Genomic DNA, 57,671 nt, shown 5'->3' on the forward strand with positions numbered 1-57,671 from the left:
AACCTGCACACGCCCGCACCCCCCCGGCCAGGCCCTGAGAGGAACGCCGTCATGCCCACACCCAACATCGCCCCCCAGACCCCCGCCCAGGGCGGGGACGGGCAGCACCTTCCCAACCCGTGGACCACCACCAACCCCGACCCCGACCCAGCGCTCTCCCTCGCCGAGGTTCCGTCCAGGCGAGTGACCCGCCGCGACACGCAACCCGTTGAACACCGAGGTGGGGACGCACCCTCCCTCGCTGCCGCAGTTCCGTCCAGGCCAATGACCAGCCGCGACACGCAACCCGGTGAACACCGACGCGGGGACGCACCCCCCTTCGCTGCCGCAGTTCCGTCCGGGCCAATGACCCGCCGCGACACGCAGCCCGGTGAACACCGGCGCGGGGACGCACCCGCCCTCGCTGCCGCAGTTCCGTCCGGGCGAGTGACCCGCCGCGACACCCAACACGATGCACACCGACGCGAGGAACCACCCTCCCTCGCTGACGCTCTTCCATCCAGGCGAACGACCAACCACGACACGCAACACGTCGCACACCGGGCGCTCCCCGAACTCGCACTGCTCCGCCTGATGGTTGGCAGGCAATTGTTCAGCGCGGGAAATGGGGCGCCACGAACCACCTGGAGCAGGTGAGTCCACGAGGTGTTGTGCCCTGAGGATTTGTCGAGCAGACCAAGATCAATAACTGCCCGTGGGATCGCGGGCATGGCCTGCGTGAATCCGCTGGGCTCACTCTGGAGGTCGCATTCAAGAGTGGCGGGATTCCCCGCTCTACGAGGGTTCGGGGATGTTGGTGATCAAGGCTGCCAATCCCTCCGCGTCCAGCAGGTCGGCGGGCCGGACGGTCTCCCCCGCTCGCACGTAGTGGAACGCGGCCCGGACCTCCTCCAGCTCCACTCCGGCCAGGTCGGCCCAGGCCAGACGGTAGGCGGCCAACTGCACCCCGACCGCCCTGCGCTCCACGTTGTTCCCTGGCGGACGACCGGTCTTCCAGTCCACGACGTCGTACCGCCCGGTCTCGGCGTCATAGAACACCGCGTCCATGCGACCCCGGATCAGCCGGTCGCCGATGACCGTCTCGAACGGCACCTCGACCTCGACCGGAACGCGCGGACCCCACTCGCTCTCCTCGAACCTGCGCTGGAGGTCGGCAAGGTCTTCGTCCTCACCGGCGGTCTCGTCTGCGGCCCCGGGCAATTCGTCGAGCAGGGTCGCGTTGTGTCCGAACCGCTGCTCCAACCACGCGTGGAAGGCCGTGCCCCGCCTCGTGTGCGGCGCGGGCGGCCTGGGCAGGGGACGGCGGATCTGTCGGGCCAGCGCCGAAGGGTCGCGCGCCAACCAGACCATGGAGGAGACCGACAGGTGGTCGGGCAGCTCCACCTGCACGGGGCCGTCCCCCGGCCCCGCGGCGGCCCTGTCCCGGTGGGCGAGCAGCAGTTCGGCGTCGCGCTCCCAGCCCTGGAGCCTGCGCCGCAGCCCTTCGGGAGGCTTCCTCGGCCCGACCGGCTTCCCCTCACGCATACGCGCACGCGCCTGCTCGACCAGCTCCGCACCAGCCACGATCTGCGCGCGGCGGGAGTCAGCGGGTGGCTGGCCCTCCGGGTTCGGCTCGGGCTCCGGCCCCAGGTCAGGTGCCAGGTCCGGGTCGGGACCGGGCTCGGGCGGGGACTCGATGACCGCGTCGAAGTCGGGCACCGGTACGTCGTCGAACTCGGGGTCGTACTCCGGCTCGAACTCGAAGTCCGGTTCCGGTCCGAACTCGAAGTCCGGCACGGTTTCCGGCACTGCCGGAACCGGCAACAGCACCGGTGCGGGCTCGACCGAACCCGAGGCGGAGGGCACATCCTCGGGGGGCCACACCGCCGACGACTCCTCCTCATCGTGCGGGTTGGTGTCCTCGGGGTCCGGCGGCGGGTCCCAGCGCACCACTCCCCCGGCACCCTGCTCGCAGGCCTCGCGGATCTCCTCCAGGAACTCCGAGGGCCCGCGCGGGGTGCTGCCGGTCCGCCCCCACCAGTGGCCGGTACACACCAGCTCGTAGGAGGCACGGGTGACCGCCACGTACGCCAGCCGCCGCTCCTCCATCAGGTGGCGGGCCTCCTCAGCCTCCTTGAAGGCGGCGATGTCCTCCTTCTCGACCCCGCGCAGCGTGGGCAGGCTGGAGCGGTCGCCGCGCAGAGGGTACGGGAGCTGGTGGTCGGCCTTCACCCACGCATGGGAGTCGCGGGCCTTGGCGGGGAAGAGCGGGGCGCGCGCTCCGGCGCTCACCCCGGGCACGATCACCACGGGCCACTCCAGGCCCTTGGCTCCGTGCATGGTCATGAGCTTCACGCTGTCCGAGCCACCCACCCGCTCTCCCGGGCTGAGGGCGCTCTCGTTCTCCTCGGCGGCGTTGAGGTAGCCGAGGAAGCTGCCCAGAGTGGGGTCCTCGGAGTTACCGACGAAGCGGACCGCGTGGTCCACGAAGGCGTCCAGGTCGGCGCGGGCCGAGAGGGGGTCGCGGTTGGTGCGAGCGCCCACCTCGATGTCCAGGCCGAGCATCCGCTCGATCTCGGTGATCAGGTCCGGGAGCGGCTGGCCCACGAGTTTGCGCAGGGTGCGCATTTCCTCGGCGAGGCGCCCCAGACGCTCGTAGGCGGTAACCGAGTAGTTCTGGGCGGGCCCGGGGTCGTCGACGGCGTCCACGAGGCTGCCGTTCTCGGCGGTCAGGTCCAGGACGGTGCGGCGCAGCAGGTCCTCCGACTCCTCGTTCGCCCCCTCCTCCGCCGCGGGGCCAGTGAGGTCGCGGCGGGTGTGCCGGGCCAGCTCGGTGGCGCGGGAGCCGAGGGCGGCAAGGTCGCGGGGCCCCATCCGCCAGCGCGGACCGGTGAGCAGGCGGGCCAGCTCGTTACCGGCCGAGGCGTCGTGAACCACGCGCAGAGTGGCGATGATGTCGCGGACCTCGGGCACGAGCATGAGCCCGCCCAGGCCGACGACCTCCACGGGAATGCCGTGCGCCTCCAGGGCGTCGCGCAGCGGCGGGAACTGGGAGCGCTTGCGGCACAGGACGGCGACGTCACCGGGGCTGATTCCGCCGTCGGGGCCACCGCCGGTCTCGCTCTCGGGCCACACCAGCCCGTCCGGGGCGAACACCTGGCCACCCGGGCGCTCGGCGTCTGCCCGGAGCAGGTCGCGCACGTGGTCCGCGATCCAGGCCGCCTCCTCGGTCTCCGTGGAGAACAGTCCCGCCCGTGCGAGACCGCGCCCCTGCCGGGCCTGACTGGGGTGCAGCACCGGGACGTCGGCCGCCTCCGCGCGCAACGGCTCGGAGATGCGCTTGGCCACCCGCAGGACCCGTTCGCCGTTGCGGAAGCTGAAGGTGAGGCGCCGGACCGGAGCGGGGCGTCCGGGCGCGACCGGGAAGTCCGTGGGGAAACTGGTGAGATTGGCGGCGATCGCCCCCCGCCACCCGTAGATGGACTGGCAGGGGTCACCCACGGCGGTCACCGCGTGCCCCTCGCCGAACAGCGCGCGCAGCAGCACCAGCTGGGCGTGACTGGTGTCCTGGTACTCGTCGAGGAGCACCACGCGGAACCGGCCGCGCTCGATCAGCCCGACCTCGGCGTGGTTCTGGGCGATGCGGGCGGCCAGGGCCATCTGGTCGCCGAAGTCCATGGCCTCCCGCGCGTGCTTGGCGTGGTTGTAGCGGTCCACCAGCGGGAGCAGCTGCTCGCGGCGGCGCTGGGTGTCCACCAGGTCCCGGGTGGGCTGGGTGGTCTTGCGGGACATGGCGTCCACCCCGGCCTGGATCCAGCGGCCGACGCCGCGCACCTGGTCGGTGGTGGTGAGGTGGTCGGAGATCTGCCCGGACAGGTCCAGGACGCGGCGGGTGACGGTGTCCGCTCCGACGTTCACGTGCTCCATGGGGCCGTCGTACTCGCCGACGATCCGGGCGGCCAGCTGCCAGGCCTGACCCTCGCTGAGCAGACGGGACGTGGGTTCGACCGCCTCACGCAGGGCGTGGTCGGCGACGATGCGCCCCGCGTAGGAGTTGTAGGTGGAGACGGTGGGCTCGCCGTCCAGCAGCTCCTCGGGGAACTGCTCGGTGGCGCGCAGCTGCTCCAGGCGCTTGCGCACGCGCTCGGCCAGCTCGGCGGTGGCTTTGCGGGTGAAGGTCAGCCCGAGGACCTGCTCGGGGCGGACGTGGCCGTTGGCGACCAGCCACACGACGCGGGCCGCCATGGTCTCGCTCTTGCCCGATCCGGCACCGGCGATCACCACCCCGGGCTCCAACGGCGCCGAGATGACCTGGGCCTGCTCGACGGTGGGTTCGGGGCGCTTGAGGAGCCGGGCCAGCTCGGCCGGGCTGAAGCGGGGTCTGTGGGGATCAGGGGAACCGGAGGCGGAGGGTGCCCCGGGGATGGGTTCAGACATGTCGGCCCTCGTCCTGGACCGGGCAGCAGGCGCGCACGGCGCACGCGTTGCATCCGGTGTTGCGGGTGGCGGCGAAGCGGGACCCTCCCATGCCTGTGGCGACCTCGCGGACGAGGGTCCCCGCCCATTCGGGGTCGGGGTCCTCACCGAGCGGGGGCTGGGTCTGTTCGCGCGCCTTCTTGCTGAGCGCCGCCTTGCCGACCTGGACGAGGGCGGCGCCGCCGGGTTCGGCCAGGCCGAGCTTGGCGAAGGCGCCGCGGAGGACGGCCATCTGGTAGACGCCGAGCTGGGGGTGGCGGGCCAGGTCGTCGGCCTTGGTGCCGCCGGTCTTGATGTCCACGACCACGGCGCGGCCCTCGGAGTCGCGTTCGAGGCGGTCCACGCGGCCGGTGATCTCGATCCCGCCCACGTCCACCTTGAAGCCCTCCTCGGTGACGACCAGCTCGCGGTCGTTGGTGGCGTCCCAGGTGATGAACTTGCGGACCATCTCGTCCGCGCGGTCGCGCTGTTTGTCGGACTGCCAGGGTCCGCCGAAGTCGAGGTCGGCCCAGATCTCGTCCATGCGGGCGCCGACCTCCTCGGCGGTGCCACCCTCGGCGACCAGCACGGCGACGGCGTGCACGACAGTGCCCAGAGCGGAGGCGGAGTCGCCCGAGGAGGCCCCCGCCGCGCGCTCCAGCAACCAGCGCAGCTGGCAGTTGGTGAAGCTCTCCACCTGGGAGGGCGACACCCGGATGGTGTCCTCGGGGTCGGAGAGCGGGCGGGCGTCGGAGAAGGGGGTGAGCGCGTACCACTCGGCCGGATCCGCGCCCCGCACACCCTCCTCCGCCAGGCGGGCCAGATGGGCGGCGGCCGCCGTGCGCAGGGGGTCCGGGGCCTCGGGGTCGGTGACCACCGAGCGCAGGTCGGCGACGAGCGCGGGCAGGGACAGCCAGCGGCGGCCGGTGCTGACCTGCTCCGGGTCGCCCGTGCCCATCTCGTTGAGGAAGCGGGAGGGGCGTTCGTCGGTGTCCTCGCCGCCCACGCAGGTGACGTAGAGGGAGCGGCGGGCACGGGTGAGCGCCACGTAGAACAGGCGGCGTTCCTCGTGCAGGAGCTTGGAGGCCAGGGCGGCGCCGAAGGAGTCGGCGGAGTGGCTGCCGGAATCCAGCAGCTCCTCCACGCCGAGCAGGGAGCCGCGTAGCCGCAGGTCCGGCCACTCGCCCTCCTGGACCCCGGCCACGATCACCAGGCCCCACTCCAGTCCCTTGGAGCGGTGGGCGGTGAGGATGCGCACCGCCTCGCCCTCGGGCGCGCGCTCGGCGAGGCTGTCGCCGGGGATCTCCTGGGCGGCCAGGTCCTCAAGGAACCCGTCGGGGGTGCCGGGGGGCAGGCGGTCGCAGTAGCGGGCCGCGCTCTCGAACAGCGCGACCACGGCGTCCAGGTCGCGGTCGGCGGCGGCGCCTCGGCGCCCCCCTGCCAGGCTGGCGCGCATGAGGCGGTCGGCCAGGCCGCTGTCCCGCCACAGCTCCCAGAGGACCTGCTCGGCATCGGCCCCCTTGGCCGCCAGGTCCCGGACGGTGCGCAACGCGTTGGCCACGCGCAGGGCCGGGGCAGCCACGGCGGGGTCCACCAGCGTGAGTTCACCGGGGTCGCGCAGGGCGTCCACCAGCAGCTGGGAGGAGGGCCGGTATCGCCCGGAGTCGCTCGCGACAGCCTCGGACACCCCACCCCCGACATCAGCCCCGGAGGCCTCACCAGCACCGGTATCCCCGGTGGTCCCAGCGGACTCAGGGGCCCCGACGACCCCACTGGCCTCGGCACCCTCAACAGCCCCTACTACCTCTGTGGGGTCAGTGATCCCGGCGCCAATGAGCTCGGCGGGCTCGGTGGCCTCAGCAGCACCGACGCCCTCAGCAGCCCAGGAGTCCCTGGCGGCCCCGGCGGAGGCGGCTCCGTTCGCGGCGCGGTCGAGGTCCAGGCGGCGCAGGGCGCGGACCAGACGGCGCAGCCGGACCGAGTCCGCCTCGCCGAAGGGGCTCATGAGCAGCTCGCGGGCGGCATCGTCGTCCAGTTCCTGTGGGCGCAGGCCGTAGCGGATCAGGCCCAGCAGCGGACGGACGATGGGTTCGGCGGCCACCGGGAGATCGTCGGACCCCACGACCACCGGCACCGAAGCGGCCGTGAGCGCCCGGCGCAGCACCGGGAGCTGGCGGCTGGAGGAGCGCACCAGGACGGCCATGTCCGACCACGGGACGCCGTCCACCAGGTGGGCGCGGCGCAGGGTGTCGGCGATGACGGCGGCTTCCTGGGTGGAGCTGTCCGCCATGAGGACGTGCACCTCGCCGTCCAGGACCCCCTCGGCGGGGATGAGGTCGCGGTGGGCGTTCACGCGGCCTCGCGCGGAGGCCACGGCGGGCAGGCGGCGGGTGAGGCCGCGCGAGGCCGCCAGCAGGGCCGCGCCGCTGCGACGACAGGTGCGCAGCGCCACGACCGGGGCGTCGGTGCGCCGCAGGGTGGGGAAACGGCGCGGGAAGTCGAGGATGTTGTCCACCTCTGCGCCGCGGAAGGCGTAGATGGACTGGTCCGGGTCGCCCACAGCGATGAGGTCTCGGCCGTCCCCGGCCAGGGCGCGCAGCAGCTCCTCCTGGGCCGGGTCGGTGTCCTGGTACTCGTCGACGAACACCACCTCGTGGGCGGCGCGCTCGCGCTCCTGCACCTCGGGGTCGGAGAGCATGTTCGCGGCGACCCGCACGAGCTCGGCGTAGTTGAGGGTGGGCACCGGCGCGATGTCGAACCGGCCGTTCATCCGGGAGAGGAACCCGGCGGCGGCGGTCCAGTCGTCGCGGTCGCGCTCGGCCGCCGCCCGGGCCAGGTCGACCGGGCCCAGACCGCGCTCCTGGGCGCGCATGAGGAAGTCGCGCAGTTCCTCGGCGAACCCACGGGTCTCCAGGGCCGGGCGCAGCCGCTCGGGCCACTGCTCGGCGCCGTCCTGGAACTCCCAGTTCAGCAGCTCGCGCACCTCCATGAGCTGCTCGGGCCCGGACAGCAGTCGGGGCGGGGAGTCGCCCATCCGCTGGAACTCGCGGCGGATGAGGGCGTAGGCGTAGCTGTGGAAGGTGAGCGCGAGGGGTTCGCGGGTGGTGCGCCGAAGACGACCGGTGATGCGCTCACGCAGCTCCTGGGCGGCCTTGCGGCTGAAGGTGAGCACCAGGATGCGGGAGGGGTCGACACCACGGTTGTCGATGCGGTCCACCACGGCCTCGACGATCGTGGTGGTCTTGCCGGTCCCGGGACCGGCCAGGACCAGGAGCGGGCCGCCCGGGTGGTCGACGACGCGCTGCTGGTTCTCGTCCAGCACCGGAGGCGGCAGCACCTGGTGGGCGCGCCGCACAAGACGGTACGGGGATGTGTTCACTCCTCCAGTTCACCAGAGGTCGACGACCATCGCGGACGCCGCGTGGGCGCTCCGGAGCCCCGTCAGGCGCCGCTTCCCCCGTCCCATCGGGCTTCCCGCATGTCCACCCGGTCGCCGCTCGGGCGCATCGGGGTGGCCTCCGCCGCGTAGTGGGATCGGGCACGTACGAGGTGGCCCTCGGCGGGGCGCCCGTCCGAGCGCACCACCCGCCACCACGGAACTCCCCCGCCCCAGCGGGACATCACCGAACCCACCTGACGGGGGCCGCCCCTGCCGACGTACTCGGCGATGTCCCCGTAGCTCATGACCCGGCCCGACGGGATCCGCTCGACCACCGAGAGGACCTCCTCGGTGTACTCGTCGAGGGGCTCGGACTCCTCGTCCTCGGCGGGTTCTCGGGGGTGGGGCTCGACCATGCGCCGAGCCTATCCGCCCCCTCCGACACTCGTCGGCGTCGGTTACTCGGACACCACGTTCATGTGGGTGCCCCAGGCCAGCTCGGGGTCGCGCCTGCGCGCCGCACGGGCCTGCACCAGCCCGTTCACGCCCAGAGCGGCGATGATCACGCCGCCGACCCACGCCGTGATCGCGGCCGGCAGGACGTGGGTGTAGTCCAGCGCCCACGGCAGGACGAAGAGCAGCACTCCGGCCGCCGTCACTCCGAGCTCGGTCACCAGCGCGCCGGGGCGGGTCAGGGACATCGTGGCCATGACGATGACCGCCAGGCCCACCAGGAGGAACATCGCCCCGGAGAAGCCGTACATCCCGTGCCCGACCCAGCTCAGACCCACGACGAGTCCGAGAACGATCGTGGCCACGTCCGCCCAGCGTCCCTTCTCACGCATCACGCCACCTCCTCGCGGCAGGGGTCCGCACCGGAGGTCGGTACCGCACCCCGTGGATGCTTCGTACCCATTTATCCCTCTCGGTAGGGGTTCGGACCAGGGAAAAGTCCGACTGCCTCCGGACACACGACGGACGGCGCCGGGAAAACCCGGCGCCGTCCGAAGGAGGCGCTTGGGCCCGCCGCGCGGGCCCGCTCTCTAGTACTCGGGCAGGCTCGGGTCCACCTGGTTGATCCAGGCCAGCACGCCGCCGCCCACGTGCACGGCGTCGGAGAACCCGGCGGCCTTCACGGCGGCCAGTGCCTCGGCCGAACGCACACCGGACTTGCAGTGCAGGACCACGCGCTTGTCCTGCGGCAGCTGCTCGAACGCCTTGCCGTTGAGGAACTCACCCTTAGGGATGAGCGTGGCGCCCGGGATGCTGACGATCTCGTACTCGTTCTGCTCGCGCACGTCCACGAGGAAGATCTCGTCGGGCTTGTTGTCCAGCAGCTCCTTGAGCTCCGGAGCGGTGATGGTCGAGTCCACGGCGGCCTCGGTGGCCTCCTCGGACACGGCCCCGCAGAAGGCCTCGTAGTCGATGAGCTCGGTGACCGGCTCGGTGTCCGGGTCCTTGCGGACCTTGACCTCACGCCAGGTCATCTCCAGGGCGTCGAAGATGAGCAGACGGCCGACCAGCGGGTCACCGATGCCGGTGATCAGCTTGATCGCCTCGTTGACCATCACCGAGCCGATGGAGGCGCACAGCACGCCCAGGACGCCGCCCTCGGCGCAGGAGGGGACCATGCCGGGCGGCGGCGGCTCCGGGTAGAGGTCGCGGTACTGCGGCCCGTACTCGTTCCAGAAGACGCTGACCTGACCGTCGAACCGGTAGATCGAACCCCACACGTAGGGCTTGTTCAGGATGACGGCGGCGTCGTTGACCAGGTACCGGGTGGCGAAGTTGTCCGTGCCGTCCAGGATCAGGTCGTAGCCCGCGAGGATGTCCAACGCGTTGTCCGACTCCAGGCGGTCCTGGTGCAGGATGACCTCGACGTTGGGGTTCACCTCCTTGATGCTGTCCCGGGCGGACTCGGCCTTGGGGCGGCCGACGTCGCTCTGCCCGTGGATGACCTGACGCTGGAGGTTGGACTCGTCGACGACGTCGAAGTCGATGATGCCGAGCGTGCCCACACCGGCGGCGGCCAGGTAGAGCAGGGCCGGGGAGCCGAGACCGCCCGCACCGACGACCAGCACCTTGGCGTTCTTCAGGCGCTTCTGGCCGGCCATCCCCACGTCGGGGATGATCAGGTGGCGCGAGTAACGGCGCACCTCGTCCACGGTCAGCTCGGCGGCTGGTTCGACCAGCGGCGGCAGCGACACGGTGACTCCTCATGACTGTTCGGGTCGCTTCGCGTCCACCCGTGCCGAGGGGCCCACGGGAACGTGGGGGTGCGCGAAGCTGCTTGCACTCATACCCAACCTAACGGGTGGGGTATTCCATTCCCACCCCGGGGAGGCGTGGTCCTCGTCGCCCCCCGGGCGCTTCCTGACCTCCCTCAACCACCGCGGCCCGGGAGTTCATTCCACACGGTGAGGGAGCACCGGCCGCGCGGCTCCCCTTGCCCCGAGAGTCGTCGCGGGTAGTGTCGCTCGTACGCTCCGCGACGATCCTGGGAGGACCCTGTGGCAACTTCCGACGACAGTGGGAACCGGCGGCGCAGCGCCCCTGAGGACGAGGACCCGACCGCGGCGGTGCCCGAGGCGGACGCGGCCGAACAGCGCGTCCGGGCCGACGCCGACGCTGACGAGGGCCGCGAGGACTGGACCGAGCGGGCCGCTGGGGAGAGCTTCGACCAGGCCGACGAGGCGGACGTGATCGAACAGGTCCGGGAGGCCGGGCAGGACGAGGAAGAACGCCGCTGACCGCACATGGTCCCGCCCCACCCCGCCTGACCACGGGCGGCCGTGTGTGAGCACTGCCCACGCCGAAGCTACGCCGGAGTAGGATGGGGGAAAAGCTGCGGGCCGCGTCACAGAGCCGAGACCGCGTCCGACAGCGTAAGCCACGCAGATGTCCGGTGAATGGTGTGCATCTGCCATGCCGAGTTCGGAGGGTGTGGGTGTGACAGCTCCATCAGACGCCCGCGCCCGGGGCACGCGGCTGCCCCGGGTCCGCCGCCGCCGCCAACTCCTGGCAGCGGCTCAGGAGGTCTTCGTCGCCCGTGGCTACCACGCCGCGGCGATGGACGAGATCGCGGACCGCGCGGGAGTCAGCAAGCCGGTCCTGTACCAGCACTTCCCCGGAAAGCTGGAGCTCTACCTGGCCCTTCTGGAGGAACACTCCGAGGCCCTGGTCGAGAAACAGCGGGAGGCGCTGGAGAGCACCGACGACAACCGTCAGCGCGTCACCGCCAGTTTCCAGGCCTACTTCGACTTCGTGGCGGGCGACGGAGAGGCGTTCCGGCTGGTCTTCGAATCCGACCTGCGCAACCTCCCGGCCGTCCGGGAGAAGAGCGAGCACACGTTCCAGCGCTGCGCGGAACTGATCGGCAAGGTCATCCGCCAGGACACCAGCATCTCCGACGACGAGGCGCACCTGCTGAGCATCGCACTGGTCGGCATGGCCGAGACCAGTGCCAGGTACTGGCTGAACAACCACGGCGCGGTCCCCAAGGACGCCGCCGAACAGCTGGTGGCCAGGCTGGCCTGGCGCGGGATCAGCGGCTGGGACCTGACCCGGCCCGCCGACGAGGACGAAGCGGAGACCGGGTCCGGGGACTGACCCCGCCCGCGACGCTCCCGCGAACCCACGCGGAACGGACCCCGGAACACCACGGTGTTCCGGGGTCCGTCGCGTTCCCGCGAGTTCTCCATGCTTTTCCCGAGCAATTACCGACCGGGCATTATCCCGAATCCCCGGGCGAAAAAGAACCACAGAATGGCCATTCCTCGACCAAGACCGGGCAATCAACGCGACACCGGCATTCAGAACGGTTCGATTAACGTGCGTCGGGTATCGCGAAACTGAGAAGTAACGCGCTTCTCTTCGCCGTATCCGTTCGGCACCGGCCACCGGCGCGCGAGCGGAACCAGCGATTCGGGGGTGAGGACGTATGGACATCGGTCAGGGCCTGATGGACGCCTGGCAGACCGTGGCGGGCTTCGTACCGCTGCTGTTGGGCTTCCTGGTGATCCTGGTACTGGGCTGGATCATCGCCTGGTTCGTGGGGAAGGGCGTCGCCAAGGGCCTGCACAGTGTCGGACTGGACCGCGCACTGCACCGCGGGGGCGTGGGCGAGTACTTCGAGCGCAGCCGCTGGACCGCCAGTGAGCTGGGCGGAAAGATCGTCTACTACGTCGGTCTGTTGTTCGTGCTGACGCTCGCGTTCAACGTCTTCGGGCCGAACCCGATCAGCACGCTGCTCAATGACGTCATCGCCTGGATTCCGCACGGCATCGTGGCGCTGATCATCGTCGTGGTGGCGGGCATGATCGCCAAGGCCGTCCGGGACCTGATCACCGGTGCCCTGGGCGCGCTGTCCTACGGCCGGTTCCTGGCCAACATCGCGGCCGTGGCCGTCCTGGCGCTCGGTGTCATCGCGGCGCTGAACCAGATGGGCGTCGCCACCACCGTCACACTTCCGGTGCTGGTCGCGGTGCTCGCCACGGTCGGCGGCATCCTGGTGGTCGGCGTCGGCGGCGGACTCATCCGCCCGATGCAGTCCCGCTGGACGAACTGGCTGGAGGCGGCCGAGCGCGAGACCGCGCGCGTGAGCGGCGGTGAGAGCAGCTACGACGCCGGACGCGAGGCGGCCATGGGCCGACCGGGCTTCAGGCCCACCGAGGGCCAGGGGGCGCGGGAGGAAGCCTCCAGCCTGCCGGGACAGCGCCCGAGGGGCGGTGAGCCCACCTCGTAGCCACGAGGAAGCCGACCCGGGGTGACCCCGGGTTCGGGTGACCCGAAGACGCAGTTGAGGGCGGGGCCAATGGCCTCGCCCTCGTCGTGTGCGCCGTCCGTGCGGCGCCCCGTCACAGGAACTCGGAGTCCCGCAGTTCCTGACGGGAGAGGTTCTCGATGCGTCGCCACGCCAGGACGCCCGTGGCGATCAACGGCAGGAACGCCAGCCAGAAGACGACGCTTCCGGGTCCGGTGAACACCATCGACGCGAGCGCGACAACGAAGATCAGTGCGAAAAGCGCGAAGTCGACGCGATCCTGCTGGATCAGGACGCCGACCGGTGGGCGCGCCGCCCCATGCCGACCGCTCCTCATTCGCTTTCCTTTCTCGCGGCTCTTCGGGCCGCTCCGCCGTTACGGTGCCCGGGTACCGCCTCGCCCCTGGAACACCGTGAATACCACGTTGCATTCCGCAGGCCACCGGTTCCGGCGGTACGCCGATCCGGATCGGGCCGCCAAGGTTCACCGGTGCCTTTTCAGCGTACGCCCAAGTGGCGGATCGCGCCGGAGAACCAGAAGGGCGATGGCCGCGAGCGGAATCGCGGCGCAGATCACACTCGCCTGCGGACGTCACCAACCTAGCGGACGAAACCACGGTCCTTCGCCAGTCGGCAGATCGCGAGAATGCGGAGCGTCTCCCAGTCATAGCTGGAGTCCTCGGAGTCCCAGCCGCGTTCGAGGCAGCCGTCAAGAAAACCGTGCAGGTACGTTCCGAGCGTGTTGGCGGTGAGTTCGGCGCCGCCGGAGACGATGCCTTCGCACACCTGTGCGGCGTGCTGGTCCAGCTCAGCGCTCATCCAGGGCGGCACCGGCGCGTCGAGGGGGCCGATCTTGTGGAAGTCACGGGTGAGTCCGGCCAGCGGGTGGCGCACGGAGGTCCCACGGGGCATGGAAGTACCTACTCGCGTGGTCAGGAGACGGGAAACTCCATCGACTCTATGTGCGCCGAACCAATGGATCGTAACGAATGTGTTGGAAATTACCCGCACTTGACCAAGTGGAACCAAGTTCCGGTCAAACGCCCAAGAAGGCAGAAACCAGTACTGGTCGGGCGTTGAGCGCGCCTATTCGGCCAGACCCATCGCGGAGAGTCGCGCCGCGTGCCCCTCCGTGAGCGAGGCGAACATCCGGCTGACGGCTGCGAGGTCGCCCAGACCGGAGTCGCCCGTCCTCTCACTCCGCTCGGCCACCTTGGGATCACGCGCCAGCATCGTGGCCAGCTGCGGCCGGTCCACCGCCACGGCCTGCGCCTGGCTCAGCGCCTCCCCCACCAGACGACGCGCCCACAGGGACAGGCGCCCGGCCAGCTTGGGGTCCTCGGCGAGCGCGGCGCGCACCTGCCCGGCGACGAACTCGGCTCGCTCGGTCTCGGCGAGCACGTCCTCGACGAGTGCGCGGGTGTCGGCGTCGGCGAGCTCGGCGACCCTGCGGTAGAAGTCACCCGCGATGCCGTCGCCGACGTAGGTCTTGACCAGGCTCTCGAGCCAGCTCTGCGGTTCGGTGCGCTCGTGCCAGGCGTCCAGGGGACTCACGAACGGGGCCATGGCCTCCTCGGGGTCCACCCCGAGCTCACCCAGGCGTTGGTGAAGCGCCTGGTAGTGGTTCTGTTCGGTGGCGGCCAGACCCGCCAGCTGCCCCTTGGTCCGCAGCGAGGGCGCCAGACCGGCGTCGTCGGCCAGACGGAAGAAGGAACCGAGCTCGGCGTAGGCGAGCAGTCCGAGCAGATCGATCACGCCGGGGGCGGCAGAGGAGCCTTGGGTCATGCCCGTCAGCGTATCGTTCGGCCTGCCCAGCACCCAATCGGGGACTTTTCGGGGACTAAACGCCTCCGGAGAACGGTTGCACCCGCTGAGAGCGGGTACGGTCCCGGCCGTCGGAGTCCGGTGAACAGCGGGGTCCACAGCACAGTGAGCAACTATGTGCACCGGGCGAACCAGCAGCTAGACTCAGCGTGATGACCGGCGCGCACGATCGCGGCGCCGCGTCCCGCACCCCAGCGACGCGGGCCCTCCCGCGAGCATCTTCCGGCGCCGCGGACGCGGGCGCCCAGCGACGTGCGACCGGACACCACAACGTGTCCTCACGAGCAGTGCGGCGTGAGGGAGCAACGGCCCACGCGCCCAGCTACGCACCGCACACGACAATCCAGCGGATGGAACCGACACATCGTGACCAGGGAACCCCCCGGGCCGCGCGGGTCCAGACGGCAGCGCCACCGAGGCTCCCTCGCCGAAGCGGGAACCGGTGAGCCGCGCCCTCCGCGGCGGTCACAAGCCGCCCGCGACCGCACCCCGCCGCGGCCACGAACAACGCTGCGGCCCGCCTAGATGGAGGCTTGAGCCCTGAGCAGCACAGCAGAAACCACGACATCCGCGACCACCTTCCGCGACCTGGGCGTGAGCCCGGAACTCGCCGACGCCCTGGAGGCGGAGGGGATCATCTCCCCGTTCCCCATCCAGGAACTGGCCCTCCCGATCGCGCTGAACAGCAGCGACATCATCGGCCAGGCGCGCACCGGAACCGGCAAGACCCTCGCCTTCGGTCTTCCCCTCCTCCAGCGCGCGCAGGAAAAGCCGGGCACGTCCAAGCGGCCACGCGCCCTGGTCGTCGTCCCCACCCGTGAGCTGGCCATCCAGGTGGCCGCCGACCTCACGACCGCCAGCAAGCGCAGCGGTGGCCGCATCCTGACCGTCTACGGCGGCCGTTCCTACGAGCCGCAGATCAACGGGCTCAAGGAGGGCGTCGACGTGGTCGTCGGCACCCCGGGGCGGCTCCTCGACCTGGAGAACCAGAAGCACCTGCGGCTGGACGAGGTCGCGGCGGTGGTCCTGGACGAGGCCGACAAGATGCTCGACCTCGGTTTCCTCCCGGACATCGAGCGCATCCTCAAGAAGATCCCGACCGAGCGCCAGGTGATGCTCTTCTCGGCCACCATGCCGAGCGAGATCGTCACGCTCTCCCGGAACTACCTGCGCCAGCCCACCCACGTGCGGGCCGGTGACGACAACGAGATCGACGGCTCGGCCATCACCAAGCGGATCGCCCAGCACGCGTTCCGCACCCACCAGATGGACAAGCCCGAGATGCTGGCCCGGCTCCTGCAGTCCGAGCAGCACGGCCAGAGCATGGTGTTCTGCCAGACCAAGCGGGCCTGCGACAGGGTCGCCGGAGAGCTCAAGGACCGTGGCTTCGCTGCCGCGGCCGTGCACGGCGACCTCGGCCAGAGCCAGCGCGAGCGGGCCCTGCGAGCCTTCCGCAACGGCAAGATCAACATCCTGGTCGCCACTGACGTGGCCGCCCGGGGCCTGGACGTCGACGACGTGACCCACGTGGTCAACTACGAGACGCCCGAGGACGAGAAGACCTACACGCACCGCATCGGCCGCACCGGTCGCGCGGGGCGCACAGGCACCGCCGTCACGTTCGTGGACTGGCAGGAGATGCCGCGCTGGAAGCTGATCAACGGCGCGCTCGACCTGGACTTCCACGAGCCCGAGGAGACCTACTCCACCTCTCCGCACTTCTTCGAGGCGCTGCGCATCCCCAAGGGGACCAAGGGCAAGCTCGCCATGGAGAAGCGCGGCGAGCACGCCGGGCTGGAGGCCGAGGAGGTCGAGGACATCGGCGACACCGGGCAGCCGCGCGGCGGCGACCGGGGTGGCCGCAAGAGCCGGGGCGGCGACCGCAAGGAAAGCGCTGAGCAGGGGGGACGCAAGAGCTCCCGTGACCGCGACCGGAACCGTTCCCGCCGACGCACCCGCAGCGGTGAGAACGTCGGCCGCTCCGAGGGTTCGGCGGAGAAGGCGTCGGTGAAGGCCGACGCCCCGACCAACGGTCCCGAGCAGTCCGCCGAGGGTGACGGTGCCCGCAGGGTCCGCCGCCGCCGTCGGACCCGTGGCGCCGTGCGCCGCGACCCCGAGAACACCTGAATCACCTAAATCACCTGATCCGAGAACGGTCGAATCCGCGTCGGGTACCCCCGGACCGGTAGTCCCATCGTCTAGGGTGGCCCGACGTGAGTACACCTGAGTTCCTCGATCCGCCGCCGGGTGTGCGGCGCACGGACCTTCGTCTTTCGTACGGTCCGGTGGCCGCACTCCGGGCCCAGCCCACCTCCGGCGGCACCGTTCTGACCCCCGCTGTCCTGGTGCACGGCTTCACCGGCAGCAAGGAGGACTTCATCGCCCTCCTCCAGAGCCTGGCGCAGGCCGGGCGGGAGGTGGTCGCGATCGACCTGCCCGGCACGTACCAGTCGCCGGGCCCCGAGACCCTCGTCCCGCCGCCCGGGGTCGAGCTGCCCGACTACCGCCTGTCCTCCCTGGGCGCGGTGGTCGGAGAGGTGCTCGACGTGGTCGGCGACGGCGGCCCCGTGCACCTGGTGGGGCACTCCTTCGGCGGGCTGGTCTCCCAGGAGGCGGCGCTGACCGAACTCACTCCGCTGGCCTCCCTCACCCTGATGTGCTCCGGCCCCGGCGCCCTGAGCGGCCCCGGCGCGGACCGAGCACGCAACCTCATCGCCGCGCTGTCGATGGACCCCACCCCGGAACGACTGCGGACGCTGTGGGACGAACGCTTCGCCGCCGAGGCCCGCGCCCGCACCCCCAAGCCCGAGGTCGTCCACTTCCTGCGCGAGCGGTTCCTGAACACGAGTGCCCTGGCCCTCATCCGGATGGCCGAGGACCTGCTGGGCGCCCGGGACCGGATCGACGAGCTGGCGGAGGTGGACCTGCCCGCCCTGGTCCTCTACGGCGAGAACGACGACGCCTGGCCGCTGGCCGAGCAGGACGGGATGGCCGAGCGCCTGGGCGCGCGGCGGCTGGTGGTCCCCGGTGCGGGCCACTCCCCCAACGTGGAGGCCCCCGAGACCACGTCGAGCGCGCTCACGAGCTTCTGGAACGAGACGGAGTCCGTGGGCCGTCGCTGACCCGCAGCCGGTCCGAGACCGGTGGTGCACGAAGACGAACGGCCGGGCCGCCGCTCCTCACTGGGGCGGCGGCCCGGCCGTTCGGGGTTGACGGGGTCCGGGGGTCAGACCCAGGAGTCGAAGTTGCGGCCCTCGGCCTCGACCGTGGTGGACGGGCCGCGGTCCGGGAGGATGCGGGTGTCCGGCGGCAGGGAGAGCAGGTTCTCGCCGATGGAGGCGAGCTGGGTGGTGTAGTCGATGTAGGTGTTGCCGACCATGCCGGGCTCGCCCTTGCGGAGGGTGTCACCGCTGAACACGGCCCCGAGCTCGCTCACGTAGAAGCCGACGGTGCCGTTGGTGGTGCCGGGCAGGGCCAGGACGTCGATGTGCAGGTCGCCGATGTCCAGGGCGCCCTCGCCCTCGACGTCGATCTCCGGGCGGTGCTCCGCTCCGTGGATGCGGCGCCAGGCACGCATCTCGCGGGGGTGCAGCGCGATGTCGGCCTCGGTCTCCTCCGCGATGGCCAGGGCCGACTCGATGTGGGGGCTGTAGCCGTTGGTGCAGGCCACCAGGTAGACCTCGCGGTCGCCGACGGCCTTCATGATCGCCTCGGCGTCGTGGGCGGGGTCGATGATCACGACGCCGTCCTTGTCGGCCTCGATGATCCAGGTGTTGCTGATGATCTCGTACTTCTCGCCGTCGAACTCGAAGGTCCCGGCGGTGCGGACGCGGATGACTCCGTCCGAGTCGGGGCCGGTGACACCGACCTCCTCCACCTCGTCGTCCTCGTCGACGGACGCGGTGGCGACCTTGGTGTCGTCCTCGGCCTTGGTGTCGGACTCGGTGTCGTCCTCGGCCTTGGTGTCGGCCTCATCGTCGGACTCGGCCCTGGGCTCGTCCTTGGCGTCCTCGTCGGACTCGTCGGCCTCGGTGGAGTCGGCGTCGGACCCGTCAGCCTTGGCCTCGGTGTCCTCGGTGTCCTCGGTGTCCTTGGCGTCAGCCTCGTTCCCGGACCCGGTGTCCTCGGTCTTGTCCTTGGTCTCCTTGGTGTCGACCGCGTCGTCCTCGGTCTCCTCGGTGACGTCCTCCGCGACCTCCGCAGCGGAATCGGTGGCCTCCTGGCCGTCCTGCTTCTTCGGCTTCCGCTTCCAGAACACGGCTCCAGACCTCTCATCCAGGGGTAAGTGCTAAATCGCTGCGACCATTCTCGCGTCCCCGCGCAGTGGTCCGTACCGTACCGAACGTCCGGCTCCGGCGGCAGGTCACCCCACGATCAGCGGTACACCGGTCGCGGGGGCTGTGAGCTCCTCGAAGGCCTCCGGTGCCGTGGTGCGACAACCCAGCCGGTGCCCGGTGAGGGCGCCGTGGTCGTCGCTGGAACCGGTCACCACCACGCCCAGGTCTGCGGCCACGCCCCGCCAGAACTTGCGCTGCGGCCGGTTGTGCGAGGGGTGGTCGGCCTCGATCCCGCCCAGGCCGGCAGCGGCCATGCGCTCGGCCAGCTCCACGGGGACGGCGCCGTTGGTGGCGCCCTCGGCCCGCCCCGGGTGCGCCAGCGAGCAGACCCCGCCCGCCTCCCGAACCAGTTCGACAGCGCGAACCGGGTCGATCGCGTACCGGGAGGCGTAGGCCGGGCCACCCGATCCGATCCACTTGTCGAAGGCGTCCTGCACGTCCCGGGCAGCGCCCGCCTCCACCACCGCCCTGGCCAGGTGCGGGCGGCCGATGGTGTTGGCGTCGGCGTACTGCGCCTCGCCCGCCCCGGCGATCTCCAGGACCCGCTCCCAGGTCACGTCAACACCGTGTTCCTGGAGCTTGCGCACCATCTCCTCGGCGCGCGAGGCCCGGTCCGAGCGCACACGGCGCAGCTCGGCGGCCAGCCCCGAGGAGCCGGGGTCGAACAGGTAGGAGACCAGGTGGACGCTGGAGCCCTCATAGGCGCAGGACAGCTCCATGCCCGGGACCAGGGTGAACCCGGAGGGCAGATGCGCCGCCGCCTCCTCGATCCCGCCGACCGTGTCGTGGTCGGTCAGGGCCAGTACGTCGAGTCCGGCGGCGACCGCGTACGCGATGACCTCGGCTGGGGCGTCGGTCCCGTCGGAGACCGAGCTGTGGGAGTGCAGGTCGATACGTGTCACCGGGCGATTGTACGTAAGCGGGGGCGTTCCCGCTCGGTGCGGGACGGAGGGCGGGCTCAGTCCTGCTCGCCCTCGACCACCAGGATGCGGCTGAGGAAGGGGCTGGGCGCCCCGAACGGCGGTTCCTGGGCGACACCGCCGTCTCGAAGGTCGCGCAGGTCCCGAAGGGAGCTGACCTCGCACATCAGCAGGCCGGTGTCGGCGGACGCGAAGACCAGCCACAGCCAGTGGGAGAGAGCCTCACCGGCGTAGGCGGCGCGCTCGCGCCCCACATCGAGGTTCCACAACGCCACCTCGTGCCCGTCGAAACGCACCTTGGCGTCGGGCGGACCGGAGTCGAACCCGTGGCCGGGGTCCGGGCCCTCCAGGCCCGCGATGCGGGCGCCTAGGCCGATCCCCGGGTCCTCCGCGACGATGACGGCCTCACCGACGCCGCCGAGGGGGTTGGGACCGGACAGGGCCACGGCCACCGCCAGGGCACCGCTGCGCTCGTCACCCACCTCCGCGAACCCGGTGACCACCCAGCCGGTCGGCAGCGGCCACGGAATCCACACGGGGACCCCTGCCTGTGAGAGGAGGGAGTCGAGTGCGGCGGGCCCCGGTGCCCGCACTCCCTGGAGGGGTGCCACCGCCCCATGGGCGTCACACCTCCACGCGCTGGTCCACAACCCCGGGGGTTGCACGGCGCGTCCGCAACGTGGACACGAGGGCTGGGCTTTCATGTTCTACGTGTTTACCCGAGTGGTGTCCTGTGAAAACGCAGAGCGGGCGGGGTGCGATCGCACCCCGCCCGCTCCGGGCGACGGCGGACCCGAAGGGCCGCCGTTCACCGCCTACTGCTGCTGACGCTTCCGGTTCGCCGTGATCCGGCCGCGCTCCTTCTGGTCGAGGATGACCTTGCGGATGCGGACGTTCTCCGGCGTCACCTCGACGCACTCGTCCTCGCGGCAGAACTCCAGGGCCTGCTCCAGGGAGAGCCTGCGCGGCGGCACCAGGCGGACGAGCTCGTCGCCGGTCGCCGAACGCATGTTGGTGAGCTTCTTCTCCTTGGTGATGTTGACGTCCATGTCGTCGGAGCGCGAGTTCTCGCCGACGATCATGCCCTCGTACACCTCGGTGGTGGGCTCGACGAACAGCGTGCCGCGCTCCTGGAGGTTGAACATCGCGAACGCGACGGCCACACCGGCGCGGTCGGCGACCAGGGAGCCGTTCGGACGGGAGCGGATGTCACCGAACCAGGGCTCGAACTTCTCGAAGACGTGGTTGGCGATACCGGTGCCGCGCGTCTCGGTGAGGAACTCGGTGCGGAAGCCGATGAGGCCGCGGGACGGGACCAGCCAGTCCATGCGGACCCAGCCGGTGCCGTGGTTGACCATGTTCTCCATGCGGCCCTTGCGGACGCTCAGGAGCTGGGTGATGGCGCCCATGTACTCCTCGGGCGCGTCCACGGTGAGGCGCTCGACCGGCTCGTGCACCTTGCCGTCGATGTTCTTGGTGACCACCTGCGGCTTGCCGACGGTCAGCTCGTAGCCCTCACGGCGCATCTGCTCGACCAGGATGGCCAGCGCCAGCTCGCCGCGGCCCTGCACCTCCCAGGTGTCGGGACGCTCGGTCGGGAGCACGCGCAGGGAGACGTTGCCGACGAGCTCCTTCTCCAGGCGGTCCTTGACCAGACGGGCCGTGACCTTGGCACCCTTGACCTTGCCGACCAGCGGCGAGTTGTTGGTACCGATGGTCATGGAGATGGCGGGCTCGTCCACCTTGATGAGCGGCAGCGCCACGGGGTTCTCGGGGTCGGCGAGGGTCTCGCCGATCATGATCTCCTCGATACCGGCGATGGCCGCGATGTCACCGGGGCCGGCCTTCTCGGCGGGCTTGCGCTCCAGACCCTCGGTCATGAGCAGCTCGGTGATCTTGACCTGCTGGGTGGTGCCGTCCGTGCGGATCCACGCGACCTGCTGACCCTTGCGGAGCTCTCCCTGCTGGACCCGGACCAGGGCCAGACGGCCGAGGAAGGGGGAGGCGTCCAGGTTGGTGACGTGGGCCTGGAGGGGCGCGTCCGGGACGTACTCGGGGGCCGGGATGGTGCCCAGGATGGTGGAGAACAGCGGGACGAGGTTGTCGTTGTCGGGCACGGTGCCGTTGGCGGGGCGCTCCAGGGAGGCCTTGCCGTCACGGGCGCACGTGTAGACGATCGGGAACTCGATCTGCGACTCGTCGGCGTCCAGGTCCATGAACAGCTCGTAGGTGTCGTCCACGACCTCGGCGATCCGGCTGTCGGGCCGGTCGACCTTGTTGATCACGAGGATGACGGGGAGCTTGGCCTGGAGGGCCTTGCGGAGCACGAAGCGGGTCTGCGGGAGCGGGCCCTCGCTGGCGTCGACGAGCAGAACGACGCCGTCCACCATGGACAGGCCGCGCTCGACCTCGCCACCGAAGTCGGCGTGGCCGGGGGTGTCGATGATGTTGATGACCACGTCCTCGCCCTCGGGCGTGGTGTAGTGCACCGCCGTGTTCTTCGCGAGAATGGTGATGCCCTTCTCGCGCTCCAGGTCGTTGGAGTCCATCACACGGTCGTCGACATCCTGGTTCTCCCGGAAGACTCCGGACTGCCAGAGCATGGCGTCAACGAGGGTCGTCTTGCCGTGGTCGACGTGAGCCACGATGGCGACGTTGCGCAGGTCACTGCGGCGGGCGGAGCCCTCGACGGGCGTAGCGCTGGACATGCTTAAGTCTCGATCTCCTGTACTGGGTAGAGACCGCAGAGTGCCACGGCCCGTAGCCAGTTTATGCGGTCATAGCGGGCTGGTTGGGAAACGTACAGGTCACCCCGGTTAGTTTCGTCACCCCGAAGGGGGTTATGCCGGGGGGTGTCCGACCGTGCGTCATCCCTGTCATGAAGGGCTTTCGTGCGTCTGGAGGAGCGGGGTGAGCTCCGCCAGGAAGGGGATGTCGGCGGGCATCCAGTCGAGGTCACGGAGCCCCTCGGCGGGCACCCAGCGCACCTCCCGGTGCTCCAGCGCCCGGGGCTCTCCGGTGAGGAGTTCGGCCCCCAGCAGGCGCAGGACGGCGGAGCGGGTGTGCCCGTCGGAGGGGGCTGGAAAGGGCACGTCGGCGCCGATCTGTTCCCTGGCCCGGACGGTGACGCCCAGTTCCTCCCGGCACTCACGGACGAGCGCCTGGGCGGGGGTCTCCCCCGGTTCGGTCTTGCCTCCGGGGAACTCCCACAGCCCGCGCAGGCGCTCGGGTTCGGCGCGCTGCGCGGCCAGGACGTGTCCGTCCCGGATGATGGCCGCGCCCACCACGATCAGTGTCTGTCGCACGAACAACCACCCTAGGCCCTCCCGGTGGAGGCGGCCGACACCCGGGTTGGCCGGGACCGGCCGTTCCCGGGCCGGCCGCAGCGAGGCCCCGGTGGTTCCCGGCCCGAACCGGGAACCGGCGCTAGGACTCCGCCGAAGGGTCGTCGAGCAGGCCGGGGATCCGCGACAGCCTGCCGTCGCGGGTGCTGACGTAGACCGAGCCGTCGCCGTGGTCCAGCCCCACACCGCAGACCGCACCGAGTCCGTCGGCCACGGCTCGTTGGAAGCCCTTGCTCACACCGTCGGTCAGGACGACCTCGTGCAACCTGCCGCCCGCCGGATCGCAGACGTGGGCGTTGGCCGCGCCGTCCGACGCCACGCGGACGCTGTGCCCCAGACCGCTCGCCACCTTGAGCGGGGAGGCGTCCTCCACTGACAGGTCGACCTCGTACAGTTCGCCGCTGTCGAACTGCCCGACGTAGGCCCGGTCCCCGTGCAGCGCCACCCCCGCGGCCCTGGGCACGGTCCAGGAGCGCCGCTCCCGCGCGGAATCGCCGTCCAGCTCGTACTCGATCAGCTTCCCCGCTGCGAAGTCGCTCACGTAGGCCCTGTCGTCGCCCGGTGCCAGCGCGACGCCGTAGGCGTGGACACCCTGGACGACCGCGGTGGGTGTGGCGGAGGGGTCGGAGAGGCTCACCGCGAGCAGGCGCCGGTTGCCGTAGTCGGCCACGTAGGCCCGGTCTCCGGCCGGGTCCAGCGCCACGTCGTTGGTGTCTCCCAGGTTCTCCGCGACGCGTTCCGTCACACCGGTGTCGAGGTCGACCCTGTGGAGCCTGCCGCCGCTGCCGCGTTCGACGACGTACGCCCTGCGGTTGGCGGTGTCCAGGGCGAGGCCCTCGGCCCTGCCCAACCCGGTGGCGATCTCGTCGGGGGCCCTCTTCGGGATCTCGACGCCGTCGTCCTTGTGGAGGGGGTGGCGCCTCTCCTCGAAGACGAGGTTCTCCAGTTCGAAGACCTCGTGCTCTCCGGCCAGGGTGGAGACGAGCTCGGCCTCTCCCCTCTGCATGAAGGGCCTGCCGTCGTCGGTGAGGTCGAAGGCGTCCTGGTCCGTCCCGGTCTCGCCGAGCTTCCAGGCGAGCACCCTGGAGTGCTTCGGGTTCCTGGCCTGGGGACCGTCCGGCCGCACCTCCCTGACCTCGACCGGCTCGGGGTAGTACAGGGCGACCCAGCCACCGAAGGTGATGGGGAACTCGTAGTCGAACCTGCGCACCTGTCGCCGCTGCGTGGCAAGGACGTCCACCCTGCTGCCGACCTCACCGCTGAGGGTGGAGGAGGTCTTGAAGCCGGTGGTCAGCGAACCGCTCACCGAAGCGGTGATCCCGAGCATCAGCTGGGCCGACAGCTCCCCGGTGCCCGTCGCGGTGCCCGTGGCCGTGGTCGTGCTCGTCGTCTGCGACTGGGACTCCGTGTCGACGCCCTGGTTGTCCTTGCTGTTCTTCAGGGTGGTCTTCTGGGAGTTGTTCAGCGCCATGCTCTTCTGTAGCTGCTGTTGCAGGGAGGCGGTGGCCTTGGCGCCGAAGGTGAGTTGTACCTGACCCTGGAGCGACCAGCTGATCGTGTTGGAGATCGAGAACTCGACCGTGTGCGACCAGGTCGTCGGGGTGGGGTCGGTCCGGTTGACGTACGTCTGCTTGGAGACCACGTCGGGCGGCGGCTGGGTGATGTCGCCCCGTTCCTCGACCAGTGGAACACCGACCGTCATGTAGGCGCGCCACCCGCGTTGGTGCGCCGACTCCTCCCTTTCGGGAAAATCGCCGAAGCGACCCTTGTTCAGGGAGAAGCCGGTGGGGTACACGTACCGGTCCCTGCCGTCGGGGGTCTTCTTCTCCGCCTTCCTCCTGAGTTTCTCCCTGTCCCGTTCCAGGATGACGGGCGCCTTGGCGGCGATGTCGAGTTCCCTGAGGTTCCTCCCCGTCATCGGGTGGCGGATGAACCGTTCTCCGAGACGAGTTGTACTCACGTTGTTCCTGGTGGGGCCGCCCATGTCCTTCGTCCTCCTCGAATGGTCGAATGCGTCTTCCCGGTGTCCTTGGAAGTCGCCCGCCGACCGGCGTGAAAGGGACACCCGATCGGAGCGAACGTCCGGCCCGGATTCAGTCCGTGGTCGGTTTTCGGTCGAAACCCCTGACGTTCTCTGTCGACCGCTCGTTGTCCTTCCTCAGTTCCTCCCGGTCCTGGTCACTGATGCTCGGCTGGTCCTCCTCCTCGACTTCCACCGTCACCTTCCCGAACGCCTCGTCCCTGGTGGAGGAGGCCATGTCGGTCGTCGAACCGGGGTCCTCGCTGGCGGCTCGCTGCTCGGTGGCGGCGGCCCGGGTGTTCCCGAACAGGGGGGCGACGAAGCCGCCAAGGATGTTCAGCGCCTCAGGAGAGGTCTCGCGCACGAGTTTCGGATCGCGTTCGACCTCGGGGATTCCGTCGAAGAGTTCCGGATCGACGCCCTCCCATTCGGGGCGCGCGCCGGGGATCCTGCCGTGGACGTCCCTGGCCGACTCCTCGGCGGCACCGGCCTCCTTTCCCCCGTTGCCGAATATGTTCTTGAAGGTCATGGCCTCTCCCATCGCTTTTGTCGGTTGTCATGGGTTCGCGGGCACGACGCACAACCGCCCGGAATTCGGTGGTCGAAACGTGATCCACATCGGAGGAAGGGGCGCCCGGGAGCCGTCCTCGGAAAGGGCACTGAGGGGCCGGATTCCGAGGGCCCGTCGCGTCAGGGGGTTGGGCGGCTCCGCGTCCTTCCATACCCCCATGATGAACCATTTACCCGGATCGGTCATGCGGTTTCCGGACAGATTCCCGTTCGTCTTGAAAGTCGTCTGGAAAGTCGCGAATAGGAAACTCGCGAAAAAAAGATCCCCATGTCGGAAATTGGGGGACGAAAAGTGCGCGAGTCAGTCGGAGGACACGGCGAGCGGTCTGCGCAGGCGGTGCGCGAGGGAGGTGTACCGGCGTCCCGAGGAGGCGTTGGCCACCGCGCGGGCCAGGGCGCGGCGGGAGCCCACCAGCACGACCAGCTTCCTGGCCCTGGTGATACCGGTGTAGAGCAGGTTGCGTTGCAGCATCATCCACGCCGAGGTGGTGACGGGGATGACCACCGCCGGGTACTCGCTGCCCTGGGACCGGTGCACCGTGACGGCGTAGGCGTGGGCGAGTTCGTCCAGCTCGGCGAAGTCGTAGGCGATCTCCTCGTCCTCGTCCGTGCGCACGGTCAGCTCCTGGCCCACCTGGTCGATGCCGGTGACCACCCCCAGGGTCCCGTTGAACACCCCGTTCGCGCCCTTGTCGTAGTTGTTGCGCACCTGGGTGACCTTGTCCCCCACGCGGTAGACCCGGCCGCCCAGCCTGCGCTCGGGGACGTGGTCTCCGGGCGGTGTCAGCGCGGTCTGGAGCGCCGCGTTGAGGTTGACCGACCCGGCCGGGCCGCCCTTCATGGGGGTGAGGACCTGTACGTCCCGGCGGGGGTCGAGGGCGAAGCGTCGGGGGATGCGCCGCGCCACGACGTCCACGACCGTCTCGGCGGTCTCCTCGGCCTCGTCGCAGGCGAAGAGAAAGAAGTCGGACATGCCCTGGAACTCGGGGGGTTCCCCCTGGTTGATCCGGTGCGCGTTGGTGACCACACCGGACTGCTGGGCCTGGCGGAACACGTGGGTCAGGCGCACGTGCGGTACGGGGGAGCCCTCCTCCAACAGGTCCCGCAGAACCTGCCCTGCGCCCACGGACGGCAGCTGGTCCACGTCGCCGACGAACACCAGGTGTGCCCCGGGCGGGACCGCCTTGACCAGTTTGTTGGCCAGAACGAGGTCGAGCATGGAGGCCTCGTCCACCACGAGGAGGTCGCAGTCCAGGGGGTTGTCGCGGTCGTGCGCCGCCTCCCCGCCGGGGCGCAGTTCGAGGAGCCGGTGGACGGTGGAGGCCTCGAGGCCGGTGAGTTCGGTGAGGCGTTTGGCGGCCCGCCCGGTGGGCGCGGCCAGGATGATCCTCGCGTCCTTCACCGACGCCATGGTGACGATGGAGGCCACCGTGTAGGACTTGCCGCAGCCCGGCCCGCCGGTGAGGACGCAGACCCTGCTGGTCAACGCCTCACGGACCGCGTCCCGCTGGGCCTCGGCGAGGGTGGACTCCGAACGCCTGTCGAGCCAGTCGAAGGCCTTGGGCCAGTCGACGTCGGTGAAGGCGGGCAGACGCTCCAGTGGAGTCTCCAGCAGGGAGCGCAGACCGGCGGCCAGGCCGATCTCGGCCCGGTGGAAGGGCAGGAGGTAGACCGCGCGGACCGGTTCGTCGTCGGGGCCGGGCACGGTCTCGCGGGCCACACCCTCGGCGGCGACCAGCTCGGCCAGGCACTCGATGACCAGCCCCGTCTCCACCTGGAGGATTTTCACCGCGGCGGAGATGAGCCGTTCCTCCGGCAGGAAGCAGTGCCCGTCGCCGCCGGACTCCGAGAGGGTGAACTGGATGCCCGCCATCACCCGCTGGGGGCTGTCGTGCGGGACGCCGACCGCCTGGGCGATGGTGTCGGCGGTCCTGAACCCGACCCCCCACACCTCCGAGGCCAGCCGGTAGGGCTCCTCCTGGACCACCCGGATGGAGTCGTCGCCGTACCTCTTGTAGACGCGCACGGCCAACGAGGTGCTGACCTGCACCCCCTGGAGGAAGACCATCACCTCCTTGATGGCCTTCTGTTCCTCCCAGGCGTCGGTGATGAGTCCGGTGCGCTTGGGCCCCAGTCCGGGGACCTCGATCAGGCGGGCGGGCTCCTCCTCGATGACGTCGAGGGCCTCGGTGCCGAAGTGGTCGACGATCCGCTCGGCCATACGCGGCCCGATCCCCTTGATCAACCCGGAGCCGAGGTAGCGACGGATGCCCTGCACCGTGGCGGGCAGCACCGTGGTGAAGTCGTCCACGTGGAACTGGCGGCCGTACTGGGGGTGCGACCCCCAGCGGCCGTACATGCGTAGGGACTCGCCGGGCTGGGCGCCCGGCAGCGAGCCGACCACGGTGAGCAGGTCGTGGCCGCCACGGCCGGTGTCGACCTTGGCGACGGTGTAGCCGTTCTCCTCGTTGGCGAAGGTGACGCGCTCCAGGACGCCCTGGACCACCGCCCGCGAGTGCGTGGACATGGAACCACCCTCCTCTCAGCGGTCGTCCGTGCCGGGCAGCGGCGGGGCGTCGTCCCCCAGGACCGCCAGCACGCGGTCCCGGTCCGCACGGCGCAGCCCCGCGGCCACCTGGGTGTACGAGTGCACCAGCATCTCCACCAGTTCGTCGTCGGGGACGGTGCCGTCCAACCGCACGGAGTTCCAGTGCCGCTTGTTCATGTGCCAGCCTGGGGTGACGGCCGGGAACCGCCCGCGCAGGTCCAGGGCGAGTTCGGGGTCGCACTTGAGGTTGACCGTGACGGCCTCCTCGGCGGAACCCCCGGTGAGGAGGGCGAACATCCTCTGGTCGGCCACCTTGTAGACGAGCGGCCCCGGACCGAAGGGCTCACTCTCCCGGGCCTCGGGAAACCACAGCGCCGCGTCGATGAACTGTTCTGGTGTCATGCCCTCTCCCCCACGCCCGGTGTTCGACCGGTGTCCGGTTCGAGCCTGCCAGAACGCACCGACCTTCGGGGCCCCTCCCTCAGCCTGTGGACAACTCTCCCGGCGCCGCGGAGACGGGCCCGAGGAGGGGACTCACGGATATGATCCGCTCGAACCTCCCCCACTGCCGGTTGGAGTGCCCATGAAGGCGCGCGGTGTACGCAGGCTGGCCCCGCTCGAACCGGGGGACCCCGTGGAGGTCGCGGGGCACCGGGTACGCGGCCGGGTCGGCTCGGGGGGCATGGGCACCGTGTACGCCGCCGAGTCCCCGGGCGCCCACGGCTACCTGGCCGTCAAGGTGGCCCACCCGGGACTCGCGCGCGACCAGCGGATCCGGGAGCGCTTCACCCACGAGGCCCGTCTGCTCGCCAAGGTGGACAGCCCGTGCGTGGCGCGGTTCGTGCGCGCGGACGTGGAGGCCCTGCCGCCGTGGATGATCACCGAGTACGTCCCGGGGCCGACCCTGCGCCACCACGTGGAGCGGTTCGGACGGCTGCGCGGCGGCATGCTTCTCGGGCTGGCGGCGGGCGTGGCCGAGGCGCTGCGCGCCGTGCACGCGGCGGGGGTGGTGCACCGCGACCTCAAGCCCGGCAACGTGGTGCTGTCCGGCCGGGGGCCCAAGCTCCTGGACTTCGGTATCGCGCACGCCGCGGAGGACCCCGACCCCACCAAGTGGCGGCGGCTGCGCCGGATGCGCCGGGCCTACCGGACGCTCGGGCTGCCCTCCCCGGAGACCCTGGCGGACCAGCGCACCGCCCGGATGCTCGACCGTCGGGGCACCCCGGGGTGGATCAGCCCGGAGCAGTACCGGCGTCAGCCCACCACGCACGCGTCGGACGTGTTCCTGTGGGGCGCGACGGTGGCCTTCGCGTCCGTGGGGCACGACCCGTTCGGCACCGCGCCGCCCAGGGAGATGGCCCGGAGGGTGACCATGGAGGAGCCCGACCTGCGGTACCTGCCCGTGGGGCTGGAGAAGCTGGTGGTGGCGGCGCTCAGCAAGGACCCCGACGAGCGCCCGCGCTCCGGGGAGCTGCTGCGCGCGGTCCTGGACCTGGAGGGAACGGAGGGCGGGGTCCGGGCCCGGGCCGGCGTGGGAGACGGGGGTGTGCGCGGACTTCTGGAGCGCCACTGGACCCGGGTCGCGGTGCGATCGCCCCTGCCGCCCCGCGAGGGCCGGTTCTTCGGCCGCCCGCCCGGCTAGGGCACGCCCGGCAAGAGTGCGGGAGGCACGACGCCCCCTGCGGGGGTCGGCAGGGGGCGCGGAGCGAGCGGAGTGGGATCAGAGCAGGCCGAAGTAGGCCCGGCTCTCCTTGGACCACATGAAGGCCAGCATCGCGGCCGCGAAGCCCAGCGGGACGATCGCGAGGAGTTCGCCCCCGAGCAGGGACCACAGCAGGATGCCCGCGGCGGCCCCCTGGAACAGCAGGGTGCTCCAGAAGACGCCGACCGTGCGACGGCGGAGTCTGCTGGCGATGAGCAGGGACAGCGACCCGTAGATCCCCGTCACCACGGCCATGAGACTCATCTGCGCGCGCATCATCTCGGCGTCGAAGGCCAGTGCCACACCCTGCTCGGCGGCGAGCGCCGCCTGCTCTTCCAGCGCCTCGTCCATCATCTCGGCGGGCGCGGACAGCCCCATGAGGAAGAGCAGCAGGAGCAGGAGTCCGCTGACACCGCCGACGAACATCAGCGTGCGGACGGTCACGACCCTGCGGGGCATGGGGGCGTCGGGACGCAGGGCCTCCAGGTGGGGCGCGTCGAAGTCGGGCATCCCCCGTTGCGAGGGCACCCCGCTCCGTCCCGAGTCGGGGTCGTACGGGTCCTGGCCAGAGGGAAACACGGACGTCCTCCGAGGGAATCGAGCCGACTGTCCCCTCCATGGTAGGGGCGCGGCGTCGTGGGAGCGCGAGTCCCGGGGCCGCTCCGACGCGGGTTGGTCCGAAACCAACTACGGAACGCGACCGCAATACCCCCGACGTGACCCTGGGCTATCGTCTCAGTGCGAGAACCTGCACGCACACGGGAGGTTCTGCAAATCGTAACCCCCGGGCCCGTGCCCGAACACCCGTCCCCATCTAGGGTGAAAAAACTCCGACCCCTCCGGCCCCCGGGGCGGAATCCCCGCACAGTCCCCCAAAGGAGTCACAGCAGACATGTCCAGACTCGTGCGCGCGACCGGCGCACTGATCCTGACGGGCGCGCTGATGGTGCCCCTGGCCCCGGCGGCCAGCGCGTACGCACCCACGGACACCCCTGACGGAGACGCGGCCTTCACCCTCACGCTCCTGCACGGCAACGACCCCGAGTCCGCCCTCCTGCACTCCTCCGCCGACCCCGACTTCGGCGGCGCCGCGCGCTACGCCAGCCTGCTCCACCAGCTGCGCGACAGCGAGAACGCGGGCACCGGCGCCGGCTCGGGCGAGTCCGCTAACCGCGGCGTGGTCGCCGTCAACTCCGGCGACCTGTACCTGCCCGGCCCGGAGTTCGCCGCCTCCCAGGAGGAGGGCGCACCCTTCTACGACGCGATCGCCACCTCCCACATGGGCTATGACGCGATCTCCATGGGCAACCACGAGTTCGACTTCGGTCCGGACGTGTACGCCGACTTCATCGGTGTCCTGCCCGAGAGCACCCCCGTGGTCGCCGCCAACGTGGATGTGTCCGGTGAGGCCTCGCTGGCCGCTCTGGAGGCCGAGGGACGGATCGCCCCCAGCACCGTCGCCGAGGTCGAGGGCGAGAAGGTCGGTATCGTCGGCGCGCTCTACCCGCCGTTGGCCACCATCACCAGCCCGCGCGACGTCGTGGTCGACGAGGTCGTCGGCCCGGTCCAGGCCGAGGTCGACCGCCTCTCCGCGGAGGGCGTCGACAAGATCATCCTCATCTCGCACCTCCAGAACATCACCTACGAGGAGCGGGTCGCCAAGGAACTGACGGGTGTGGACGCCATGGTGGCCGGTGGCGGCCACGAGGTGATGGCCAACCCCGACGACGCCCTGGTCCCCGGTGACGAGGTCACCGTCCACCCCGGCACCGGCGAGCCCCTGTCCTACCCGCTGCTGGCGGACAACGCGGACGGCGAGGAGGTGCCCATCGTCACGGCGGGCTCCGACTACAAGTACGTGGGCCGCCTGGTCCTCAACTTCGACGCCGCCGGGGACCTCCTCTCCGTGGGCGACCGCTCCGGCCCGGTCCGGGTCTCCGGAACCGGCGAGGACGCCGTGGAACCGCACCCCGAGGTGGAGGCGGAGGTGACCAAGCCGGTCACCGACTACGTCGCCGAACTCGCGGAGACCGAGGTGGCCCGTAGCGAGGTCGCTCTGGACGGCACGCAGAACCCGGGTGTACGCACGCAGGAGACCAACCTCGGCAGCCTCATGGCCGACGCCCTGCTGGACACCGGTGAGCGCAACGCCGAGGAGTACGGCGTCCCCAAGCCGCAGATCGGCATCCAGAACGGCGGCGGCATCCGCAACGCCTCGGTGATCCCGGCCGGTCCGCTGACGGTGCTGGACACCTACTCGATCGCGCCGTTCGCCAACCAGGTGGCCGTGGTCCCCGAGATCCCGCGCGGTCAGATCAAGGAGCTGCTGGAGCGCGGCGTGGCCTCCGCGCCCTCCGCCGACGGCGGGTTCATGCAGGTCGCAGGAGTCAACTTCGCCTACGACCCCGAGCGCACCGCGCAGGTCGTGGACGAGGACGGCGAGGTGCTCACCCAGGGCGAGCGGGTGCGCAACGCGATCCTGCACGACGGCACGGTCATCGTCGAGGACGGCGAGGTCGTGGACGGCGCGGCCATCACGGTGGTCACCAACGACTTCTCGGCGGGCGGCGGCGACATGTACCCGTTCCGCGGGGCCGACTACACCGTGGTGGGCTCCACCTACCAGGGCGCGCTGGAGCGCTTCCTCAGCGGGACCCTCGACGGCGGGATCAGCGCCGAGGACTACCCCGAGGGCGGCGCAGGCCGCATCGTGGTCGGCGAGAAGGCCACCGTGCCCCCCGGCGGTGACGACGGCGGTGACGACACCGATCCGCCCGCGTCGCCGAGTCCCAGCCCGAGCCCCAGCCCCAGTCCGAGCGAGAGCCCGACGAGCGGGCCCACCGACGGTCCGGGCGACCAGAAGCCCGGCGCCCCCGACGACAAGAAGGGTGGCACCCTTCCGGTGACCGGTGGGGCCCTGACCGGCCTGGTCATCGCCGCCCTGGTCGCCATCGGCGCCGGTGGCGCGGCCCTCTACCTGAGTCGTGGGCGCAGGTCGGCCCCGGGCACCGGGGAGATCGAGGGCTGATCCCGACCGGACCCCGTCGTCGACGCGGGTCGGACAGCGAACGCGGGCCCGTCCGAGTGGAGACTCGGACGGGCCCGCGCGTCATGTGGGGCCGGTCCCAGGGGTGCGGGAGCAGTCAGCAGCGGGGCAGCCCCTCGATCGGCTTCCATGGCTCACTGTCGCGGAAGGCGGTGGCGCTGACGAAGACGTCGCGGTTGCCGGTGTCGTCGTCGGTCAGGGCCCACCAGGTGGAGTAGCCGTCCTCGCCGTCGGAGTGCGGTTCGCCCTCCACCTGGCAGAAGAAGTAGTGGCGCCCGGCCCAGAGCCAGCCGCCCGTGGGGTAGCGGCTCTCCTGGGACCAGTAGGTCCGGGCGTCGCGCCAGGTGGAGTAGTAGTGCCGGTGGGAGAACGCGGTGGCCTCGGGTTGATGGGCCGCCTCGTCCGAGGAGGGGGCCACCGGGGTCTCCACGCGTACGGCCTCCGCGACGGTGTGCCCGGCGGCCGGAGCCGCGAGCGCGGTCGGTAGGACGACGGCGAGGGCGAGGGTCAGCGCGGCCGGCGCCCCGAGGGGTGTCCCCGTCCCCCGCCACTCCCCCCATCCCCTTGGTCTGGTCGGGCCCTTCGGGCCACCCGGTCGGCTTCCGGCCTTGTCGTTGCGCCGCACCATCCACACTCCTCACGTGCCCCGGACCGGGATCGGGGTCCGAGATGGGTGACGGGCCCGGTGGGGTGCGGCCCCGGAGGACCGCCAACCACCACCAACACCACCATTGCCACCCCTATCATCACTCAGAGTGTTCAATTGGGCGCGTTACGACGCGGACTGGTGGCCAGCGGGTCAGCAACCGGTGAAGTTCCTGGCGTCGCTGGTCATGTCGTCACGCTCGGACTGGTCCATGCCGCTGCCCTCGAACCAGATGAACACGATGTGGCAGGCGTTCTGTGCGTCGACCACGTCGTTGTCGTCCTCCTCGATCTGGGCGCGCAGCCCCGCGATGACAATCGAGGCGGAGAAGATGTCCTCGAAGGCGATGATGCGGGCCAGGTTGGTGTCCATCGCGCCCGTGCAGGCGAAGGCCTCCTCGTCGTCACAGATCTCGTCGGTCTTGTCCACGCCCGCCTCGAGACCGTGGTCTCCGCTGAGCTCGGAGATGATGTCCTCGACGGTCGCCAAATCCTCGGGCTCCTGCGTGGGGACGGTGCTGGGCTCCTCGGTGGGCTCGGGGCTGGGGAAGGGGTCCTCGGTGGGGCTCGGGGACTCCTCGGGTGTGGGCGAGGGGGACGGTGAGGGAGCGGGTTCGGGCTCCCGCTCCGCCGCGATCCGACCGGTCACGACGCCGCCCAGGGCGAGTCCGCTGCCGAGGAAGGAGGCCCCGGCCAGGATCGCGATGACGGCGAGCACCGCGACGAGGCCGGTTCCGTACCGACCCCTGGGAGGCGGCGGCGTCGGGTGGGGCGGGCCCTGCGGAGAAAAGCCGAATTCGTTACCGCCCGGGGGCGGCGGATGGGGATTCACGTCCTGGCTCCTCTGCTGTCAGGTGGGTTCTGGCGGAGGGCACTCCTACACCCCGCGTTCCAGCTTCCCAGTTTCACCAAGAACGTGCAAAGAAAGGGCTGCTGATAGCCATTTGCACTATTTGACCGGTATGTGATTCGCGTATTTTCGGCCAACCTTGGGCCATCCGGCGCGCATAATAGGGAAATGCGCCACCCTGGACCTACGATCGGCTCCATGACCTGCGTTTTGCTGGCCGAAGACGATGTCTCGATCTCCGAGCCTCTCGCGCGCGCACTCCGACGCGAGGGCTACACGGTAGACGTGACCGTCAACGGCATTGAGACACTCGACCGCGCCCGTGCGGGAGACATCGACCTCATGGTCCTGGATCTCGGGCTCCCCGAAATGGATGGCCTCGAGGTGGCACGTCGGCTCCGCGCCGAGGGTCACGGAACGCCGATCCTGATCCTGACCGCCCGAGCGGACGAGGTCGACACAGTCGTCGGCCTCGACGCCGGTGCCGACGACTACGTGACCAAACCGTTCAGGCTCGCCGAACTCCTGGCCCGCGTCCGCGCCCTGCTGCGGCGTGGCGGGGCCGAGGTACCGGTGGTCCACGGTGTCCGAATCGACAACGACTCTCGGCGTGCCTGGCTGGGCGACCGCGAGCTCCAACTGACCACCAAGGAGTTCGACCTGCTGCGCGTCCTCGTACGCGACGCGGGCAAGGTGGTCACCCGAGAACAGATCATGCGGGAGGTGTGGGACACCAACTGGTGGGGGTCGACCAAGACCCTGGACATGCACATCTCCTGGTTGCGCCGCAAGCTCGGCGACGACGCCAACCAGCCTTCCTACATCACGACCGTCCGGGGCGTGGGTTTCCGGTTCGAACGAGACTGACACGACCTTGGGTTCGACGCGCTTGCCAGTCGACCGCCCAGGGGGTCGGACGGACGTGAGGTGACATGCGCAGGCGGATGGTTTTCTCCACCCTGGTGGTGACCGTCATCGCCGTCATGCTGCTCGGGCTGCCCCTGGGTGCGCTCACCTACAAACTGGTGCACGACGAGGCCAGTCGGCAGCTTGAGGGCGAGGCCGAACTGATCGGCGCCGAGAGCGACAACATGTTGCAGCTCCACGGCGAGCTGGACCTGGCGGAGTTCGACCGGGAACACCCGAACAGGTTCGTCCGCATCACGCCCGCGGGCGAACCGACCGCCGTGACGGCCGGCGATCCCGCGTTGAACCCCGAGGCCGTGGACTCACCGCGCCTGCTCAGGGCCACCGTCACCACCGGCCGCGACACCAGGGTCGAAGTGTGGAGCGACGGCGAGGACGTGCAGGAGAGCGTGGTCCGCGCCTGGCTGGGGATCGCCTCACTGTCCATGCTGGCCATCGGGGTCGCCGTGGGCCTGTCCATGTTCCAGGCCCGCCGCCTCACCCTGCCCCTGGTCGATCTCGCCGCCACCGCCGAACGCCTCGGCTCCGGGGTCACCACACCGTGGGGGCACCGCTACGGCATCCCGGAGGCCGACCGCGTCGCCGAGGTGCTGGACCGCAGCGCCGAGCGCATCGCCGGGCTCATCGCCACCGAGCGCCACTTCGCCACCGACGCCTCACACCAGCTCCGCACACCGCTGACCGCGCTCACCATGCGGTTGGAGGAGATCATCGCCGAGTCCGGCAACGCGCAGGTGGTCAGGGAGGAGGGCGAGGCCGCCCTCGCCCAGACCGAACGCCTCGTGGAGACCGTGGAGAGCCTGCTCGGCCGCGCCCGCAAGAGCCAGAACCCCGAGGTGGAACCGGTGGAGCTCGACCCGGTGCTCAACCACCTCCAAGCCGAGTGGTCTCCCGTCTTCCAACAGGAGAAACGCCGACTGCTCGTCACCGGAGACCCCGGGCTGACCGCCATGACCGTCCCCACCGACCTCGCCCAGATCCTGGCGACCCTGGTGGAGAACGCCTACAAGCACGGTGCGGGGACGGTGACCATCCGCCGCCTCGACACCGGTCAGTCCGTGCGCATAGAGGTCAGCGACGAGGGCGAGGGCGTTCCCGAGCACCTGTCCGGGCGGATCTTCGAACGCGAGGTCAGCGGGGGCGGCGGCACCGGTCTCGGGCTCGCCCTGGCCCGCCACATCGCCGAGTCCGAGGGCGCGAGGGTGGAACTGGTGCAGACCAGACCGACCACCTTCGCGCTGTTCCTGCCCGCCGGGGCGGGGGGGCTGTCCAAGATGACGGGCCCCGTCTGACCTGTGTCTCCTTGGGCCTCCGCTTCGCTTCGGCCCGTGTTCGGGCGCCAGGAAGGGCAGGAACCTTCGGCACCTACGGTGTGCTGGCTCGTTCCTCGCAATCCCACCTCCGGCACCTCCAGAACACTGTCGGCGCCCGAACGGGCACCCCCCGGTTGCCAAGGCCACAGAGGGGTTGCCCGTTCGAGCGCCGGAGAGTCCGGGTTTCAGCAGGCACTGTGCAAGACGAGTCAGGCCGCCAGCGAGGAACGAGCCAGGCGTGGACGAGGATGAAGAACAGCTCCGCAAAGGCGCCGAACACGCATCGAAGCGAAGCGGAGATGCAAAACAAACACGGCTAGTTGGCGCTGGCGTGGGCGGTGGACCCCTGAGCGGCGGGGGTCTGGCCCCGGACCACCAGGTCGCTCCACATCCCCCGGACCCGCCCAAGGCCGTAGACGGAGGTCACCTCCGCGCGGGCCCGCTCGCTTTCGTCGACGAACCGGCCCTCGGAGACCGTCGTGTGGATGGCCTCGGCCATGGCCACCGCGTCGTCGTGGATCCAGTGCGGGTCGTAGATGGTGTCCGAACCCGGCCACGCGAGCAGGGCGGGGACCCCACCGGAGGCCGCGCACTCGGCGGGGGCCAGGTGGAACGACTCGTCGTCGCTGGTGGAGATGACGAACCCCACCCGGCGCAGCCAGGTGGCCACGTCCGGCCCGAAGCCGTCGAAGACCACCCCGGAGGCCAGGTTCTCGTCACGCTGGATGCGCCGGTACACCCGCTCGAAGTAGGAGCGCTCCTCCGGCCGGTTCCAGATCCACCAGTACTCCCACGGCTGCTTGGTCTTGACCGACAGCGTGTAGCGCGGGTCCATCCGGCGCAGCTCGGAGAGCACGTCCAGCCCCCGGTCCAGGCGCTTGCGGGACGGCGCGATCCCGATCATGCCGAGCGAGAACTCGGCCCCGGCGAGCTTCGGGCGGTCCAGCTGACGGTCGTCCACCCAGTTGGGCAGCACCACGACCTTCTCGGCGGGCCAGCCGGTGAGCTCGCGGGTGAGGTCGGCGTAGTGCGGGCTCACGCAGACGACCGCGTCGACCTTGGCGATGTCCAGGCGGCGCGGCCACTCCGCGTACAGCTCGAAGCGGTGCAGACGCACGATCAGCCGCTGGTCCGGGCGCTTCCACTTGGCGTAGAAGAGCGCGTTGGGCCCGCACCACTCGCAGATGACCACGTCCGCCCAGGAGGCGAGCTCCCGGGACCGGTACTGGTCGTGGGTGCTCAGCCCCTCCCACTCGTCGATGCGCACGTCCAGGCCGGGCAGGGAGTCCAGGTACTCGGCCAGGCGGGTGAAGAACTTGAGGTCGTGCCCGGCGATGACCACCTTGAGCGGGCGCTCGGGGTCGGTGCCCTCGGGGGCCGCGGGAATGGCCTCGGCCAGGTATCCGCGCAGGCGCTCGGCGGCGCGTTCCAGGGTGTGGTTCGCGGCGGCCCTGCGGCAGCGTTCGGCGGCCTCGGTGTACACGGAGCGGTCGTGGTAGGCGCGGGCGACCACCGCGGCCACCGAGGCGGTGTCCTCACCGGCGAACAGCGGGTAGTCGGCGCCGAGCAGGGCCTCGTGCATGGGCGTGCGGTTGAGGACCACCGGCAGGCCGAGCGCGCCGAGTTCCAGCACCTTGGTGGACAGCTCCAGGCTGGCGTCCATCTCGGGGTCGCGCCAGGACAGTCCGAAGTCGCACTCGGCGGACTGGCGGAGCGCGTCGGCCCTGGCCATGCCGCCGCGCCAGTCCACATGCGGGGTGCTCTCCAGAGCCCTGCGCATCCGCTTGGCCCAGTCGGCGGGCTCGGCGTGGATCTTGTCGCCGATCATCACCAGTTCGGAGTCCACCCCGAGCCGGGCCAGCTCCTCGGGCAGGCCGGTCATCTCCAGGGTGTTCCAGCGGGGCGCGAACTTGCCGGTGTAGGCCAGGCGGGTGCGCGCGTGCGTTTGGCCCTCGGCCGCGATCCCCTCGGGCACCACCGCGACCGGCGGGAACAGAACGGACCGGCCGCAGGCGGCGGGGACCGTGGACTCCAGGAAGGCCCGCAGCTCCTCCGTCTGGCAGAGCACGAACCGGGAGGCCAGCGCGATGTCGGTGAGCTCGGCGGTGGCGGTCGCGGTCAGTTCGCCGACGCTGTGCGGGAAGTCCGTGAGGTAGGTCCACAGCCTCCCGGCCAGGCTCTCCTCCTGGGCCGCCAGCCCGGCGAGTCGGCGGCCCCGGACGACGACCAGGTCGAAGGGCCTGCGCGAGTGCAGACCGCCCATGATCTCCACGGCCTGCTCGGGCGTGAGACCGCGCGGGCCGAGGTCGGACAGCAGTCTGTCCTCGTAGGGACGGACCAGGTGGACCCCGGGGTTCGCGGTGAGCGGCGCGGTGAGCCGGTCGGTGCGGACCTGGGCCTTGAGCAGCAGGGTGACCTCGCAACCCGCCGCCGCCAGGGCCTGCGCCATCGACTGCGCCCAGATCGCCGAGCCGTCGATGATGTTCAGGTCCACGTCCCCGTACAAGAGTGCGCGCGGAGGAGCTGTGCTCACGTTCTTCCCTTCGGATGCTGATGGGTGGCCCGAGTTTTGCGTACTACCGCGCCGCGCGCGCCCGTCGGGGGCGACTCGGGCGTGGCGGTGGTCAACCGACCGCACCCGTCGAGGCGTCGGCGTGGGTCGGTCCCTCGTTGTCGCCGTCGGTGCCGGACCCGTGGTCCGGCCCGAGGGCCAGGAGCCGGGTGCCGCGCCGGTTCCACTCCGCCGGGAGCCAGCCCCGGCGCAGCAGGTCGGTCCGGGCCAGTTCCGGGGTGACCGAGGTGACGAACACGTACTGTCTGCCCCCGGTGTCACGGTCGAAGAAGCCCCGTTCCCCCAGGCCCGGGGTCTTCTGGTCGCCGGTGTCGGGGGTGCCGACGGCGTCGGCGCCCGAGCACTCGGCGGCGCAGGCGAGGTCGGCCAGGCGGTGACGGCCGACCGGGGCGGTCCACAGGTGCGCCCACGGGGAGGCGGCGCGTTCGGCCAGGGCCGCCCAGTGCTCCGGTTCGAACCCGCCGACCTGGGACCGGGTGCCCTCCCGGGTGAGTTCCTCGGGAGTGTCGGGGGCGGTGGTGCGGACCGCGCGCACCGTCAGGCCCTCGGCACGCAGGCGCTGGACGCCCGGCATCCGCGCGGCGGTGTCGGGGACGACCACCTCGGCTGGGCGCAGGCGGGAGCCGAGGAGGTCGTCGGCGAGGCGGTCGGCCTCGGGTTCGGAGGCCGGGTCGGCCAGGACCGCGACCCCTCGGCCGCTCAGCGGGAGTTCGGTGCCGGGGGTGCCCGACGGGAAGTCGAGGCCCTCCAGGAGGGTGACCAGCCGGACGGGCGCCGCCTCGTCGAGGAACACCTGGCGCAGCATGGCCCGCACCTCACGGGGTGTGGGCGGCTCCGCGCGCAGTCGGGGCACGGTGACCGCGAGGTCCTCGGCATCGGGAACGGGCACGGCCGGGTGGGAGACCACCCGGGTGCCACAGGCCCACGCGCGGCGGCGCAGACGCAGGTCGCCGTGGCCGGACTCGGGAATCACCGCGACGTTGGCCGCGCGCAGGGCGTCGGGCAGTTCGGGCGAGTCGGCGTCCACCACGCCCACGCCGAGGTCCACCAGGACGTCGGGGACCGGCTGCTCCGGGGAGGTGCGGACGAAGACCGCCTCCGGGCCGGAGACGAGTTCGGCGGCCACGGGGTTGAACAGGTGCAGCGGCACACCGGCGTCGCCCTTGTGCACGCGGTCGAAGCCGAGCTGGCGCAGGGCGGGCGGGGACGGGGCGTCGTCGAGCAGGACCGTGGGGATGCCGCGGGCCGCCGCCGACTCCAGCACCCAGTGCAGGGCGCGGGTGCGGTCGACGGCCGCTGGGTCGCCCACGTGGGCCCAGGGAGAGCCGGGAGCGGCCGCCGAGGAGGACACCAGGAGCAGGTCGACGTCGACGGCGTCCATGACGATCTGGGCGTCGTGCGGGCGCAGCGGCACCGAGCGCAGGTAGGGGTCGACCGCCTTCTGGACGGCCGGGCCGAGGACGGTGGCGACCACCAGCAGGTCCTCGCGGCCTCCGCTCAGCCCGGTGAGGAGGCGGGCCTCCTGCCGGTCGGCGTCGAAGGAGCGGACGGGCTCGACACCTCGGCGCTCGGCGTGGTTGGTGCTGCCGCTGCGCCGCCACAGCCGGTAGAGGTCGCGCGGGAGCCTGACCAGGGAGCGGCCGGGGCGTTTGGCGGCGGCGGTGAGCGCGCGGCCCACCTGGAGGGAGGTCGATCCCTCGAGCGAGGCCAGGCGGGCCTGCGCCTCCTGGAGCTGGGCCTCGCGCTCGACCAGGGCTTGCCGAAGCTGTTCGGTCTGGCTCTGTTCACGCCGTTTCACGGTCTGCCACCTTGTGCTCGGTTCGGGAAACCTCGGGTCGGGACACCGGGGTGTCCGTGGTGCGGTCCGGGTGCCAGGGGGCGCCCGCGCGGATGGGGAACACGGCCGGTCACCGTGACCACTGGGTGAGGACGGAGGCGATGCGCTCGCCCGCGTGACCGTCCCACAGCGGCGGCACGTCACCGATCCGCTCCACGGCCCGGCCGTCCAGGACCTTGCCCAGTGCCTGGAGGAGATCGGCCTCGGTGACCAGCTGGTTGGTGCCGTGGGTGATGGTGATCGGGCGTTCGGTGTTGGGACGCAGGGTCAGGCAGGGCACGCCGAGGATCGTCGTCTCCTCCTGGACCCCGCCGGAGTCGGTGACCACGGCGGCGGCGCCCCGGGTGAGCGCGACGAAGTCGAGGTAGCCGAGCGGTTCGAGCAGGCGCACGCGCGGGTGGTCGCCCAGCCCGGCGCGGTCGAAGGCGGCCTTGCCGCGCGGGTGCACCGGCATGACCACGTCGGTGAGGTCGGCGATCTCGTGGAGGCGCTCGGTGAGGAGGGCGACGTTGGCGGGGTCGTCGACGTTGGCGGGCCGGTGCAGGGTGGCGGCCACGTACCGCTCGGGCAGGTCGAGGCGGGCGCGTAGGGCGTCGGCGTCGAATCGGTCGATGTTGCCCAGGAGCGTGTCGATCATCGGGTTGCCGACGAGGTGGACGCGGTCCGGGGAGATCCCCTCGGTGGCCAGGTGGCCGATCGCCTCGGGGCTGGTCGCGAAGAGGAGGTCGCTGAGCTGGTCGGTGACCCGCCGGTTGATCTCTTCGGGCATGGTGTTGTCGAAGGAGCGCAGGCCCGCCTCGACGTGCGCGACGGGGACGCCGAGCTTGGCGGCGACCAGGGCGGCGGCCACGGTGGAGTTCACGTCGCCGTAGACCACGACCATCCCGGGGGTGTTCGCGGTGAACTCGCGTTCCAGTCCGACCATGAGCGCGGCGGTCTGAGCGGCGTGCGAACCGGAGCCGACACCGAGGTCGACGTCCGGGGTGGGCAGGCCGAGGTCCCGGAAGAAGACGGCGGACATGCGGTCGTCGTAGTGCTGACCGGTGTGCAGGACCGTCTGGTGCGCGCCCCGCCCGCGCAGGGCGGAGACGACCGGAGCGGCCTTCACGAAGTTGGGGCGGGCCCCGACCACGTGCACGATCCCGGTGTCCTGGCTGCCAAGAGGCGCACTCGTTGCCACGGCTGTTTCCTTCTGCTTCTGGTGGGGGTGACTGCTGTGCTGGTGTGGGCCGGGGTCCCGGCCGGGCGGTTCGCGGCGCGCGCGGTTCGGGTGACGGAGTTCTTTGCCCCAGCCGTCCCGTCCGTGTCGCCGTGTTGTCACCATCCGGCCACGTCCACGTGGTTGTGTGACTGACCGTGCATGACTCCCAGAATCCCGAACCCCGTGTTCCGCGTTCGCGCGTCCTCTGGCCGAGGGCGGTGACCTTCACCGCGACCCTGGCCTGGCACCACCTGCGTTCCGACCCGGCCCGCCTGCCGCTGCTGGCGCTGCGGCTGATGCCCGGCCCCGTGCGGACCTCGGCGCGTGCCGTGTCCGCCCGTTCGGGCGCGCTGCCGCGCGCCTACTCCCTGTGGGACCAGGGGCGGCGCGAGGAAGCACGCGAGGTGCTGCTGTCCGCCGCGACGAACTCCCCGCCCCGCAGGGTGGGGCGCCTGGTCTCGGCGGCTCTTGCCGCCGGAGACGCCGACACCGCCCGTGAGCTGGTCGAACGTATTCCCCCGGGGCCGCACAGGACCTCGGCGGAGTACCGGACGGCACTGGCCACGGGACGTGCCGTCCCCGCGTCCCCGTCCGTTTCGCCTGACCGTCACGGGTTCACGTTAACCCGCGGTGCGCCAACGCGGCCTGACGACACGGTGAACGCTCAGCGACCGGCCACGGGCTCGGATGACGACGAGGGTTGGCGGGTGGCCGCGGACCCGGGGCGGCCCGGGGCGGGGGTGCGGGTGCTGCACCTGGTGACCAACGCCCTCCCGCACACCAACGCGGGCTACACGCAGCGCACGCACCGGATCGCGGTCGCGCAGCGGGAGGCCGGGATGGACGTCCACGTGGCGACCCGTGCCGGGTATCCGCTGACCAAGGGGGTGCCGGACCCGCGCACGCTGGTGCGGGTGGACGGGATCCCCTACCACCGGTTGCTGCCGTGGACGGCGCCCGGTGGCCACGCCGACGAGCTGGCGGCGGGCCTGCGGATGGCGTCGGAGCTGGTGGAGGTGGTGCGTCCGGACGTGCTGCACGCGGCCAGCAACCACCACAACGCGCGGCTGGCCCTGGAACTGGGTCGCCGGTTCGGGCTGCCGGTGGTCTACGAGGTGCGGGGGTTCCTGGAGGAGTCCTGGCTGTCCCGGGATCCCTCCCGCAGCGTGGACGATGCCTTTTACCAGGCCGAACGCGCCAGCGAGACCGAGTGCATGCTCGCCGCCGACCTGGTGGTGACGCTCGGGGAGACCATGCGCGCCGACATCGAGGCGCGCGGCGTGCCCCGGGAACGGCTGTTGGTGGTTCCCAACGCGGTGGACGAGTCCTTCCTCGATCCGCTGCCCTCGGGGGACGAGGTCCGCAAGGGGCTGGGTATCGGACCGGAGGAGTTCGTGGTGGGCACCACCACGAGCTGCTTCGGCTACGAGGGCCTGGACGTGCTCCTTGACGCTGTGGCGGCCATGCGGGAGCGGGGGGAGCGCGCCCACGCCCTGGTGGTCGGTGACGGCCCGGAACTGGCCACGCTGCGTGACCGCGCCCGGCGGCTGGGACTGACCGGTGCGGCGCACTTCCCCGGGCGGGTCCCGGCCGACCGGGTCCGCCACCACCACGCCGCGCTGGACGTCTTCGCCGTGCCACGACTTGATGAACGCGTGTGCCGCATGGTGACGCCGTTGAAGCCGGTGGAAGCCATGGCTGGTGGGCTTCCTGTTGTCGCGAGTGACCTTCCGGCGCTGCGAGAGATCGTGGAACCGGGGGTGTCCGGCGAGTTAATTCCGGCGGGCGAATCGGCACGTCTAGCTGATGTCCTCACAAATCTCGCCTACAGTCATCAAAAGCGGACGTCCTACGGTCAAGCTGGTCAGGAGCGTGTCGGAGCCAACCGAACGTGGACCGAGGCCGCATACCGCTACAGCCAGGCGTATCGGGTTCTTATTCGAAAAATGTCCGAACCAGGCCAGAACCCGTAACCGAGGACAACGTCTACCTACACTCGGACGTCCTGCACTCCGAATGGTGGACCCATGGCAGTCCTCGACTATTTGCGCCCGTTCACGAAATGAATGCGAGTGTGACCGCGAAGTGGATGCCGCAGCCTCCAATCCAGCCACTGTCCCCGAGCAGAGCTCCGGTTCGGCCAGCGACCTCGTCGTCCTCGGCCTCGGTTACGTCGGTCTACCGCTGGCGGCGGAAGCCGTCTCAGCGGGACTGAGGGTGACCGGATTCGACGTCAGCACGCGAGTGGTCGAAGGTCTCAACAAGTCCGAGTCGCACATCGACGACCTGTCGACGGACGACGTCGCCTCGATGCTGTCCCACGGGTTCAGCGCGACCACCGACCCGGCGTGCCTCGCGACGGCGCGCACCATCGTCATCTGCGTGCCCACGCCGCTCTCCCCGGAGGGCGGCCCGGACCTGGGCGCGGTCACCTCGGCCGCCAGGGCCATCGCCGGGCACCTGTCACCGGGCACCCTGGTGATCCTGGAGTCGACCACCTACCCGGGCACCACCGAGGAGGTCGTCCGGCCGCTGCTGGAGGAGTCCGGCCTGGTCGCCGGTGCCGACTTCCACCTGGCCTTCTCGCCCGAGCGCATCGACCCGGGCAACCCGACCTTCGGCGTGGCCAACACCCCGAAGGTGGTCGGCGGTCTCACGGAGGAGTGCGGCGAGGCGGCCGCCACGTTCTACGAGAACTTCGTGAACACCGTGGTGCGGGCGCGCGGCACCCGGGAGGCCGAGATGGCCAAGCTGCTGGAGAACACCTACCGGCACGTGAACATCGCGCTGGTGAACGAGATGGCCGTCTTCTGCCAGGAGCTCGGCATCGACCTGTGGGACTCGATCGCGGCGGCCGCCACCAAGCCGTTCGGCTTCCAGGCGTTCTACCCGGGCCCGGGCGTGGGCGGTCACTGCATCCCCATCGACCCGAACTACCTCTCCTACAAGGTCAAGACGCTCGGCTACCCGTTCCGGTTCGTCGAGCTGGCCCAGGAGATCAACGGCCGGATGCCCGGCTACGTGGCGCAGCGCGCACAGGAGCTGCTCAACGAGTCCGGGCTGGCGCTCTCCAGATCCAAGGTCCTGCTGCTGGGCGTCACCTACAAGGCCGACATCGCCGACCAGCGTGAGTCGCCCGCGCGCCCGGTGGCCCGCAAGCTGGCCGCGAAGGGCGCCACGCTGACTTACCACGACCCGCACGTGGACTCCTGGGACGTGGACGGGACGGACGTGCCGCGCTCCACCGACCTGGAGCGGGCGATGGCCGAGGCCGACCTGACCATCCTGCTCACCGACCACGCCGACTACCGGCCCAAGCTGCTCACCGAGTTCGCCCGGCTGCTGCTGGACACCCGCGGTGCCCTGCGCCGCTCGGACCCGGAGGCCGACGCCGTGGCCGACGTTCCCTCGCAGGCGCGCCGCCACGTGCAGCGCGAGGGTGTCCAGATCCTCTGACCAGCCGCTGGATCCGTTACCACCGAGGCACGCCGCTTCGAACGCCACCGCGCGTTCGACGGCGTGCCTTCGTGCGTTCACGGTGACCCAACGAAGGGTTCACCGGAATCACCCCACGCGTCCACTCAGCTTTCCTCGGCGTGTTTCCGCTGGTGAATACCGTGTCGTTCAGCTGATTCCGCACCCTCGGGGCGGATCATCGAATACGGACGAGTCGTACAAACGGTGACATAAGTAGGTGAACCCGATGCACGCGCTTGTGGCCACGATTGTGCACCACCCCGAGGACGCCCGGATCCTGCACCGACAGATCCGCGCCCTCGTCGACGCAGGACACACCGTGACGTACGTGGCGCCGTTCCGGGAGTGCGGGGTGACGCCCTGGGACCAGGTGCGTTCCGTGGACGTCCCCCGCGCCTCGGGCCGGGACCGGCTGTCCTCGCTGAGGGCCGCCCGGACCGTGCTGGCACGGCTGGCCTCTGAGGCCGACCTCCTCCTCTTCCACGACCCCGAACTGCTGCTGGCTCTTCCGACCAGACGCCCCGTGACGGTGTGGGACGTCCACGAGGACACGCCCGCCGCGCTGCTCACCAAGGCCTGGATCCCCGAACGGCTCCGCAAGCCGCTCGGCTCCGTGGTGCGCAGGTTCGAGCGGCGCGCGGAGCGGAGAATGCGCCTGCTGCTGGCCGAGGAGGGGTACCGACCCCGCTTCCAGGGCGCGCACCCCGTGGTCCCCAACACCACCGAGGTTCCCGACACCCCGCTCCGCCCGCCCGGCGACGACCGTGTCGTGTACCTGGGCCAGCTCTCCAGGGCCCGGGGCGCCCACGACCTGATCGAGATGGGCCGCCAGCTGCGCGACCACGGGGTGCGCCTGGAGGTCATCGGCGGCGCCGACCACGAGATCCGGCCGCTGCTGCGCGACGCCCACCAGGAGAACGCCCTGCACTGGTACGGCTTCGTGCCCAACGACCGGGCCCTGCGCATGGCGGCGGGAGCCCTGGCCGGGATCAGCCTGCTGCACGACACCGACAACTACCGGCACTCCCTGCCCACCAAGGTCGTGGAGTACATGGCCCACGGACTCCCGGTGGTCACCTCGCCGAACCCGATGGCCCAGGCCCTGGTGACCGAACGGCCGGAGGGCGCGGCGGGCGTCATCGTGCCGTTCCAGGACCCGGCCGCCGCCGTCCGCGCCGTGCTCGAACTCAGGGACGACCAGGCGCAGCGCGAGGAGTACGCCCGCACGGGGCACCGGATCGCGCGGACCTCGTTCCACTGGCCGGTGCAGGCGCGCCTGTTCGTGAAACAGCTGGAGGAGTGGGTCGCCGAGGCGAACGGCCCGAGGCCGTCCATACCGCGTCCGCGCACGCCCCGGCCCGGCAGTCGCCGCCCCGTCGGTCGCCGCCCGGCACGAGTGAGAGAGTGATCTCACCGACAGTTCTCTGTTGAAATAACTTCCCGGGAAACCATGTTGTGCTCGGTTGTCGGCCCCCAGCGGCACGCCATGAACCGCAAAAGCACAGCTGAGGTTTCCCTATGAGTGACGCCCTCGTCCTGTCCAAGGACGCGCAGGACCTGTTGTTCCGCAGCGCCCGCACCGCCAACTCCTTCACCGACGAACCGGTGACCGACGAGCAACTGCGCGCCATCTACGACCTGGTCAAGTTCGGCCCCACGGCGATGAACAACCAGCCGCTCCGTGTGACGGCTGTCCGCTCCCCCGAGGCCCGCGAGCGCCTCGTCAGGCACATGGGCGGGAACAACGCGCCCAAGACCGCCAAGGCCCCGCTGGCCCTGGTGCTTTCGGCGGACAGCTCCTTCCACGAGCACTTCCCCACGACCTTCCCCGTCCTGCCGGACGCCCGCGAGAACTTCTCCGGCATGCCGGTCGAGGCCCGCGAGGACATGGCCCTGCGGAACGCCTTCCTCCAGGTCGCCTACCTGATCGTCGGTGTGCGCGCCGCCGGTCTGGCCGCCGGACCCATGACCGGTTTCGACGCCGAGGGCCTGCGCGAGGAGCTCTTCGGCACGGACTCCACCCAGACCCCGGTGGTCGTGATGAACATCGGCCGTCCCGGCCCCGACGCCTGGTTCGACCGTCTCCCCCGCCTGGACTACGAAGCGGCCGTCACCGAGATCTGATCCCACCGCGAGCGAGGGGCGGGGTGCCCACACGGCGCCCCGCCCCTTCGTCATGCCGGGTGCGGCACCGGCCCGAGCACCAGCATGCAGACGTCGTCGTCGTAGGCGTGCCCGCGAAGCGCCGAGGCCAGCAGCAGGTCCGCGGACTCCTCGGACCCTTGGGACCGCCGGGCGGCGTCGCTGAAACTCGCGGTCAGCCGCTCGATCCCGGCGTCGATGGGCTCGCCCCGGCGCTCGACCAGACCGTCGGTGTACAGCAGCAGGGCACCGCCCGGCGGGATCTCCACGCGGTTGTCCGTGTAGGTGAGGTCGATCGGAAGGCCCAGCATCCCGCCGGAGACAGGCTCGAGCGGGGCCGCCTCCCCCGGTCCCGTGCGCAGCAGCGGAGGCGGGTGCCCCGCCGACGCCAGGGTCACCTCGGGGTCGCCCGGGCGGAAGCGGACGATGACGGCCGTGGCGAACAGGTCCGGTTCCAGCCGGTCGAGCAACCGGTGCAGGAGTCCCAGGAGCGCCGCCGGGCTGCGCTCGTCCACGGAGTAGGCGCGCAGGGCGGTCCTCAGCTGGCCCATGGTGACCGCCGCGTGGATGCCGTGCCCGGTGACGTCTCCGACCACGCCGATGTACTCGCCGTTCTCCAGCGGGAAGACGTCGTACCAGTCGCCTCCCACGTTCATGCCGTCCTCGGCCGGCAGGTAGCGCGCGGCCAGCTCCAGGCCCGGGACCTGGGGCAGACGGGTCAGCATGGCCCGTTGGAGTGCCGCCGCGGTGTCGCGCTCGTGTTCGAAGCGCTGGGCGTTGTCCATGGCCGTGGCGACCCGCCGCGCCAGCTCCCCCAGCATGACGTCGTCGTCGGCGGCCCCGGCCTCGCGGTGGAGGACCATCGCGCCCAGCGAACGGGGGGCCAGGAGGAGCGGGAAGGCCGTGCCCACCACGCCCCCGCGCGAGGCCTCGCCGTGCACCGGGCGTCGTTCCGCCACCGCTCGGACGGCCGTGTCCGGGGCCTCCCGCCCCTCGGAGTCATCCATCGGGACCAGTGCGCCGTCCTCGACCACCCACAGGTCGACCGCGGACGCGTACGACGGGATGAGCAGCTTCTCCAGGCGTCCGCGGATCTCCGAACGCTGGAGGGTGGCCATGAGCTGGGCGCTCGCGGCGGACAGGAAGGTCAGCCGGTTGCGCGCGGTCTCGGCCTCGTCCCGGGCGGCCCGCTCCGCGCCCAGCAGTCTCCGCTGTTCGTCACTGGCCTGCGCGAGTTCGGCGTGCAGGGCCAGCACGCCCAGGTTGGTCTCCTCCAGCTCCCGCTGGTGGGAGGCGAGTTCCCGGGCCCGCTCCGTGGCCAGCCCGGCCAGCCTCCTCCGCTGCCGGTCGTCGGCCAGCTGTTGGGCGGCCAGCAGTTCGACCTCCGAGGCGGGCGCCTCCAGAGCCGCGTCCGGGAGGGGATCGTCCAGGACCAGGGAACGGGACCAGGCCCCGTCCGGGTCACCGCCGTCCTCGAGCACGTTCGCCCGCAACTCGCGCAGGTCGTCCGACGCCTCCAGCCGCAGCACCGCGCCACCGGCCTCAACCCCGTTCAGGGCGCGCTCAGTGGTGGCGGAGAGGAACTCCGCGTCCTCGTCGGTGGTGCGCTCACCCACGCGGAGGACGTGTCCGACGCGGGCACGCACCAGTGCCACGTCCACGGGCGAGTGGACGCGCTCGTTCAGCAGGAGGTGCCTCATTCCCTCTCCCAGTCGAAGCGTCCTGTGTGCAGGACGACGGCGACGGCCGTGTCGTCCCGCATGGGGCGGGCGGCACTGCCCGAATCCCGGAACACCCGCCCCGCGATCAGCGCGGCGTCCCTGTCCGCCAGGCGTTCGATCCCGTCCGGGGACCACCGGCTGGGCAGCCCGTCGGTGCACAGCACCAGGACGTCGCCCGGGTGCCACTCCCTGCGGACCGGTACCGGGGTACGCAGCCCGAAGGCGCCGACGATGCCGGGCCGGGAGAGGAGTGTCTCCCATTGACCGCCGCTGTACAGCCGGGCGCCGATGTTGCCCACGCCGCAGAAGTTCAGTCGGTGCGCCGACTCGTCGATGTCGGCCACCGCCAGTGCCGCCCCGCGAGTGGACCGCAGCTCCGTGTGCAGGAGCCGCAGCAGGTCCTCGGGCCTTCCACCCGCCCTGCTCCGCACCATGCGGGCGGCGGCGTCACTGGCCGCGGCCGCTTCCGGACCGTGCCCGAGGCCGTCCGCCAGCATGACGGTCCGGTGCCCCGAGGCGCTGCGGAAGGCGAGCCCGTCACCCGACTCGGGCGCACCTCCCAACGGCAGGTGAAGGCCCCCCGTGACGGCGGGCTCGGCGAAGGGTCCGCGGGAACCGGCCGGGGCCAGCCTGGCCAGGGCGAGGGTCCCCTGACCGAGCACGCTGTCCACGGCGAAGTAGTCGCAGGCCCGGACACAGGCCCCCAGTCCGGTGCCGAGGGAGCTCCCCGTGGTGAAGCCGTCGGTCATGGCCCGGTCGACATCGCGCATACCGGGCCCGTGGTCCAGGGCGAGGATCTGGAGGGCCCGGGCGTTGCCCCACGGGTCACGGGCGACCTCGGCGACGATCCTGCCACCACCCGCGTACTTGACCGCGTTGGTGGCCAGTTCCGTCGCCACCAGGGCCGCGTCACCGGCACGGACCCGGTCCAGCCCCGCGGCCTCGGCGGCATCCTCGGCCGCTTCCCGGGCCCGGCGGACCAGTGTGGAGTCGCTGACCGACACGTCCCAGACCCTGGTCATCGGAGTCCGTGGGGTTGGGGTCCCGACCACAGGGTGATGGTGACGGCGGTGCCCTCCCCGGGAGCGGTCCGTACGGAGAAGTCGTCGACGAGGCGTTTGGAACCGCTCAGCCCCATACCGAGCCCACCGGCCGTGGAATAGCCGTCGTCCAGGGCACGGTCGACGTCGGCGATGCCGGGTCCCTGGTCAGTGAAAACCAGGGTGACCCCGTCCCCGCCGCCGCCGTCGGTGACGGCCTCCACGGTGACGTACCCGCCACCTCCGTGGACGAGGGTGTTGCGGGCCAGCTCGCTGGCGGCGGTCACCAGCTTGGTCTGCTGGACCAGCCCGAACCCGAGGTCCTGGGCCAGGCCACGAACGCGCTGGCGCACCGTCATGAGGTCGGCGTCGTTGCGGACCGGCAGGCTCAGGTCGGTGCGCTCGTCCGCGCTCACGACTGGTCCCAGTCGGTGTCCCTGGCGGCGAGCCGCGTCCCGGTCTCCCTGATCTCCACTCCGAAGCGCGACGCCGCCTCGGAGAGCGTCCGGGCGGTGTCGAGCCCCGGCAGTGTGAGACCGAGTTCGACCAGGGTGATGGCGACGCTCGGCCTCATGCCCACCAGCACCGCCTGGGCCGCCAGGAGCCGGGCGCTGGCGGCCAGCTCCGCCAGGACCCTGGCGAGGAAGGAGTCGACCATGTCGAGTCCGCTGATGTCGATGATCACGCCGCGGGCCCCCGTGGAGGACACGGCGAGGGTCACGTCCGTCCGTAGGTCGACGGCCGCGTGGTCGGGGAGTTCTCCCTGGATACTGACGAGCAGGATGCCACCCAGGTCCAGGACGGGGACGGGGGATGCTCCAGGCTGCACAGGCGGGTCCGATCGGTGAGTCAGTCGCGGGGGGTGAGCCCCTGGGCCTTCGCGTTCTGCCTCTCCAACGCTAGTTCGAGTGCGTCGGCGAGGGTGGCTCGGGTGGTGACCGGGCCGAGGTCGAGTCCGAGCTGGACCATGGTCTGCGCGATCGCGGGCCGGATGCCGGAGATGACGCAGTCGGCGCCCATGAGGCGCGCGGAGGCGACCGTCTTCATCAGGTGCTGGGCGACGAGGGAGTCGACCGTGGGCACCCCGGTGATGTCGAGGATCGCCATCGTCGCGTTGTGCTCGACGATGGCCTCCAGGAGGTTCTCCATCACCACCTGACTGCGTGCGCTGTCGAGCATGCCGATCAGCGGCACGGCCACCAGCCGGTCCCAGAGCTTGATGACCGGCGTGGCCATCTCCATCAGCTGCTGGCGCTGGCGGTCCACGATCTCACGGTTCTCGTGGAGCGTCGTCTCGATGACGACGACCCGCAGGGTGGACAGGAGTTCGGTCCACAGCAACCGGGCCCGGAGCACGTCGCCGTCGCCCGCGTCACCGGACTCGCGCTCCAGTATCTCCACCGGCGCGGTGCCGAGGGCCCCGACCTCGCGGTCGATCTGCCCGATGGACAGACCCGAGCGGGTACGGGAGGCGCTCATCGAGGCCAACTGTTGCCGGATCGTTCCGAACCCGGGGGCCTCGATGTCGCTCACGCGCCCGCTCTCCGCCACCTGGGCCAGGGACTCCAGTACGGCGTGGCAGGCCTCCACCGCCTCGTCCCGGGTGACGGTGAAGACCGCCTGGAAGAGTGGCAGGTCCGCCCAGCGCTGGGCGATCTGCTCGTTTCTCTCCCTCAGGATCCGAGCCACGGTCCGTGGCGCGTTCCCGGCAGTGGGGCCTTCGGTCATGTGGTTCCCATCGTTGCTAGCTTGTCGCCCGACAACTGTCTACCAGAATGTCCGGCCCGGGGTCGGTTCCCTACTGTGGTTCCCCCTGTGTGGGGCTCACACCTTGCCCCTCCAGTCAAGGCACACGACCAGCGCGTCGTCCTCGCTCCGCTCGCCGTGACGGTAGCCGCTCAGATTGCGCAGGATCTCCTGGGGGACCGAGGCGGCGGGCAGCAGGCGGGTCGCGAGGATCGAGCGCTCGAGCGCGCGCTGCCCGAAGGTGTCGGCGCCGGGGCCCGAGGCCTCGAACACCCCGTCGCTGACGAACACCAGCCGGTCCCCCGGTTGGACGGTGAAGCGCTGCGTCGTGTAGACGGTGTCCTCCGCCATCCCCAGCGGCATCTGCGCCTCGAAGGGGAAGTGCGCCACCGCGTCGTCCCTCAGGAGGTACAGACGGGGCGAACCGGCGTCCACCACCTCGACCTCACCGGTGGTCTGGTCGAAGGAGAGCAACAGGACGTCGAGGTAGAGCCCTCCCTGGTGCTGGGCGTAGACCGCCTGGTCGGCGAGGGCGACCTGGTCGGCGAGCGGGACGCCCGCCCTGCGGGCGTTGCGCAGCGCGTTCACCGCCAGGCTGGTGAGCAGCGAGGCCTCGATGCCCTCGCCCATGCCGTTGGTGACGCTGAGGACGAGGCGGTCGCCCCCGGCGGACCAGTCGAAGTTGTCGCCGTGGATGGCGTAGGCAGGCTCCAGTTGGGCTCCCAGACCGTACTCCGGGCACTCGTAGGCTCGGCCGGCCAGGAGGTCCCACTGGATCTCGGCGGCCAGGGTGAGCCGGTCGCGGCGCCGGACCGTCCGGTAGAGGTCCGTGTCCCGTTCGGCGACGAGCAGTTCGTGGCCCAGGGCCCGCGCGATCCGCTCCAGGTCCCCGAGCACGCGCTGATCCGGTGCGACGACGGGCAGTTCGACGACGAGTACCCCCATCCGGTCACCCCGCACGCTCACCGGAAGGCGCGCCACCGAGCGTCCCGCGCCCGGGAACCCCTCCACCAGTCGTTCCTGGGAACCGAACACCCTCCCGTCCGGGCTGTTGAACAGGGAGTGCAGACGCGGCTCCTCCCCGGGCTCGGTGACGTGGCACAGGGACGTCATCCCGTAGTCGGCCAGCAGCAGGTCCACCGCCAGCGCCTCGAAGTACTCGGTCAGAGCTCCGCGTAAAGCGGTCAGCAGTCCGTCGGGCCTGGCCTGCTGGAGGGCCCGTACGACTGCCTCGTAACCGTTCAAAGTCGTCAACCTGTGTTTTCTGTCAGGGGGAGTAGACGTACCCCCCGGATCTCCGGGAGGGTACGGGCGGCGGGCACGGAACCGGGCGTTCCGTTATGGTCTTGGAGATACCCGGCCGCCGTCCAAGGCGCGGGTCCCACTCACAACCGCGATGTGGTGAGGCTGGAAAGTGAGCGCTGAATCGCAGGAGAAGGCACATGACGCCACCCGGGTCGCCTCCGAGGCGACCGAGCTGATGGAGGTGTTGTGGGGCCGGGGGCGCGAGCTCGCGACAGCACCGGTCTCGGCGTCCCAGCTCAAGGTACTGTTCATCCTCGATGACGAGGACGGCGTGAACCTGCGGACCGTCACCGATCGTCTGGGCTCCACCCCTCCGTCTGTCAGCAGACTGTGTGACCGCCTGGAGGCGGTCGGCTTCGTACACAGGACCTCCAGCCCCAGCAGCCGTCGCGAGCTGAGGGTCTGGCTGACCGAGAGCGGGCGCTCCTTCATGCGGGACCTCCGCGCCCGGCGGGAGCGTGAGCTCCACGCCGTGATCGCCCGTATGCCCCCGAGGAAACGGGCGATGCTGCTGGAGGGCCTCGCTGCCTTCCGTGAGGCGGCGAACCGTGTCGACGGTGACACCGCGGAGGCCGGACACGAGCGGCTGGGATTCCGCACGGCGTGAACCTCCGCCGTCCGGTACCCCTCCCACTCGAGAACAATGCCCACATCGTCAACTATTGTCAAGAAGCAACAGTCTGGTCGGCTTCCCGAGGGGTCAGGCGCACCCGGACCCCACGCACGAGCGCTCCCCAGGAGCCGGTCCGAAAGCGTCGGTCCGGCTCCTGGGGAGCGATCCACGGGGCGCGCACCGTTGGTGCCGACGCCCCGATCCTGTCTTCGTCTGTCTCCCGCCCGAACGGGGGGCAGCCCGCGCGCGGCGGGCCGGTGGTCCGTCAGATGACCGGGGGTCGACCGGCCCGGGTCATCCGCCAGGCGGTCCGCCAGCTGATCGGCGTTCGGCGGCCCGCGTCCTCGCGCCAGCCCTCACGGAACCCGGCGAACCACGACTTCAGGGCGGCGCCGTCGCGCTCGCGCAGGACGGTCAGCCCCACCCAGGTGCCCAGGTAGGCGAAGGCCAGGAGCCACGGCAGGTTGCGGCGGGCCAGCCACACCCGGTTGCGGGCGTTGAGCCGGTAGAAGTTCTCGTGCCGGGTCGGCGCCACCGCGGGGTGGTACATCACGGCCTCGGCGTCGTACTCGATCGTGTACCCGGCGTCCATGATCCGCCAGGCAAGGTCGGTCTCCTCGTGGGCGTAGAAGAACTCGCCCGGCAGGCCCCCGCCCTCGTCGAAGGCGGTGCGGCGCACGGCGCTGGCCCCGCCGAGGAAGGTGGTGACCACGCTCGACTTGCGGGAGTCCCCCACGCGCAGCCGGGGCACGTGACGGCGCTGGTCCGGTCCGCCGTCCGGGTCGGCGATCCGGAACGACAGCGCACCCAGCGTGAGGTCGGCGGCGAAACGGTCGCGCACGTGCCGGGCCAGGTCCATGGACCGGTACCAGCCGTCGTCGTCCAGGAACAGGATGACGTCTCCGCTGGTCGCCCGCACGCCCTCGTTACGGCCGGCGGGGATGCCCACGTTCTCCGGCAGGCGCACCGTGGTGACGCCCTCGGGCAGCTCGGGCAGGTCCGCGCCGTTGCCGACGACGACCACCTCGACGTCGGCACCCTGCTGCTCGAACACGCTCGTGATCGCACGCCGCAGCTCGGCCGGACGGTTGCCCATGGTGAGCAGGACACAGGACAGTGTGGGCTTTCCTGGCACCTCGGAGCTGCTCCGTTCGGCTCTGGGCGCACGGTTGTCGTGCGCCGTCGGCGCGCCGGAGCCTTGCGATGGAGGGATCACGGGTGTGGCCATGGTTGCGACCGTTCAGTGGACGACGTGCGGCTGACAGGTGGACACATGTCAACGTTCGCAGGAACAGACTAACGAAAGAATAAAAGCGACGTGTACGGAGCCACGGACGGGGTAACGTCCGCGGCTCCGTCAATGACGTCACGCGTCGGCGCGCCGCTACTCCAGGCGACGGGAGGCGAGCACGCTCACGAAGTGCGCGAAACTCATCAGCACCGCGACGGCGGCACAGGCCACGACCAGCACGCGGGTGGCCAGCAGGTCCCCGAGGAGGAGGTCGGCCACGGCCGCCACCACCACGATCAGGGACAGCTCCACCGCCTGGATCAGCCGGTGCACCTTCAGCGCAGAGGCGAGGCGGCGGGCCAGGCTCAGTCCCGAGGACTTCGGCCGCATGGCCTCCTCGGTGATCTTCTCCGGCAGCCCGGCCTTGGCCCTGGCCACCACCACGTTGTCGGTCTCGGCCTTGATGAGGACGACACCGAGCGCGGCGGCCATGCCCAGGATCACCCAGCCGCCCGCCTCGAACTCACCCTGGGCGCGGATGCCCAGGCCGACGAGCAGGGCGACCTCGGACACGTAGTGCCCGATGCGGTCCAGGTAGATCCCGGCGACACTCGTGCGTCCGGTGTACCGGGCCACCTCACCGTCGGAGCAGTCCAGCAGGAGGTAGACCTGCACGAACACCGCAGCGAGGATCGCCGACCACAGACCGCCGAAGGCCACGATCACCCCGGCGAGCACACCGAACACCATCATCAGGTACGTGATGGGGTTCGGCGGCACGCGCAGGCGCACGAAGAGCGTCGACAGGTACGGGGAGATGTCCCTCATGTAGAGACGACCCGCCCAGTGCTCCTCGTTGACGCGCTCCTTGATCCCCGCGGGCTGGCCGCCCGCGCGGACCTCAGCGACCGACGGCTTCGACATAGTCCGCGACACTCCGCCCGATCTCGTCCTCGGAGAGGTTCAGGTGTTCAAGGATGGTGAACCGGCCCGGGCGGGTACCCGGGGCGTGGGCCACCGCGCGCGCGAACGACGCCTCGTCGAGACCGACGTCGGAGGGCACGATCGGCAGCTGGTGGCGGATGAGGCAGTTCCTGATCTCCTCCAGCCGCGCCTGGGGCCAGTCCAGGTGCCTGACTCGCAGGTAGGACGCGAACAGCGCGCCCAGACCCGCGAGCTCACCGTGGTTGCTGGTGCCCGGGTAGAGCTGGGTGACGGCGTGCAGGATCTCGTGGCAGGCGCCACTGGCCGGACGGCTGGACCCGGCGACCGACATGGCCATGCCGGACAGCACCAGCCCCTCGGCCAGCACCTTGAGGAACCCGTCGGAGTCGATGGAGTCCGGGCGGTGCAGGACCGCCTCGGCCGCCACGCGCGCGAAGGTGACCGCCATGCCGTCGACCGGCTCGCCGTTCACCCTCCCGGCCAGTTCCCAGTCCTCGATGGCCGAGATGTTGCTGACCACGTCGCCGACGCCGGACCGGACCAGGTGCGGGGGTGCCGCCTGGACGTAGTCGACGTCGATGACGACCGCGATGGGCATGGTGACGCCGATCGACGGCTTACCGCCCTCGTGCTCAAGAGAGCTGACGGGGGAGGCGATGCCGTCGTGGGCCAGGTTGGTGGCCACGGCCACCATGGGGATGCCCGCCATGGTCGCGGCGAACTTGGTGACGTCGATGGTCTTGCCGCCACCGATACCGGCCACGGCCTCGTAGGCGCCGGAGCGCAGCTTCTTGCCGAGTTCGGTCGCGGCGTCGACGGTGCCTTCCTCGACCTGGAAGACCTCGCACTGCGGCAGGTCCAGGTCAGCGGCGATCTGCGCGCCCTGGCCCGGGCCCACCGCGACGGCGATGCGCCCCTCGGTGGCGATGCGGCGGTCGGCCAGCACCGTCCCGAGCGAGGCGATGGCTCCCCGGCGAACGTCGATCGCCAGCGGGGAGGGGAGCATTCGGGCTAGTAGTGGCACGCGATCTCCCTCGCCTTGGCCAGGTCGTCGTGGTTGTCGACCTCGACCCAGTCGACCTTGCCGATGGGGGCCACGGAGATCTTCTCGCCGCGACGGACCAGCTCCTGGTAGCCGTCCTCGTAGTACAGCTGCGGGTCGCGCTCCCAGGTGGCCTTCAGGGCGTCGGCCAGGCGCGGGGCCAGCGAACCCTCGATGA

General features: G+C 70.9%; 47 protein-coding genes (1 of these 47 running past the window's edge). 14 read left to right on the forward strand and 33 right to left on the reverse strand.

Annotated features, from left to right (window positions below; all coding sequences use genetic code 11):
- Nucleotides 1–774: 774 nt before the first annotated feature.
- The 5 genes from ADX84_RS07925 to moeZ form a co-directional block, all read right to left on the reverse strand.
- Complete coding sequence (locus ADX84_RS07925) at nucleotides 775–4,416, reverse strand: UvrD-helicase domain-containing protein (protein ID WP_049569835.1); 3,642 nt, start codon at nucleotides 4,414–4,416, stop codon at nucleotides 775–777.
- Nucleotides 4,409–7,789 carry an ATP-dependent DNA helicase gene (locus ADX84_RS07930; protein ID WP_199776514.1) on the reverse strand — a complete coding sequence of 1,127 codons (3,381 nt, stop codon included), beginning with the start codon at nucleotides 7,787–7,789 and terminating at the stop codon, nucleotides 4,409–4,411. The genes ADX84_RS07925 and ADX84_RS07930 overlap by 8 nt, the downstream gene beginning before the upstream one ends.
- Before the next feature lie 86 nt (nucleotides 7,790–7,875).
- Nucleotides 7,876–8,229, reverse strand: a complete 354-nt coding sequence (locus tag ADX84_RS07935) for an MGMT family protein (RefSeq protein ID WP_049569840.1) — start codon at nucleotides 8,227–8,229, stop codon at nucleotides 7,876–7,878.
- Between the two features lie 42 nt (nucleotides 8,230–8,271).
- Nucleotides 8,272–8,658, reverse strand: coding sequence for a hypothetical protein (locus tag ADX84_RS07940; protein ID WP_049569843.1), 387 nt, complete (start codon nucleotides 8,656–8,658; stop codon nucleotides 8,272–8,274).
- Nucleotides 8,659–8,856: 198 nt separating this feature from the next.
- The gene (moeZ, locus tag ADX84_RS07945) at nucleotides 8,857–10,020 is read right to left on the reverse strand and encodes an adenylyltransferase/sulfurtransferase MoeZ (protein ID WP_049569846.1); all 1,164 of its coding nucleotides are present in this window, start codon (nucleotides 10,018–10,020) and stop codon (nucleotides 8,857–8,859) included.
- A 303-nt stretch (nucleotides 10,021–10,323) separates the two neighbouring features.
- On the opposite strand from moeZ, the gene ADX84_RS07950 reads away from it, so the two are divergent.
- From ADX84_RS07950 to ADX84_RS07960, 3 genes are all read left to right on the forward strand, one after another.
- On the forward strand, nucleotides 10,324–10,563 hold the full coding sequence (locus tag ADX84_RS07950; RefSeq protein ID WP_049569848.1) for a hypothetical protein: 240 nt from the start codon (nucleotides 10,324–10,326) through the stop codon (nucleotides 10,561–10,563).
- A gap of 199 nt (nucleotides 10,564–10,762) precedes the next feature.
- On the forward strand, nucleotides 10,763–11,422 hold the full coding sequence (locus ADX84_RS07955; protein ID WP_082206348.1) for a TetR/AcrR family transcriptional regulator: 660 nt from the start codon (nucleotides 10,763–10,765) through the stop codon (nucleotides 11,420–11,422).
- A 331-nt stretch (nucleotides 11,423–11,753) separates the two neighbouring features.
- Nucleotides 11,754–12,557, forward strand: coding sequence for a hypothetical protein (locus ADX84_RS07960; protein WP_049569854.1), 804 nt, complete (start codon nucleotides 11,754–11,756; stop codon nucleotides 12,555–12,557).
- Nucleotides 12,558–12,669: 112 nt separating this feature from the next.
- Here ADX84_RS07960 and ADX84_RS07965 read toward each other — a convergent pair whose 3' ends face one another.
- The 3 genes from ADX84_RS07965 to ADX84_RS07975 all read right to left on the reverse strand — a co-directional run bounded on the left by ADX84_RS07965 (nucleotide 12,670) and on the right by ADX84_RS07975 (nucleotide 14,360).
- Entirely contained in the window at nucleotides 12,670–12,912 is a 243-nt protein-coding gene (locus ADX84_RS07965) for a hypothetical protein (protein ID WP_017547200.1), read from the reverse strand.
- 263 nt (nucleotides 12,913–13,175) lie between these two features.
- The gene (locus tag ADX84_RS07970) at nucleotides 13,176–13,487 is read right to left on the reverse strand and encodes a DUF6401 family natural product biosynthesis protein (protein WP_017547201.1); all 312 of its coding nucleotides are present in this window, start codon (nucleotides 13,485–13,487) and stop codon (nucleotides 13,176–13,178) included.
- 174 nt (nucleotides 13,488–13,661) lie between these two features.
- Complete coding sequence (locus ADX84_RS07975; protein ID WP_049569857.1) at nucleotides 13,662–14,360, reverse strand: ferritin-like fold-containing protein; 699 nt, start codon at nucleotides 14,358–14,360, stop codon at nucleotides 13,662–13,664.
- A 633-nt stretch (nucleotides 14,361–14,993) separates the two neighbouring features.
- Here ADX84_RS07975 and ADX84_RS07980 point away from each other — a divergent pair.
- A complete protein-coding gene (locus ADX84_RS07980; protein ID WP_049569860.1) occupies nucleotides 14,994–16,526 on the forward strand; it encodes a DEAD/DEAH box helicase in 1,533 nt (510 codons plus the stop codon).
- A gap of 86 nt (nucleotides 16,527–16,612) precedes the next feature.
- Nucleotides 16,613–17,521 carry an alpha/beta fold hydrolase gene (locus ADX84_RS07985; RefSeq protein WP_082206345.1) on the forward strand — a complete coding sequence of 303 codons (909 nt, stop codon included), beginning with the start codon at nucleotides 16,613–16,615 and terminating at the stop codon, nucleotides 17,519–17,521.
- A 104-nt stretch (nucleotides 17,522–17,625) separates the two neighbouring features.
- On the opposite strand, the gene ADX84_RS07990 is transcribed toward ADX84_RS07985, so the two are convergent.
- From ADX84_RS07990 to ADX84_RS08030, 9 genes are all read right to left on the reverse strand, one after another.
- The gene (locus tag ADX84_RS07990) at nucleotides 17,626–18,657 is read right to left on the reverse strand and encodes an MBL fold metallo-hydrolase (protein WP_049569866.1); all 1,032 of its coding nucleotides are present in this window, start codon (nucleotides 18,655–18,657) and stop codon (nucleotides 17,626–17,628) included.
- Between the two features lie 105 nt (nucleotides 18,658–18,762).
- Entirely contained in the window at nucleotides 18,763–19,638 is an 876-nt protein-coding gene (locus tag ADX84_RS07995) for a PHP domain-containing protein (protein ID WP_049569868.1), read from the reverse strand.
- A 56-nt stretch (nucleotides 19,639–19,694) separates the two neighbouring features.
- Nucleotides 19,695–20,360 (reverse strand): DUF6758 family protein, encoded by a 666-nt coding sequence (locus tag ADX84_RS08000; protein ID WP_049569871.1) that lies wholly within the window; start codon nucleotides 20,358–20,360, stop codon nucleotides 19,695–19,697.
- A 111-nt stretch (nucleotides 20,361–20,471) separates the two neighbouring features.
- Nucleotides 20,472–22,364: a translational GTPase TypA gene (gene typA, locus ADX84_RS08005; protein WP_049569874.1), complete on the reverse strand. Its 1,893-nt coding sequence runs from the start codon at nucleotides 22,362–22,364 to the stop codon at nucleotides 20,472–20,474.
- A gap of 168 nt (nucleotides 22,365–22,532) precedes the next feature.
- Complete coding sequence (locus ADX84_RS08010) at nucleotides 22,533–22,961, reverse strand: (deoxy)nucleoside triphosphate pyrophosphohydrolase (RefSeq protein WP_049570014.1); 429 nt, start codon at nucleotides 22,959–22,961, stop codon at nucleotides 22,533–22,535.
- Nucleotides 22,962–23,082: 121 nt separating this feature from the next.
- Nucleotides 23,083–24,984, reverse strand: a complete 1,902-nt coding sequence (locus ADX84_RS08015) for a YncE family protein (protein WP_049569879.1) — start codon at nucleotides 24,982–24,984, stop codon at nucleotides 23,083–23,085.
- Between the two features lie 109 nt (nucleotides 24,985–25,093).
- The gene (locus ADX84_RS08020; protein WP_049569882.1) at nucleotides 25,094–25,549 is read right to left on the reverse strand and encodes a hypothetical protein; all 456 of its coding nucleotides are present in this window, start codon (nucleotides 25,547–25,549) and stop codon (nucleotides 25,094–25,096) included.
- A 342-nt stretch (nucleotides 25,550–25,891) separates the two neighbouring features.
- On the reverse strand, nucleotides 25,892–28,117 hold the full coding sequence (locus ADX84_RS08025; RefSeq protein WP_199776509.1) for an ATP-dependent RecD-like DNA helicase: 2,226 nt from the start codon (nucleotides 28,115–28,117) through the stop codon (nucleotides 25,892–25,894).
- A 15-nt stretch (nucleotides 28,118–28,132) separates the two neighbouring features.
- On the reverse strand, nucleotides 28,133–28,540 hold the full coding sequence (locus ADX84_RS08030) for an MmcQ/YjbR family DNA-binding protein (protein WP_049569885.1): 408 nt from the start codon (nucleotides 28,538–28,540) through the stop codon (nucleotides 28,133–28,135).
- 181 nt (nucleotides 28,541–28,721) lie between these two features.
- On the opposite strand from ADX84_RS08030, the gene ADX84_RS08035 reads away from it, so the two are divergent.
- Nucleotides 28,722–29,780 (forward strand): serine/threonine-protein kinase, encoded by a 1,059-nt coding sequence (locus ADX84_RS08035; protein WP_049569888.1) that lies wholly within the window; start codon nucleotides 28,722–28,724, stop codon nucleotides 29,778–29,780.
- 78 nt (nucleotides 29,781–29,858) lie between these two features.
- Here the strand turns inward: ADX84_RS08035 and ADX84_RS08040 are convergent, their stop codons facing one another.
- The gene (locus ADX84_RS08040; protein ID WP_199776510.1) at nucleotides 29,859–30,350 is read right to left on the reverse strand and encodes a hypothetical protein; all 492 of its coding nucleotides are present in this window, start codon (nucleotides 30,348–30,350) and stop codon (nucleotides 29,859–29,861) included.
- A gap of 382 nt (nucleotides 30,351–30,732) precedes the next feature.
- On the opposite strand from ADX84_RS08040, the gene ADX84_RS08045 reads away from it, so the two are divergent.
- Nucleotides 30,733–32,868, forward strand: a complete 2,136-nt coding sequence (locus ADX84_RS08045; protein ID WP_049569894.1) for a bifunctional UDP-sugar hydrolase/5'-nucleotidase — start codon at nucleotides 30,733–30,735, stop codon at nucleotides 32,866–32,868.
- A gap of 115 nt (nucleotides 32,869–32,983) precedes the next feature.
- On the opposite strand, the gene ADX84_RS08050 is transcribed toward ADX84_RS08045, so the two are convergent.
- Complete coding sequence (locus ADX84_RS08050; protein ID WP_049569897.1) at nucleotides 32,984–33,514, reverse strand: hypothetical protein; 531 nt, start codon at nucleotides 33,512–33,514, stop codon at nucleotides 32,984–32,986.
- 171 nt (nucleotides 33,515–33,685) lie between these two features.
- Complete coding sequence (locus ADX84_RS25970; protein ID WP_049569900.1) at nucleotides 33,686–34,249, reverse strand: hypothetical protein; 564 nt, start codon at nucleotides 34,247–34,249, stop codon at nucleotides 33,686–33,688.
- 330 nt (nucleotides 34,250–34,579) lie between these two features.
- On the opposite strand from ADX84_RS25970, the gene ADX84_RS08060 reads away from it, so the two are divergent.
- Together ADX84_RS08060 and ADX84_RS08065 are read left to right on the forward strand one after the other, a co-directional pair.
- Nucleotides 34,580–35,248 (forward strand): response regulator transcription factor, encoded by a 669-nt coding sequence (locus tag ADX84_RS08060; protein WP_026128827.1) that lies wholly within the window; start codon nucleotides 34,580–34,582, stop codon nucleotides 35,246–35,248.
- A gap of 65 nt (nucleotides 35,249–35,313) precedes the next feature.
- Entirely contained in the window at nucleotides 35,314–36,600 is a 1,287-nt protein-coding gene (locus ADX84_RS08065) for a HAMP domain-containing sensor histidine kinase (RefSeq protein ID WP_049569904.1), read from the forward strand.
- A 337-nt stretch (nucleotides 36,601–36,937) separates the two neighbouring features.
- Here ADX84_RS08065 and ADX84_RS08070 read toward each other — a convergent pair whose 3' ends face one another.
- From ADX84_RS08070 to wecB, 3 genes are all read right to left on the reverse strand, one after another.
- On the reverse strand, nucleotides 36,938–39,127 hold the full coding sequence (locus ADX84_RS08070) for a glycosyltransferase (protein ID WP_049569906.1): 2,190 nt from the start codon (nucleotides 39,125–39,127) through the stop codon (nucleotides 36,938–36,940).
- Between the two features lie 118 nt (nucleotides 39,128–39,245).
- On the reverse strand, nucleotides 39,246–40,991 hold the full coding sequence (locus ADX84_RS08075) for a hypothetical protein (protein ID WP_049569910.1): 1,746 nt from the start codon (nucleotides 40,989–40,991) through the stop codon (nucleotides 39,246–39,248).
- A gap of 109 nt (nucleotides 40,992–41,100) precedes the next feature.
- Nucleotides 41,101–42,210: a non-hydrolyzing UDP-N-acetylglucosamine 2-epimerase gene (gene wecB, locus ADX84_RS08080; protein ID WP_049569914.1), complete on the reverse strand. Its 1,110-nt coding sequence runs from the start codon at nucleotides 42,208–42,210 to the stop codon at nucleotides 41,101–41,103.
- A gap of 176 nt (nucleotides 42,211–42,386) precedes the next feature.
- Here wecB and ADX84_RS08085 point away from each other — a divergent pair, with 176 nt between their 5' ends.
- The 4 genes from ADX84_RS08085 (at nucleotide 42,387) to ADX84_RS08100 (ending at nucleotide 47,832) form a co-directional block, all read left to right on the forward strand.
- Nucleotides 42,387–44,204 carry a glycosyltransferase family 4 protein gene (locus tag ADX84_RS08085; protein WP_049569920.1) on the forward strand — a complete coding sequence of 606 codons (1,818 nt, stop codon included), beginning with the start codon at nucleotides 42,387–42,389 and terminating at the stop codon, nucleotides 44,202–44,204.
- A gap of 112 nt (nucleotides 44,205–44,316) precedes the next feature.
- Nucleotides 44,317–45,687 (forward strand): nucleotide sugar dehydrogenase, encoded by a 1,371-nt coding sequence (locus ADX84_RS08090; protein ID WP_049569923.1) that lies wholly within the window; start codon nucleotides 44,317–44,319, stop codon nucleotides 45,685–45,687.
- A gap of 247 nt (nucleotides 45,688–45,934) precedes the next feature.
- Nucleotides 45,935–47,116 (forward strand): glycosyltransferase family 4 protein, encoded by a 1,182-nt coding sequence (locus ADX84_RS08095; RefSeq protein WP_049569926.1) that lies wholly within the window; start codon nucleotides 45,935–45,937, stop codon nucleotides 47,114–47,116.
- A 110-nt stretch (nucleotides 47,117–47,226) separates the two neighbouring features.
- Complete coding sequence (locus ADX84_RS08100; RefSeq protein ID WP_049569930.1) at nucleotides 47,227–47,832, forward strand: malonic semialdehyde reductase; 606 nt, start codon at nucleotides 47,227–47,229, stop codon at nucleotides 47,830–47,832.
- A gap of 50 nt (nucleotides 47,833–47,882) precedes the next feature.
- Here ADX84_RS08100 and ADX84_RS08105 read toward each other — a convergent pair whose 3' ends face one another.
- The 6 genes from ADX84_RS08105 to ADX84_RS08130 form a co-directional block, all read right to left on the reverse strand.
- A complete protein-coding gene (locus ADX84_RS08105; protein WP_049569933.1) occupies nucleotides 47,883–49,550 on the reverse strand; it encodes a PP2C family protein-serine/threonine phosphatase in 1,668 nt (555 codons plus the stop codon).
- Nucleotides 49,547–50,593 carry a SpoIIE family protein phosphatase gene (locus ADX84_RS08110; RefSeq protein WP_049569937.1) on the reverse strand — a complete coding sequence of 349 codons (1,047 nt, stop codon included), beginning with the start codon at nucleotides 50,591–50,593 and terminating at the stop codon, nucleotides 49,547–49,549. Before ADX84_RS08110 ends, ADX84_RS08105 begins: the two co-directional genes overlap by 4 nt.
- Nucleotides 50,590–51,027, reverse strand: coding sequence for an anti-sigma regulatory factor (locus ADX84_RS08115; RefSeq protein ID WP_234003869.1), 438 nt, complete (start codon nucleotides 51,025–51,027; stop codon nucleotides 50,590–50,592). The genes ADX84_RS08110 and ADX84_RS08115 overlap by 4 nt, the downstream gene beginning before the upstream one ends.
- Complete coding sequence (locus ADX84_RS08120) at nucleotides 51,024–51,440, reverse strand: STAS domain-containing protein (protein ID WP_049569941.1); 417 nt, start codon at nucleotides 51,438–51,440, stop codon at nucleotides 51,024–51,026. The genes ADX84_RS08115 and ADX84_RS08120 overlap by 4 nt, the downstream gene beginning before the upstream one ends.
- Before the next feature lie 20 nt (nucleotides 51,441–51,460).
- Nucleotides 51,461–52,339, reverse strand: coding sequence for an STAS domain-containing protein (locus ADX84_RS08125; RefSeq protein WP_049569945.1), 879 nt, complete (start codon nucleotides 52,337–52,339; stop codon nucleotides 51,461–51,463).
- A 96-nt stretch (nucleotides 52,340–52,435) separates the two neighbouring features.
- On the reverse strand, nucleotides 52,436–53,602 hold the full coding sequence (locus ADX84_RS08130; RefSeq protein ID WP_049569949.1) for a PP2C family protein-serine/threonine phosphatase: 1,167 nt from the start codon (nucleotides 53,600–53,602) through the stop codon (nucleotides 52,436–52,438).
- Nucleotides 53,603–53,771: 169 nt separating this feature from the next.
- On the opposite strand from ADX84_RS08130, the gene ADX84_RS08135 reads away from it, so the two are divergent.
- A complete protein-coding gene (locus tag ADX84_RS08135; protein ID WP_199776511.1) occupies nucleotides 53,772–54,269 on the forward strand; it encodes a MarR family winged helix-turn-helix transcriptional regulator in 498 nt (165 codons plus the stop codon).
- Nucleotides 54,270–54,540: 271 nt separating this feature from the next.
- Here ADX84_RS08135 and ADX84_RS08140 read toward each other — a convergent pair whose 3' ends face one another.
- The 4 genes from ADX84_RS08140 to ADX84_RS08155 form a co-directional block, all read right to left on the reverse strand.
- Nucleotides 54,541–55,371, reverse strand: a complete 831-nt coding sequence (locus ADX84_RS08140) for a glycosyltransferase (protein WP_199776512.1) — start codon at nucleotides 55,369–55,371, stop codon at nucleotides 54,541–54,543.
- A gap of 288 nt (nucleotides 55,372–55,659) precedes the next feature.
- The gene (locus ADX84_RS08145; RefSeq protein WP_049569958.1) at nucleotides 55,660–56,430 is read right to left on the reverse strand and encodes a CDP-alcohol phosphatidyltransferase family protein; all 771 of its coding nucleotides are present in this window, start codon (nucleotides 56,428–56,430) and stop codon (nucleotides 55,660–55,662) included.
- Complete coding sequence (locus tag ADX84_RS08150; protein ID WP_017542149.1) at nucleotides 56,408–57,457, reverse strand: iron-containing alcohol dehydrogenase family protein; 1,050 nt, start codon at nucleotides 57,455–57,457, stop codon at nucleotides 56,408–56,410. Before ADX84_RS08150 ends, ADX84_RS08145 begins: the two co-directional genes overlap by 23 nt.
- A gap of 5 nt (nucleotides 57,458–57,462) precedes the next feature.
- Nucleotides 57,463–57,671 carry the 3' portion of a sugar phosphate nucleotidyltransferase gene (locus tag ADX84_RS08155; RefSeq protein ID WP_049569964.1) on the reverse strand. The gene runs 523 nt beyond the window's last position, so the window shows 209 of its 732 coding nt (coding positions 524–732); its start codon lies beyond the right edge, outside the window; it ends in the stop codon at nucleotides 57,463–57,465.

The sequence above is a fragment of the Nocardiopsis sp. SBT366 genome (assembly GCF_001083815.1).
Taxonomy (GTDB): Bacteria; Actinomycetota; Actinomycetes; order Streptosporangiales; family Streptosporangiaceae; genus Nocardiopsis; species Nocardiopsis prasina.

Bases quoted from the DNA above. Each gene is read 5' to 3' on its own strand.
- ADX84_RS07925 (WP_049569835.1), bottom strand. From the start codon at position 4,416: ATGTCTGAACCCATCCCCGGGGCACCCTCCGCCTCCGGTTCCCCTGAT.
- ADX84_RS07935 (WP_049569840.1), bottom strand. From the start codon at position 8,229: ATGGTCGAGCCCCACCCCCGAGAACCCGCCGAGGACGAGGAGTCCGAG.
- ADX84_RS07940 (WP_049569843.1), bottom strand. From the start codon at position 8,658: ATGCGTGAGAAGGGACGCTGGGCGGACGTGGCCACGATCGTTCTCGGA.
- ADX84_RS07960 (WP_049569854.1), top strand. From the start codon at position 11,754: ATGGACATCGGTCAGGGCCTGATGGACGCCTGGCAGACCGTGGCGGGC.
- ADX84_RS07965 (WP_017547200.1), bottom strand. From the start codon at position 12,912: ATGAGGAGCGGTCGGCATGGGGCGGCGCGCCCACCGGTCGGCGTCCTG.
- ADX84_RS07970 (WP_017547201.1), bottom strand. From the start codon at position 13,487: ATGCCCCGTGGGACCTCCGTGCGCCACCCGCTGGCCGGACTCACCCGT.
- ADX84_RS07975 (WP_049569857.1), bottom strand. From the start codon at position 14,360: ATGACCCAAGGCTCCTCTGCCGCCCCCGGCGTGATCGATCTGCTCGGA.
- ADX84_RS08000 (WP_049569871.1), bottom strand. From the start codon at position 20,360: ATGAAAGCCCAGCCCTCGTGTCCACGTTGCGGACGCGCCGTGCAACCC.
- typA (WP_049569874.1), bottom strand. From the start codon at position 22,364: ATGTCCAGCGCTACGCCCGTCGAGGGCTCCGCCCGCCGCAGTGACCTG.
- ADX84_RS08015 (WP_049569879.1), bottom strand. From the start codon at position 24,984: ATGGGCGGCCCCACCAGGAACAACGTGAGTACAACTCGTCTCGGAGAA.
- ADX84_RS08020 (WP_049569882.1), bottom strand. From the start codon at position 25,549: ATGACCTTCAAGAACATATTCGGCAACGGGGGAAAGGAGGCCGGTGCC.
- ADX84_RS08025 (WP_199776509.1), bottom strand. From the start codon at position 28,117: ATGTCCACGCACTCGCGGGCGGTGGTCCAGGGCGTCCTGGAGCGCGTC.
- ADX84_RS08030 (WP_049569885.1), bottom strand. From the start codon at position 28,540: ATGACACCAGAACAGTTCATCGACGCGGCGCTGTGGTTTCCCGAGGCC.
- ADX84_RS08035 (WP_049569888.1), top strand. From the start codon at position 28,722: ATGAAGGCGCGCGGTGTACGCAGGCTGGCCCCGCTCGAACCGGGGGAC.
- ADX84_RS08040 (WP_199776510.1), bottom strand. From the start codon at position 30,350: ATGCCCGACTTCGACGCGCCCCACCTGGAGGCCCTGCGTCCCGACGCC.
- ADX84_RS08045 (WP_049569894.1), top strand. From the start codon at position 30,733: ATGTCCAGACTCGTGCGCGCGACCGGCGCACTGATCCTGACGGGCGCG.
- ADX84_RS08050 (WP_049569897.1), bottom strand. From the start codon at position 33,514: ATGGTGCGGCGCAACGACAAGGCCGGAAGCCGACCGGGTGGCCCGAAG.
- ADX84_RS08060 (WP_026128827.1), top strand. From the start codon at position 34,580: ATGACCTGCGTTTTGCTGGCCGAAGACGATGTCTCGATCTCCGAGCCT.
- ADX84_RS08065 (WP_049569904.1), top strand. From the start codon at position 35,314: ATGCGCAGGCGGATGGTTTTCTCCACCCTGGTGGTGACCGTCATCGCC.
- ADX84_RS08095 (WP_049569926.1), top strand. From the start codon at position 45,935: ATGCACGCGCTTGTGGCCACGATTGTGCACCACCCCGAGGACGCCCGG.
- ADX84_RS08100 (WP_049569930.1), top strand. From the start codon at position 47,227: ATGAGTGACGCCCTCGTCCTGTCCAAGGACGCGCAGGACCTGTTGTTC.
- ADX84_RS08105 (WP_049569933.1), bottom strand. From the start codon at position 49,550: ATGAGGCACCTCCTGCTGAACGAGCGCGTCCACTCGCCCGTGGACGTG.
- ADX84_RS08110 (WP_049569937.1), bottom strand. From the start codon at position 50,593: ATGACCAGGGTCTGGGACGTGTCGGTCAGCGACTCCACACTGGTCCGC.
- ADX84_RS08125 (WP_049569945.1), bottom strand. From the start codon at position 52,339: ATGACCGAAGGCCCCACTGCCGGGAACGCGCCACGGACCGTGGCTCGG.
- ADX84_RS08140 (WP_199776512.1), bottom strand. From the start codon at position 55,371: ATGGGCAACCGTCCGGCCGAGCTGCGGCGTGCGATCACGAGCGTGTTC.
- ADX84_RS08145 (WP_049569958.1), bottom strand. From the start codon at position 56,430: ATGTCGAAGCCGTCGGTCGCTGAGGTCCGCGCGGGCGGCCAGCCCGCG.
- ADX84_RS08150 (WP_017542149.1), bottom strand. From the start codon at position 57,457: ATGCTCCCCTCCCCGCTGGCGATCGACGTTCGCCGGGGAGCCATCGCC.